This is a genomic window from Micromonospora sp. DT46, assembly GCF_049841735.1.
Taxonomy (GTDB): Bacteria; Actinomycetota; Actinomycetes; order Mycobacteriales; family Micromonosporaceae; genus Micromonospora; species Micromonospora reichwaldensis.
Genome location: NZ_JBNCKW010000002.1, coordinates 514,265 through 568,346, shown reverse-complemented (window position 1 = coordinate 568,346; position 54,082 = coordinate 514,265). Strand labels below are relative to the sequence as shown.

The window sequence follows — 54,082 nt, the reverse complement described above, 5'->3', positions numbered from 1 at the left end:
GGGTGGGCGGCTGGGCGGGCGGGCGGGTCCGGTGCGGTGCGACGGTGGTGGTCATGCCGCCACTCCGCTCCGCTGCGCGGCGCCATGTGACGCACTGTGACGATGATTCGCTCGCTGACGCTCGCTCATGCCGCCACTCCGCTCCGCTGCGCGGCGCCATGTGACTTGTGTCGATGATTCGCTTGCTGACGCTCGCTCATGCCGCCACTCCGCTTCGCTCCCGTGGCGGCATGAGGCTCCGCCGCACTGTGACGATGATTCGCTCGCTGACGCTCGCTCATGCGGCCGACTCCGTGAACTCCCGGCGGCGGTGGATGATCGCCCGCGCCGTGATGTTGACGATCAGCGTGATGGCGAAGAGCACCAGGCCCGAGGCGATCAGCGCGCCCCGCCCCGTGTCGTTCGCCTCGCCGAACGTGTTGGCGATGTTGGCGGCGATGGTGTTGCCGCCACTCTCGATGAGGTTGAACGAGATGCCGAAGGTGATGCCGAGGGTCATCGCCAGGGCGATGGTCTCGCCGAGCGCCCGGCCCAGGCCGAGCATCACCGCGGCGACGATGCCGGGGCGGCCGTACGGCAGCACGGCGGTGCGGATCATCTCCCAGCGGGTGGCGCCGAGGGCGAGAGCCGCCTCCTCGTTGGCGGTCGGGGTCTGCAGGAACACCTCGCGGGAGAGCGAGGTGATGATCGGCAGCACCATGATCGCCAGGACCAGCGCGCCCAGCATGATGGACTTCCCGAACGGGCCGTCGCCGCCGAAGATCGGGATCCAGCCGAAGTACGTGTTCAGCCAGGCGGAGAAGTCGCGCACCGGATTGATGAAGACGTCGCGGCCCCAGAGGCCGAAGACCACGCTCGGCACCGCGGCCAGCAGGTCGATCAGGAAGCCCAGCGTGGTGCCGAGCCGGCGCGGCGCGTAGTGGGACAGGTAGAGCGCGATGCCCAGGGCCACCGGCACCGCGATCAGCAGGGCCAGCGCGGAGCTGAACACGGTGCCGAAGGCGAGCGCCCCGATGCCGAACTTCGGCTCCGCGTCGTTCGGGAACCAGCCCTCGAAGGTCCAGAAGCTCTCGGTGTTGGCTCCCAGCGCCGGTACCGCCTTGGCGACGAGGAAGACCGCGATCGCGGCGATGACGACCAGGACTGTGGCGCCAGCGCCCAGGGTGAGGGCGCGGAACGCCCGTTCGGCGCCGAACGCCCGGGCCCGGGGCAGCGCGCCGCCGCCGCCCAATCCGGCTCCGCCCGGGGTACGGGTGCTGACTGGTGCCTCGGCCGGACGCGCCGAGGCACCGGCGGGCCGGTCGTGACCTTCGGTCACGCGCGTCCCGCCGGTGCCGGCGTGGGCCGAGCGGTGGGGGGTTTCACCCATCTGCTCGCTCGCTTCGGGTTGAGGTGGTGGTGACGGTGTCGGTGCGGGCGGCTCAGGCGAGGTTCTTGACCGCGGCCTCGACCTTGGCGCGGACCGTCTCGGGCAGCGGGGCGTAGCCCAGCTCGGTCAGGTCGGCCTGGCCCGCGGTGCTCGCGGCGTGGCCGAGGAAGCCCTTGACCAGCGGGAGCTTGTCGGCGGCGAGGCCCTTGGAGCAGACGATCTCGTAGGTCACCAGGACGATCGGGTAGGCCCCGGCCTCCTTGGTGTTGTAGTCAATCTTCATCTTGAGGTCGTCGCCCTGGCCGACCACCTCGGCGCCGGCGATGGTCTTGCCGGCCGACTCGGCGGTCAACTCGGCGAACTCGCCCGCGCCGTTGCCGACCTTGGCGGTCTTCAGGCCGCCGTTCTCGGCGTACGACCACTCGACGTAGCCGATGGTGCCGTCCTGGCCCTTGATGGCGCTGGCCATGCCGTCGGACTTCGCCGCGCCGGTGCCGCCGGGGGCCTTCCACTCCTTGGCCTTGCCGAACGTCCAGTCGGACGCGGCGGTCTTGGTCAGGAAGTCGGTGAAGTTGTCGGTGGTGCCGGAGGAGTCCGAGCGGTGCACCGCGTTGATGGCGGTCGACGGCAGCTTGGCGTCCGGGTTGTCGGCCTTGATCGCCGGGTCGTCCCACTTGGTCACCTTGCCGGCGAAGATCTTCGCCAGGGTGGCCGGCTTGAGCTGGAGGTTGTCCACGCCGTTGACGTTGTAGGCGATGGCGACCGGGCCGATGACCATCGGGAGGTTGATCGCGGCGCCGCCGACGCACTTGGCGTCGGCCTGCGGCTGCTCCTCCTCCTTGAGGGCGGAGTCCGAGCCGGCGAAGTCGGCGGTGCCGGCGATGAAGGCCTGGATGCCGGCGCCCGAGCCGGACGGCTCGTAGTTGATCTTGGCACCGGAGCACTTCTGCTGGTAAGCCTTGATCCACTCGTCCATGGCGTTCTTCTGCGCCGACGAGCCCTGGGTGTTCAGCGTGCCGGTGGCGCAGTCGGCGGCGGCCGACCCGGAGGCGGAGGCGCTGCTCGCGGGCTCGTTGTTGTCCGAGCCGCATGCGCTGAGAGCGAGCGTCGCGGTAAGAGCGAGGCAGGCGAGGGTGCCGTGCCGCTGGAGCTTCACCTGAGGGGTTTCCCTTCACGTCTGACTTCGCCCCCGGATTGGGGGGCCGGTATACCGGCGCTCACCGGCTGATCCAAAAGTTAGGAGCGCCAGGTAGCCGGTTCGCCGGTCGGAAGTGAACGGGGAGTGAACAGGTGCGACAGGGCAGATGACCGCTCGCTGAGGGCGGGTTGTCCGTTGTGTGAACTCGGCTGCCGCTGTCGGAAGTATGGGGATCTTCCGGGGCGGCGGCGCGCGCGGCACGGGCCCGGGCCGTCGCGACCCGGGCCCGTGCCGACGTCAGGCCGACTGGTAGTTGACGTGCGCCGACCAGCGGGCGAAGCCGAGCCGTTCGTAGAGCGCGACGGCGGCGGCGTTCGACTCGTCGACGTAGAGCATCACCCGGTCCAGGTCCCGCCGGTCCCGCAGGTACGCCAGGCCGGCCGCGGTCAGCGCCCGGCCGAGCCCGCCGCGGTGGGCCGACGGGTCCACGCCGAGGACGTAGACCTCGCCGATCCGGGCCGAGCCGGGTCGTTCGTGGACCTTCGTCCAGTGGAAGCCGAGCAGCCGGCCGGTGGACCCGTCGACGGCGAGCAGGAAGCCCTCCGGGTCGAACCACGGCTCGTCGAGGCGTACCCGCAGGTCGGCGGGGGACCAGCGGCCCTGTTCCGGGTGCTCCGCGAAGGCCCGCGCGTTGAGCGCCAGCCACTCCTCGTCGTCGGCGCCGGGCCGGTACGCGCGCAGCGTCACCCCGTCCGGCAGCGGGTGGTCGGGGATCGGGGCGGTCAGCGGCCGGCGCAGCTGCCAGAGCACCCGGGCCCGGCGCAGGCCCAGGTCGACGCCGAGCGCGGCGGCGGAGGGGTGGTCGCCGTGCGCCCAGACCCGCAGCGGGCCGTCGGCCGCCGCCAGGACGCCCCGGGCCAGCGCGCGGCCCGTCCCGTGCCGCCGGTACGCCGGGTGCACCACCAGTTCCACGCCGATCCCCGCGCCCGGGTCGGTGGTGTCCAGGTGCGCGTACCCGGTCAGGGTGCCGTCGTCCGCCCGGGTGGTCAGGTGCACGGCGGGCGCGTCCGGGTCGCGCAGCCGGAGCAGGACGTGCTCGTCGAACGGGTCCGCCCCGTCCGCGTCGCCGGCGACCCGGGCGAGGGTCGTCACGTCGGCGATCTCCGTGGGGCTGAGGCGGTCGGACCGGGTCACCCGGCCGCTGCTCGCTTCGGGGTTGCTCATGTCGTCACCGTAGTCCGGTCGATCCCCGCGCCGCCGCGCTCGGCCGGCCGCCGGGGCGGTGCGGCGGTCGCCCGGCCGGACCGCCCGTGGTCGGGCCGTCCGCCGGCCGGCTCACGTCCCCCCGTCGGGCAGCGCCTCCACCTCGAACCGGCTGGTCAGGTCGGGCAGGATGCGGTGCAGGGCGTCCACGGTGCCCTGCCGGTCGCCGCCGGCGTCGTGCAACAGCACGACCGAGCCGGGTACGACGTCCGCCACGACCGTCGCCGCGATCCGGCCGGCTCCCGGCAGCTCCCAGTCTGCCGGGTCCACGGTCCAGTGCAGCGGCGTCATGCCGAGTTCGTGGGACACCGACACCACCTGGCCCGTCCAGGCGCCGCCGGGCTGCCGGTAGTACGCGATCGGCGCGTCGGGCACCGCCGCCCGGATCGCCTCGCTGGTGCGCAGCAGGTCCGCCCGGATGGCGGCCGGCGACCGGCGGCCGAGGTCGACGTCGTGGTTCCAGCTGTGGTTGCACAGGGTGTGCCCGTCGGCCGCGATGGCCCGGATCAGGTCCGGGTGGCGCTGGGCGTTCTCGCCGACCACGCAGAAGGTGGCCCGCACCTGGTGCTCGCGGAGCAGGGCGAGCACCTGCGGCGTGTACCGCGGGTCCGGTCCGTCGTCGAAGGTCAGCGCGACCAGCGAGGTGCCGCTGGTGGTCTGCGCGCCGAACGGCCCGTCGGCCGGTACCGGCGACGGCGTGCCCTGGGGGCTGGCGCCGCCGTCCTGCCCGGCCTCCGCCGGGCTGGTGCTCGGCGCACCCTCCGGGGTCCGGCGCGGGGTGTCCTTCGTCGGCGGCTGGTCGGCGTAGTGCGGGCCGGTGGCGCTGGTGGTCACGCTGGACCGGGACGTCGGCGGGTCGGGGACCAGGCTGCGCCCGAGGGCGTACGCGGAACCGAGCAGCGCGGCGACCACCAGCGTGACGAGCCCGATGGTGCGCGCGGCCGAGGGGTCCCGGATCAGTGGGCCCCATCGTGTCGATCCGCCGCCGCCCCCGTGGTCGATGCGCACTCCGCCGCCCCCTTTTTGTCGCAAACCCGGCAGTCAGAATAGAACCGGCTAGCAGCGCAAAAAGGGCATATGCGAAACCGTCCCTGAAAGGGACGGGGAGGTCAGACCGGCAGGGGCGCGTGCTCGCTCTCCGGCAGGGACCGCGAGGGCGGTACGACGAACTTGTAGCCCACCTGCCGCACCGTGCCGATCATCGACTCGTACTCGGAGCCGAGCTTGGCGCGCAGCCGCCGGACGTGCACGTCGACGGTGCGCGTGCCGCCGAAGTAGTCGTAGCCCCACACCTCGCGCAGGAGCTGGTCCCGGGTGAACACCCGGCCCGGGTGCTGGGCCAGGAACTTCAGCAGCTCGAACTCCTTGTAGGTGAGGTCGAGCGGCCGGCCCTTGAGCTTCGCGGCGTAGGTGTCCGGGTCGATCGTCAGCTCGCCGGCGCGGATCGAGCCGCCGGCCCCGGAGGTGGCGTTGTTCAGCCGCCCGACGGCGAGCCGCAGCCGGGCCTCCACCTCGGCCGGCCCGGCGGCGGCGAGGATGACGTCGTCGACGCCCCAGTCGGCGTTGAGCGCGATCAGGCCGGCCTCGGTGACCACCGCGACCAGGGGCACTCCGAGCCCGGTGGCGTGCAGCATCCGGCAGGTCGCCCGCGCCTCGCTCAGCTCGGAGCGGGCGTCGACCAGCACCGCGTCCGGACTGGGGCCGGCGACCAGGGTGCGGACGTCGCGTGGCGCGGTGCGGACCGAGTGCGGCAGCAGGTCGAGCGCCGGCAGCACAGCGGATGGTTCGCCTGCGCGCGCGGTCACCAGCAGCAGGATCTCCACGATCACCTCCGTCCCGGCGGCCGTCGGCCGCGCGCGACCAGCGCACTCCGTGGCGGGGCGTGACGCTGATGAACTTGCGTGGGTCCCGGCGTCGCTGACGGGCGGGTAACGGCTTGAGCGTAACCGAAGGCCCCGGTCGCGCCTCCACGTCCTTTCCCGTTTGCCCGGCTTGCCCCTGATCGTGACCCCAGGTTTTAACGTTGCCGAAACCGTGGCCCCCGCATCGGCCGGCGGGTCTGGCACGATCGGGGCGTGTTTCCCTCCAGCTCGCCCGAGACCGGCCGCGACCAGTGGCCCGACGGGCCCCGCCCCGGGCCGTCCGGCCCGTCCCGTGGCCAGCCGCCGGCGCCGCGCACCGGGCCGGCCCCCGACGACGACGGCGAGCGCCGGGAGCGCAGCGGCCCGCGCCGCGCCCGGCGGGCCGGTGAGCCGGCCCGGCGACCCGACGACGAGCCGGACGACGAGCCGGACGAGGAGCTGGTGGAGCCGGTCGAGGTGCGCCGCCCGCTCGCGCTGACCGTCGCCGGGTTCGCCGCGCTGCTCGGGGTGGGTCTGGTGCTCGGGGCGCAGACCGCCGGCCCGGGGCACCGCCTGCCCTTCGCGTTCGTCGTCTTCGGCGTGCAGTTGCTCTTCGTGCTGGCCTGGACGATGGCCATGCGACCGCCCGCGCTGCTGCTGGTGGCTGCCGTCAGCGCCGCCGCCGCGGTGGCGGCCGACACCGCGGCCGTGCAGACGGACATCGCCGGCCTGGCGCCGCTGGGCTACGTCGCGGCGGGCGGCTTCGCCCTCGGGGTGCTCGGCCAGCTCGTCCGGCGGGTCGACCGGGTGCGGGTGACCGACTCGCTCGGCAGCACCCTGCTGATCGTGGTCGGCGTCGTCGCCTTCGCCACCCTGATCGTGCTCAGCCGGATCCCGGCGGGCACCCAGGCCATCACGGTGTGCCTCACCGCCAGCGCGGTCGCGCTCACCGTCGCCCGGCTGACCGACGCGGTCGCGCCGTGGCCGCGGCTGGCCCCCCAGGTGCCCCGGGGCGCGGCCGGCGTGGTCGCCGGCGCGATGGTCGGCACGCTGGTCAGCGCCGTCCTCGGCAGCTACCTGGTGACGCCCTTCACCCCGACCCGGGCCGCGATCATCGGGCTGGTCGCGGCGGTCACCGCCGTGCTGGCCGACCTTGCCGTGGGCTACGCCGAGGCGGGCCGGCTGATGGCGGGGGAGCCGCCGACCATGTGGGTGGCCCGGCACATGCAGGGGCCCCTCGGTGGCTTCGCCCTGGCCGCGCCGGCCGCGTACGCCATGTGCAAGCTCGTTCTCTGACGCGGCGGTTGAGCTTTTCCCCGATCGGGTACCACCGGTGGGCCGCTCCGCGGCACCCTCGGCACTGACGACAGGAGGCGGCGTGGCGCACGACGACACGTACGAGGAGCGGCCCCGGCGACGCGGGCGCAAGGTGCTCATCACCCTCGTCGTGCTGCTGCTGGTCCTGGGCGGACTGATCGTGGTGGCCGACCGGGTCGCCGTGGGGGTGGCCGAGCGGGCCATCGCCGACCAGGTCCGACAGGAGATCGCCAAGCAGGGGGCGCAGTCCTCGCCGCCGGAGGTGGAGGTCGGCGGGGTCCCGTTCCTCACCCAGGTGCTCGACGGCCGGTACGAGCGCATCTCCATCGCGCTGCGCGACGTGCAGGGCTCGGTGCGCGGCGACGCGGTCGCGCTGCCGAAGCTCGACGTGGACGCCCGCAACGTGCGCGCCTCGCTTGACACCATCCGCTCGGGGCAGGGCGACGTGGTCGCCGAGACCGTCGACGGGACGGGCACCATCAGCTACGACAGCCTCGCCAAGCTGCTCGACCGGCCGGGGCTGACCCTCGGCGAGCAGAACGGCCGGCTGGCCGTCACCGCCCCGGTCGACATCCTCGGCCAGCGTCTCACCGTGACCGGCACCGCCGACATCACGGTCGGCAAGGAGGGGCAGGTGGCGCTGAAGTTCAACGACCTGAGCGCCGACGGCCTGCCGAACCTGCCGCTGGCCCGGACGCTGCTCAGCAACTACGCCCGCAGCATCTCCATCGACGTGCCCCTGCCCGAGCTGCCGTTCCAGCTCGCCGTCCGGGAGGTCCGGCCGCTGCCCGAGGGGCTGACCGTCACCGCGGACGCCCGGAACGTGCCGATCAACTCCGCCGCCGGCTGACCGACCCGACCGATCCACCGCCTCCGGCCCCGGCCCCGAGCCGCCCGCGCCCGCGTCCGCCTGCCGGTCGGGAAGGGCCCCTTCCTCCACCGATTGCGACAGGAAGGCGCCCTTCCCTGCACCCCGGGCTACCAGTACGTGCGTCCCGGATGCTGGTCGGCCCCCTGGTGTGGCCGTTCCCGGCTGGTAGGCTCCCTGCTCATGGGGACGCTCCTCACCAAACGGCGCGCGGTCGACCTGTGCCGCGTGGCCACCTGCCTGTGTCGCCCCGTCATCTGACGGCGGGGCTGTCCTCGGCCGCCTAGCGGCCACCGGCACACAGGGATTTTTCTTCTCCCGTGCTCTCTTTCAACGCCCGGCAGCGGCGCCGTCGCACGAACCCGTGATCCGTCCATACGGTGGATCCCGCGCGTGGTGCGATCGTCACGACTTTCGATGCCCTCGTGCTGGTTCACCATCCATCCTCACCAGGGAGTGATCTGATGAGTCGCGACACCGCACTCGTCTCGGCCGAATGGGCCGAGAAGAACCTCGACGCCCCGGGCGTCGTCTTCGTCGAGGTCGACGAGGACACCTCGGCCTACGACACCGGCCACATCGCCGGCGCGATCAAGCTGGACTGGAAGACCGACCTCCAGGACCAGGTGCGCCGGGACTTCGTCAACAAGAGCCAGTTCGAGGCGCTGCTCTCCGAGCGGGGCATCAGCAACGACGACACCGTCATCCTCTACGGCGGCAACAACAACTGGTTCGCCGCGTACGCGTACTGGTACTTCAAGCTCTACGGCCACCGCGACGTGAAGCTGCTCGACGGCGGTCGCAAGAAGTGGGAGCTGGACGCCCGTCCGCTGGTGGGGGACGCGGTGACCCGCCCGGCGACGCAGTACGTGGCGCAGGAGCCGGACACCTCGATCCGGGCCTTCCGTGACGAGGTCGTGGCCGCCATCGGCACCAAGAACCTGGTCGACGTGCGCAGCCCCGACGAGTTCGCCGGCCGGCTGCTCGCCCCCGCCCACCTGCCGCAGGAGCAGGCGCAGCGGGCCGGGCACATCCCCACGGCGATCAGCGTGCCGTGGTCCAAGGCGGCCAACGAGGACGGCACCTTCAAGTCCGACGACGAGCTGCGCAAGATCTACGCCGACGCCGGGCTGGACGACAGCCGCGAGACCATCGCGTACTGCCGGATCGGCGAGCGCTCCTCGCATTCCTGGTTCGTGCTCCAGGAGCTGCTCGGCCACCGCAACGTGAAGAACTACGACGGATCCTGGACCGAGTACGGCTCGCTGGTCGGCGTGCCGGTCGCGCTCGGCGACGAGCCCGGGGAGGCCTGAGCCATGACCGCACCCACCGCTGCCGGCTGCGCCGCGCCCGACCAGGCCGCCCCGCTGCCCGCGAGCCTGGACCTGGAGAAGGAAACCGTGATCACCGGCGTCGTCCGCTCCGACGCGGGCGAGGCCGTCCCGGGCGCGTACGTCCGGCTGCTCGACTCGACCGGTGAGTTCACCGCCGAGGTGGTGACCTCGCCGGCCGGCCAGTTCCGGTTCTTCGCCGCGCCGGGTGCCTGGACCCTGCGGGCGCTCTCCCGGCACGGCAACGGCGACACCGCCGTGACCGCCGCCCGGGGCATCAACGAGGTCGCCGTCACGGTCGCCTCCTGACCCTTCCACGCTCTGATCGGTCCGTGGCCCGTCGCCTTCGCAGGTGGCGGGCCGCGACCGTCTCCGGGCACGGTCGACCGGCGTGACACGATTGCCCCCGTGAACGGCGTGGAAGCGGCGGGGCAGGCCCCGCCTACCGGTCCCGATCGGCCGGCGGCCCCCCGACGGTGGCTGCCCTGGCTGCTCGCCGGCACGGTGGCGTGGGCGGTGCTGCTGGCGGCGCTGACCTGGCTCTCGGTGCGCAACGATCCGCCGACCGTCCGGGAGCAGCGCACCCTGACCGAGGCCGGCCCGCTCGTCGACCGCGCGGTCGGCGCACTGGTCGCGGCGGCCGGCGACACCGCCGTGCTGACCCCGCCCGTGGTCGACCGGGGCTGCCGCGTCACCCCGTTCGCCGAGGGCGCCACCCTGACCCGCGGGGTGGACGTGTTCGTTCCCAGCGGCCTGGAGCGGTCGCTGCTGGAGCGGGTCGCCGACCGACTCCCCGAGGGCTGGCGGGCCGGGGTCCGGGTGACGGCGGAGGACGGCCCCCGGCTGCGCGCCGACGCGGGCGAGTTCGTCACCGTCTCCGGCGGGGTCGAGGCGGACGGCCTCGTCCGGCTGACCGCCGACACGGGCTGCCGGCCGGTCGGCGAGGGCTACACCGCGCCGGCGGTCGGCGCCGACGGCGCCGAGGCCGAGGCCCTGGCCGCGGCGCTGCGGGCGCTCGGCGGCCCGCCCGGGTCGGCCGCCGAGGTGGTCGTCGCGCCGTGCCCCACCGGCGGCACGGCCCGCACCGCCCGCGCCGCCGCCATCCCGGCCCCGCCGTCGCCGGCCGACGCGCTCGCCTCCGTGGCCCGCGTCCCGATGCTGGACACCGCGCAGGCGTACGCCTACCGGCGCGGCGCCGCCATGGTCGTCGCCGACCTCTCGGGCGACCAGGTCGTCGTCTCCGTCAACACCGGCTGCCCCGCCTGAGGAGGTGGTCAGCGGCCGCCCGGGTGGTCGTGCGGGGCGCGGCTGCGGCCCAGGGCGTCGACGTGGCCCCAGCGGCCGGGGATGTCGAGCAGCTCGATCCGCCCCATCCCCTCGGGCACGGCGGGGTTGATGATCAGGTGGTCGCCCTGCGGCTCCAGGCCCAGCATCACCCGGAGCAGCAGCAGCGGCGTGCCCGCCGACCAGGCCTGCGGGCTGCACGCGGTGGGGTACTCCACCGGGTAGTCGGTGAGGTCCCGCTCGTAGCCGGCGAAGGCCTCCGGCAGTCGTCCGTCGAAGAACGGGGACGCGGCCAGCATGGCCTCGCAGATCTGCCCGGCCTCCCGGCGGAAGCCGTACCGCCACAGCCCCCAGGCGATGATCGAGTTGTCGAACGGCCACACCGTCCCGACGTGGTAGCCGACGGGGTTGTAGCGCCCCTGGTCGTCGGCGAGGGTCCGGACGCCCCAACCGGAGTAGAGCCGCGGCCCCATCAGGTGTTCGGCGATCCGGCCGGCCCGCGACTCGTCGACGATGCCGCTCCACAGCAGGTGCCCGATGTTGGAGGTGAGGGCGTCCACCTGCCGGCCGTCGGCGTCCAGGGCGAGCGCGTAGTACTCCCGCTCCGGAATCCAGAAGTCCCGGTTGAACCGCATCTTCAGCTCCGCCGCCTCCCGCTCCAGCCGGTCGGCGTACGCGGGGTCGCCCCAGAACTTGCGGGCCAGCCGGGCGCCGCGGATCTTCGCGTCGTACGCGTAGCCCTGGAGCTCGCAGGTGGCGCGGGGGAAGCCGGGGAACCGGCCGTCGCGGTACGAGATCGCGTCCCAGGAGTCCTTCCAGCACTGGTTCGCCAATCCGGTGTCCGGGTTGCGGGTCTGGTACCAGAGGTAGCCGGTGCCGAGCAGGTCCCCGTACGTGTCGATCCAGGCGAGAGCGGCCCGGGCCTGGGCCTCCAGGCCCCGTACCAGCTTGTCGTTGCCGGTCCACCGCTCGTACTCGTCGAGCAGGATGATGAACAGCGGCGTCGAGTCGGCCGAGCCGTAGTACGGCGAGTGCGGCTGTTCCTCGAAGCCCGCCGTCTCGCCGTAGCGCAGCTCGTGCAGGATCTTGCCCGGCTCCTCGTCCCGGAAGTCGTCGATCCGGTGCCCCTGGAGGCCGGCCAGCATCATGAGGGTCGGCGGGATCAGCTCCGGCAGGAAGGGCAGAACCTGGAGCGAGGTGATGATGCTGTCCCGGCCGAACAGCGTCATGAACCACGGCAGGCCGGCGGCCACCAGGCGTACGCCGAGGGTGATCGACTCGTAGCGCAGCGCCGCCAGGTCGTGGAGGCTCTGCCGGTACGCCCCGGCCAGCGGCTGGCAGTCGCAGCCGAGCTTGGGCGCCCGGGCGACGAGCTCGTCCTGCTCGGCCCGGATCGCGTCCGGGCTGCGGCTGCCCCCGTACTGCGGGAGGTTGGCCCGGATGTCCTCGCCGCGCGCGCCGTAGACGACTGTGGACACGTGCAGCCGCGTCGTCCACTCGCCGCGCGGGCCGACCCGGACCCGGTAGGTCATGCCGGAGACCTCGATGTGCGCGGGCATGCTGGTGCGGATGACCGTCTCGCGGTGGAACCTCTCCCGGCGGTAGGTCAGGCGCAGCTCGTTCTCGCCGACGGTGGCGGTGGAGTGGCCCTCCTTGCGCCGGACATGCTTGATCTCGAACAGGTCCGCGAAGTCGGCGCCCATGGCGAGGTGGACGACGAACTCCATGTCCTCGCCGGAGTGGTTGAGCAGCGTCAGCTCCTCCTCGAAGCTGCCGCCGATGGCCCGGCTCCGGATCATCGAGACCTTCGCGTCCAGGTAGTGCGTCGGTTCGCCGGGCACGAGGAAGAAGCGGGTGCGGAAGGACTCCGCGGTGTCGACGGAGAGGGCGTGCAGCCGTTCGCCGTCGAGGGTCAGCAACCAGGTGGAGAGGTGCCGGGTGTCGAACGAGAAGAGCCCGGTCGGGAAGTCGAGGGACGGCTCGATGTCGCCGCGGCTGTCGCTGACCAGGAAGGTGTTGCCGTCCAGGATGCTGACCAGTTCCTTCACGGCAGCCGCCCGGCCTGTTTGCGGGCGACCGTGCGGGGGTCCCGGGTGCCGGGCGGGTCGGGGAAGAACCGGTGGAACAGCAGGAAGAGCACGATGTCGCCGCTGAAGCTGCTCTCGTTGCGCAGCACCGACGAGATCGCCTGGGCCCGGCCGGTGACGAGCCGGTCGAACAGGTCCGCGCTGGTGTACCAGATCGCGTCGGCGGGCCCCCGGTCGCGGCTCACCTCGATCTCGCCCGGACGAAGGCGGACCAGCCAGTGCACCGTCTGACCGCCCTCCGCGAGGTCGATCTGCATCGTTCCGCTGACCGGGCTGACCAGCACCTTGGGGGCGCGCGCCGGCAGTGATTCGAAGAATCGCTCCGTCGCCTCGGTCACACCCGAATCGTAGGCATCTGTCCGACCTGTCGGGCCGGTATCGGCGGGCGGCGGTCAGTAGACCAGGGCCTGGGCCCCCTCGGCCATCGTCTCCTCGACGAACACCGCCGCGCCGGCGATGCGGACACCCGGCAGCACGTCGTCCGGCCCGATGTCCCGCCGGGCGGCGCACTGCGTGCAGGCGGTCACCGTTCCGGTGGTGAGGATCACGTGCAGCAGCTCGGCCAGCGGGGCCGAGTGCGGCAGCTCGAACTCCTGTGCCTTGCCCGGCAGCGCGAACCAGGTCGACTCCCCGGTCAGCCAGAGCGACACGTGCACCCCGGCGGCGGCTGCGGTGGCGGCGACGGTGAATGCCTGGGCGCACCGCTCCGGGGCGTCCGCGCCGGCGGTGGCCTTGACGACGAGAGTGCGGGCCATGGGGCCCAGCATAGGATGGTCACGATGGTTACCGAGATCGGGTTCGTCAGCCTGCTGGTCGCCGGCCTGGGCGCGCTCGCCGGTGGCCTGGTCTACCTGGCCGTACGCATGTCAAGAGGGCGCTGGTGAGCTGTCGTGGCCGCCGGCGGAGAGGCGGAGTGAACCGGTGAGCGACGAGAACCCCCTGCAGCCGCCGCCGTGGCTGAACGCGCCGCCGGTCGACCCGTACCCCTACGAGGAGAGCCACGACCTGCGCGTCGGCCCGAAGCTGCATCCCGCGCTGGACGGCCTGCTGCCGTACGTCGGGGTGTGGCGCGGCCGGGGGCGGGGTGGCTTCCCCACCATCGAGGACTTCGACTTCGCGCAGGAGATCCGGATCAGCCACGACGGCCGGCCGTTCCTGTCCTACGAGTCGCGCGCCTGGCTGCTCGACGAGCAGAGCCGCCCGGTCCGCCCGGCGGGTCGCGAGGTCGGCTGGTGGCGGCCGGTGATGGACGGCGACCGCGCCACCGACGAGCTGGAGGCGCTGATGAGCGTCCCCACCGGCGTGATGGAGCTGCACATCGGCAAGCGCAAGGGCACCCAGATCGAGTTCGTCACCGACGCGGTGGTCCGTACGGCGACCGCCAAGGAGGTCACCGCCGGTCACCGCCTCTTCGGCATCGTCGAGGGCGCGCTGCTCTACGCCCAGGAGATGGCGGCCCTGGGCCACTCCCTCTCCCCCCACCTCTCCGCCCGCCTCACCCGGGTGGCCGGCTGACCCTCCTCCCGGGGGTCACGGGTGGGGAAAGCCCAGGAGCGCCTGGAGGGCGGGGGTGTGCGCGCAGCGGCGCAGCGGGACGGCGTCCAGGGTGCGGATCTCCGCGAGGCCACGGACGGACGAGCTGAGCCAGACGCCGTCGGCGGTACGCAGCTCGGCCGGGGTGACCAGGCGCTCCTCGGCGCGCAGGCCGAGTGCGTGGGCGTGCGCGAGCAGCCAGGCGGCGGTCACGCCCGGCAGGATGCCGGTCTCGGCGGCGGGCACCGTGCAGAGGGTGTCACCGGCCAGCCAGACCAGGTTGGCCGTCGGCCCCTCCAGCGCGTACCCGTCGGAGGAGACCCAGAGCGCGTCGTCCACGCCGGCGCGGGCGGTCCACCGGCGGGCGGCGGTGCTCACCGCGTACGAGATGGACTTGACCCCGGCCGGCAGCCAGTCGAGTTCGGCGCGGGCCCGCGCCGCGACGCCGAGCGGCAGGGTCGCCACGGTGATCCCGTGCCGGCGCGCCGCCCGGGTCGCCGCCGGCACCTCGCCCAGCGTGGCGTAGCCGGTGGGCGAGGTGCCGGCCTCCGGGCCCCGGGTGCAGACCAGGCGCAGCGCCCCCTCCACCTCGGCGGGCCAGCCGGCGCGGACGGCGTCCAGCAGTTCGTCCAGCACGTCGGCGGCGGGCAGCGTCAGGTCGACGGCCGCCGCCGCCCGGGCGAGCCGGGCCAGGTGCGCGTCGCGCAGCCACGGCCGCCCGTCCCGCAGGTGCATCGTCTCGAAGAGCCCGTCGCCGTGCAGCACGCCCCGGTCGTCGCCGCGCAGCACCGGCTCGCCGGGCGGCACCAGCCCGCGGCCCGGCACGGCGATCCTCGACGCCACCATGACCGCCGAGCCTAGCCGCGGACCGGTCGACACCGGCGGCGCGCGTGGCGGGGCGAACTATGATCGGACGGTGTCCGAATCCTCCCTCGCGGAAATGCTCCGCGCCCGTGGGCTACGGCTGACGGCGCAACGGCAGTTGATCCTCCAGGCCGTGCTGGACCTTGGGCACGCCACCCCGGAGCAGGTGCACACCGCCGTCCGGGAGGTGGCCGCAGGGGTCAACATCACCACCATCTACCGCACGCTGGAGCTGCTGGAACGGCTCGGCCTGGTCACCCACACCCACCTCTCGCACGGCTCGCCGACCTATCACGCGGCCGGCGAGGACCAGCACGTCCACCTCGTCTGCCGGGGCTGTGGCGCGATCGACGAGATCGATCCGGAGCTGCTACGCCCGCTGGCCGACCAGTTGGCGAGCCAGCGCGGGTTCCGGGTGGACATTGGCCACGTCTCGTTCTTCGGCCTCTGCGTCCGCTGCGAGAACGGGGACCGGAAATGATCGACATCGCGGGCGCGGTGAGCGTCGAGAGCATCGACGAGGCCAGCCGCGACCAGCCCGAGCCGGCGCACGCGGCGGCCGGCGTGCGGGGCGTGGCGGCGCACTACGGCGACCCGATGCGCGAGCAGCGCACCCTCGACACGGCGGTCGGCCTGGTCGACCGGTCGCACCGGGGCGTCGTCGCGGTGCCGGGCGAGGAACGGATCGGCTGGCTGCACACCCTCACCAGCCAGCACCTCGCGCAGCTCGGTGCCGGCCAGGGCACCGAGCTGCTGGTGCTCTCCCCGCACGGGCACGTCGAGCAGCACGCCATGGTCGCCGAGGACGGCATCACCACCTGGCTCGACACCGAGCCGGGCGCCACCGCCGGCCTGCTGTCGTACCTGGAGCGGATGCGGTTCTTCAGCAAGGTCGAGCCGCGCGACGTGACGCCCGAGCACGCGCTGCTCTCCCTGGTCGGGCCGGAGGCGCCCGCCGCGGTGGAGACGCTCGGCGCGACCGGGCTGGCCGCGCCCGACGTGGTCGCGGTGCCGGGCCCGAAGTTCCGCTCCGGCGAGCTGCCGCCACGGCCGACCGCGCTGTACGACGTACGCCCGCTGCCCGTGGGCGGCTGGGCCCGCCGGGGCCCGTTCGGCGTGGACCTGCTGGTGCCCCGGGCCGCGATGGAGCAGGTGGTCACCCAGCTGCGGGGCAACGGGGTGCCGGTCGCCGGGCTGTGGGCGTACGAGGCGGTGCGGGTGGCCGCCCGGCGGGCCCGGGTCGGGGTGGACACCGACCACCGGACCATCCCGGCCGAGGTGGACCTGGTCGCCCCGGCCGTGCACCTGGACAAGGGCTGCTACCGGGGCCAGGAGACCGTGGCCCGGGTGCACAACATGGGCCGGCCGCCGCGTCGGCTCGTACTCCTGCACCTGGACGGGGTGACCACCGACCAGCCGCCGGTCGCCGGCACGCCGGTGACTCTCGACGGCCGGGCGGTCGGCTTCGTCGGCACGGCCGTGCACCACCACGAGCTGGGTCAGGTTGCCCTGGCCGTGGTCAAGCGCAACGTCGCCGACGACGCCCGCCTCCTGATCGGGGAGACCGCCGCCGCGATCGATCCGGCCTGACCGCCCCCCGGCGAAAGAATCTCTGCTTCGTGGCGCTGAGGCCGGAAAAGTTCCGGTCGACTGGCTCGCTGACCTCGGTCTAGGATCCGGGCATGACGACAGGGACGTTGATCACGGTTGCCCCCACCGGCGCGGAGTTGGCCAAGGCCGAGGTGCCGGCGCTGCCGGTGACGCTCGACGAGCTGCTGCTGACCGCCAAGGAGTGCGAGGCGCTCGGCGCCGCCGTGATCCACGTCCACATCCGCGACGACGAGGCCAGGCCCACCCTGGACCAGGGGCGGCTGCGGGAGACCGTGACGGCGCTGCGCGAGAGCACCGACCTCGTCGTGCAGCTCTCCTCGGGCGGCGCGGTGACCGACCCGGAGGCCGACCGGCTCGCCGTGCTCGACGCCGGGCCGGACATGGCCTCCTGCACGATGGGCACGCTCAACTTCGGTGACGACGTCTTCCTCAACCGGTGGGAGTTCATCGTCGACCTGCACACCCGCATGCAGGAGCGCGGGATCGTGCCCGAGTACGAGATCTTCGACCTCGGCCACCTGACGGCCCTGCAACGGCTGCTCGGCAAGTACGGCCTGCCGGCCGGCGGGCACGTGCACGTCGACTTCGTGATGGGCGTGCCGGGCGGCATGCCGGGCACCACCCCGGCCCTGGTCGCCGCCCACCAGGCACTGCGCGACCTGCCCGAGGGCACCACCTTCTCCGCCACCGGCATCGGCCGCAGCACCATCCCGGTCATGCTGGCCTCGCTCTCGGCCGGCGGGCACCTGCGGGTCGGCATGGAGGACACGGTGACCTACGCCAAGGGCCGCCCGGTCGAGTCCAACATGCAGCTCGTCGCCCGGGCGGTCGGCTTCGCCCAGCTCGCCCAGCGGCCGCCGCTGACCACCGCCGAGGCGCGCGGGCTGCTCGGCGTGCCGGCCGCCGGGCGGTAAGCGGCGACCCGGGCCGGCACTGCTGTACACCGGGTCGCCGACGACCTGCTCACCCGCCCGCCGACCGCTGCCGGAGCTGCCGGTACCGTCCACCCTGTGGGAAAGACGTACGAGGGCGGCGCGCCGCTCGCCGAGGTGGTCCGGTCGGGGTTCGTCGAGGGCGCGCACCGGGGCTCGGTGGTGGTGCTCGACGCCTCGGGGCAGACGGTGGCCGGCGCCGGGGACGTGACCTCCCCGGTCTTCCCGCGCTCGTCCAACAAGCCGATGCAGACGGTCGGGATGCTCCGCGCCGGGCTGACGCTGGCCGACCCCGCCGACGTGGCGCTGGTCTCGGCCAGCCACGCCGGCGAGGAGTTCCACCTGGCCCGGGTCGGGGCGCTACTCGCCCGCGCCGGGCTGGACGAGTCGGCCCTGCACTGCCCGCCGGACCTGCCCGTGGGCGACGAGGCGCGGACGGCCGTGCTGCGGGCCGGCGGCGGCCCCACCCGTACGCAGATGAACTGCTCCGGCAAGCACAGCGGGATGCTGCTGACCTGCCTGGCCGCCGGCTGGCTGCTCGACGGGTACTGGCGTCCGGAGCACCCGTTGCAGCAGCGGCTCCGGGACGCGGTGGAGGAGTTCACGGGCGAGCCGGCTGCGGCGGTCGGGGTGGACGGCTGCGGCGCCCCGGTGCTCGCCGTCTCGCTGACGGGCCTGGCCGGGGCGTACCTCCGGCTCGTCTCGGCGGAGCCCGGCTCCGTGCCACGGACGGTGGCCGACGCGATGCGCGCCCACCCGGATCTGGTCGGCGGCACCCGGGCCGAGGACAGCCGGTTGATGCGGGGCGTGCCCGGGCTGCTCGCCAAGATCGGCGCCGAGGGGGTCGTCGCGGCGGCGGTGCCCGGGGTCGGCGCGGTCGCCCTCAAGATCGACGACGGCGCGGGCCGCGCCCGGATGCCGGTGCTGGTCTCCGCCCTGCGCCGCCTCGGGCTGGACGCGCCGGTGCTGACCGAGTACGCCGAACTGCCGCTCTTCGGCGGCGGCCTGCCGGTCGGTGCCGTCCGGCCGCTCTGGTAGCCGTTCAACCCGTCGTCGCGGCGTTCACCGGGCGTTCGAGGGGCGCGACGCGGCGTCGTCAGGGCGGGGAGCCAGGGTCGTCACTCGTATCCCATGGCCGGGATGACCTTGCCGAGTGCTTCCTCGATGAACTCGCGGGTGTCGTCGTCGAACTGGTTGTTGCGCTGCGCCAGCTTGTGCGACTGGAACGCCGAACGGGTTTCGAAGTCGTCGACGTCGAGCCGCTCGAACAGGGCGCGGCGCTGCCCGGGCCAGTCGGCTGCGAGATCGTCCGCCTTCACCTCGACGTATCGCCTGCCCGTCAGGTCGACCGTGTCCTTCCAGGTGAGCCACCGATCGTAGATCGGCTTGAGGTAGGCGAGCGCGCCGTCGACCGTGGCCGGCGCCCATGGCTGGGCCAGGTGGGATGCGAGCACTGAGACCGGGTGACGCTTGATGTGCACGATGGTCGCCTCGGGGACCAGTTCCCAGAGGAACTCCATGCACAGCAGGTTGAACGGCGTCTTCTCGCACCAGGTCGGCTTGCCCGCGTCGGCGGCTGCTCCGCCGAAGATGGTGTCGACCAGGCCCCGCAGGATTCCGAGTAGTTCGCTCCGGTCGCTGAAGTACCGGGGAACCACCCGCCGGCGGCTCAGCGGCTCGAACGGTCCGGCAGGACGGTCGGCGTTGCCGAAGCCTTCGGCGGGCGCGGGTTCGTCGAAGGTGTACGCGATCAACTGGGGCCAGAGCTGTTCCACCGCGTCCCGGTAGCGTCGCTCGCCGACCAGTTCGGGAACGGTCTTGCCGCGATCGTCGCGCCGGCCGGGCACTCGTACGGTGAGGAAGTCGCTCAGCCGGTGCAGGGCGTCCTCACCGACGGTGGGGTCGTATCGACCGGTGAGCGCGTCGGCCAGGTCCCGCAGGCCGCCCGGGTCGATGAGAAACCTGGTCTCCATGGGAATCCGGTGGATCAGCGGATGTTCGCCGATGATGTCGGCGAGCCGTGACGTTCCCGAACGACCCGTACCCGCAACGAAGACGGGTGAGGGAGAAGGAGACATGGCGAGCAGTCAAACTCCCAGCCCGGCACCCGTGCAATCCATTTATCCCCTTCAACCGTTGAGTGCGGGCCGAGAGGCTGGCGGGCTGATCGGCAAGGACCGCCACGACCGCCCACCTCCGCACCTCGCGGAAGCGGACGACGGGCCGTACCGCACCGTCGTCGACGACGGAGCGGGTGTCAGGGCAGGAAGTCGAGCAGGGCGGCGTTGACCGGGGCGGGTCGCTCCAGCGGCAGCAGGTGCCCGGCGTCGGGCACGTCGGGCAGGCGGACAGCGTCGGGCGCCTCGGCGGCGATCCGGTCGGCGAGGCGGCTGATGTCGGGCACGTCGGCCGCGCCGGCGCCGACCAGGACGGGCATCCGCAGCTCGTGGAGGCGGCCGATCGCGGGCGGGTCGACTTCGGCGACGTCGACCGCGCTGAGCGCCAACTCGGCGGCGAGCGCCCGCTGGTCCATCTCGCGGGCGAAGGCGAGCAGCTCCGGGTCGACGTCGGCGGGCTCGCGGCCCGGGCCGACCACCCAGAAGCGCACCTCGCCGTCGGCGCTGGCGGCGAAGTCCTCCGGGTCGACCTCGCCCACCAGGCTCTCCCAGAGGTCGTTCGCCTCGTCCGACCATTCGTGGCCCGAGGCGGCGGTGCCGAGGAGGGCGAGCGCGCTCACCCGCTCCGGGTGGGCCAGCGCGGTGTCGATGGCGACGGCGCCGCCGAACGAGCAGCCGACCAGGGCGGCCCGGGGGAGGTCGAGCGCGTCGAGCAGTCCGGCCACGTCGTCGTGGTGGGCGAACGGGGTCGGCGGCAGCTCGGAGTCCCCGTACCCGCGCAGGTCGAGGGCGATCACCCGGTGCCGCGCGGCCAGCGGGCCGACCTGCTCCCGCCACATCCGCCGGTCCGCGATGCCGGCGTGCAGCAGGACGACGGGCGTGCCGCTGCCGGTGTCGTCGTACGCGAGCAGGGCGCCGTTCACCTCGATCTTGGTCACTGCGGCAAGGTACGCACCGGGAGACCGGGGCGCAACCGCCTTGTGCCGGCGCGGGCGTCGGGCGAGCGGCCCCAGGCGCGACTGCCGGGTGGTGCGGGGATCCCGGTCAGAGGCCGAACATCGGCAGGCAGGCCGCCACGGCGTGGACCGTCGCCGCCGGTCGCTCCTGTCGGCGCCACTTCGCGCGGGTGAGCCGTAGGCGATCGGACACCAGGGCCTCGTCACCGCGGGCGTCGACGGAGATGCCGTCGTGCTCGTAGCCGAGCTTGCGGGACACCCCCTGGGACGAGTGGTTGTCCTGGAAGACCTCGGTGAGCGCGGCATCGGCGCCGAGGTGGTCGAAGGCCAGCGTGAGCAGGCCGGCGCGGGCCTCGGTTCCGTAGCCCCTGCCCTGGTGTTCGATCCCGAGCCACGCCGACGTCGTGACCTGCCGGACGACCCGGAAGTCGCGCGCGCCGAGCGTGACCACGCCGAGCGGATTCCCGAGCCGGAAGACGCCGAGCCCGAGCCGCCACGCCGAGTCGCTCCACTCGGCGAGCCGGCCCCAGTGCCCCTGCAACACGGCGCGCGCCCGCTCCTTCGGGCCGCCGTCGGTCCACGGCGTCAGGAACGGGCGCTCGTCCGGACGGTGCACGCCCCGGCCCGCGAGATTCGCGAGTGCCGCCAGCTCCTCCTCGCGGGGCAGGCGAAGCTCAAGTCGTGGCGTGGAGATGGTGAGGCCGTAGAGGGGCCACAGGTCGGCGAGCACGGCTTGATCGTGACGATCGGGACCGCCGTGACGCCACCGGTTTACCGACGGCGACCGGTCCGCCGAAGCCTGCGCAGGCGTGGCCGGGGCGGCGGGATGAGACGTCGCTAACTCTGGTTAGCATTCTGCTTGCAGGAGCTAGCAGGGCGCGTTAGCGTCGGGCCATGGCCACTGGTAAGGACCTTCCCGACGTCGGCGGGTTCATTCGCGACCTGCGCCGCAACGCGAAGATCTCGCTGCGGCAGCTCGCCGAGCAGGCGGGGGTCAGCAACCCGTACCTCAGTCAGATCGAGCGCGGTCTGCGCAAGCCGAGCGCGGAGGTGCTCCAGCAGCTCGCCAGCGCGCTGCGTGTCTCCACCCCCGCGATGTACCTGCGGGCGGGGCTGCTCGACGACAAGGAGGGCCAGGGCGTGCTCGCGGCCATCTCCGTCGACCCCGACCTGACCATGGCGCAGAAGCAGTCGCTCACCCAGATCTACGAGACGTTCCGCCGGGAGAACGCGCGGCTCGCCGAGGCGACCGCGGCGGCCACCGGCGCGACGCCCACCGCCGGGGCCGAGGCCGCCGGCACGGGCACGCCGGATCCCGTCGGGGCCGCGCCCGACCTGGCCAACCTCGCCGCCACGGGCCCCACCACACCGGAGGGCACCCCGACCGAGGCCGTGCTGGAGTCGGTCGCCGTCACCGAGGCCGGCCCCGCCCCCGCACCGATCGACACCCCCGAGAAGAAGGCCGCCCGCGACGCGGCCCGGAAGGCCGCTGACGCGGCCGAAGAGGAGAAGTAATGACCCAGCCGAAGACCAGCCGCATCCCGGCCCCGATCTACGCCGCCGCGGGCGCGGGCGAGCTCGCCCTCCAGCAGCTGCGCAAGCTCCCCGCCGTGGTGACCGACCTCGGCACCAAGGTCGTCGCCGACCTGGGTGGCAAGGCCGTCGTCACCGGCGTCGAGCTGCGCCAGAAGGCCAACGACACGCTGCGTACGGCGAACCTGACCGCCGAGGGACTGCGCGAGAAGGCCGTCCCGGCCGAGCTGGACCTGAAGCGCCTGCGTGAGGCCGCCGACCTGAACAAGCTGCGCGAGGTCGCCGACCTGAACAAGCTGCGTGAGGCCGCCGACCTGAACAAGCTGCGCGAGGTCGCCGACCTCGACCGGCTCCGTGCGCTGGCCACCCGCAACGCCGCCGTGGTGGTCGCCGGCGCCCAGGCCGCGCAGGAGCGGGCGCAGGCCGCGTACGTCGCGCTGGTCGCCCGGGGTGAGCGGGTCGTCGGGGCCGGCGTGCTGGAGGCCGCCGAGACCGTGAACGCCGACATCGAGGCGACCGGGGCCGAGACCGAGCCGGCCGAGGCCGTCGCGAAGCCGACCCCCGTGCGGTCCGTCACCGCCGAGGTGCCGACCCAGGCCGTGACCACCGACGTGCCGACCACGGCCGTTACCGACGAGGTGCCGACCCCGGCCGACGTGGCCGAGGTGCTGGAGGCCAAGCCGGCCGCCGCGAAGAAGGCGACGACCCGGGCCACCAAGGCCGCCAAGGCCGCCGCCGAGCCGGCCGCCACCCCGTCGGCGAAGCTGCCCCGGGCCACCAAGCGGACCCGCCCGGCCGCCGAGTAGATCGTTCCGCCGGTGACCCCGGATGCGTCCTGTCGGACGTATCCGGGGTCACCGGCATAAGCTTGCCGACATGGCCTACGCCGCGCCGCTCTTCGCCTTCGATGTTCGCTACGTGATCGAGCTGATCCTGCTCGTCTTCGCGTTGATCGTGCAGGGCATCGCCCTGGTGCACGCCATCACCCAGCGTTCCGACGCCTTCTCCGCCATCGGCACCCTGCCCAAGGGCGGCTGGATCGCCATCCTCGCCGTCTGCCTGGTGCTGACCCTGCTCGGCTTCGGCCCGATCAGTCTCTTCGGGCTCGTCGGCATCGCCGCCGGCCTGATCTACCTGCTCGACGTCCGGGTGGGGCTGCGCGACCTGAGCGACGGCAAAGGCTTCTGGTGAGGGGTTTCCGCTGGCCGCCCCCGCCGGACGGCGGGCCCCGCACCTGGGGGCCGGGCCCGGGCGCCCCGCGTACCGGCCGACCGGCCCTGCCGGAGCCGGACACCGAGCTGGTCGCCACGCCGCACGGCGTACACCTGGAGCAGCTCCTCACCGGCGCGGGTGACCCGGTCACGGTGTTCGCCCACGGGCTGGGCAACGGCATCGCCACCACCCGGCCGTTCGGCAGCGGGGTGACGGGCCGCAAGCTGTTCTTCCAGTTCCGCGGGCACGGCCGCTCCGACGCGCCGCCCGGCCCGTGGAGCTACCTGGACCTCGCCCGCGACCTGCGCGCGGTCGCCGACCTCGGCGGCGCCACCCGGGCCTTCGGCGCCAGCCTCGGCGCGGGCGCGCTCTGCCGGCTGCTCGCCGAGAGCCCCGAACGCTTCGAGCGACTCGTCGTCTTCCTGCCCGCGGCGCTCGACCGGCCGCGCGGCGAGGTCGCCCGGGCCCGGCTGACCGCGCTGTTCGAGGCCGTGGAGAGCGGCGACGCCGCCGCCGTGGCCGACGTGGTCCAGGCCGAGCTGCCGCCCGCCGTACGCAACACCCCGGCCGGCTGGGCCTACCTGCGCCAGCGCCTCGACCAGCTCCTGCGCGACGGGCTCGCCCCGGGGCTGGCGAGCCTGCCCGAGCAGGCACCCCTGCGCGACGCCGGTTCGCTGGCCGCCGTCACCGCGCCGGCCCTGGTGATCGGCTGTGCCGGCGACGACCTGCACCCGGTCGAGGTCGCCGAGCAGCTCGCCGCCGCGCTGCCCCGGGCCACCCTGCACGTGTACGACCGGCCCGGCGTCCTCTGGACGGAACGCGCCGACCTGCGAAGCCGGATATCCGCCTTCCTCAACGAGTAACGTGCCCTGACATGGGCGTCACACACCACGGTCGTACGCACCGGCTGGACCTCGCCGATCCGACACTGCGGGAGTGGGAGTGCACGGTGCTGCACGCCGATCCCGAGCAGGGCATCGTGCTGGACCGGTCGGCGTTCTATCCGGGCGGCGGCGGGCAGCCGCCGGACCACGGCGTACTGCTCTGGCAGGGGGTGCAGACCCGCATCGCCGGCACCCGCAAGGGCGACGACCTCTGGCTGATCCCGGTCGAGGGCGACCCGTTGCCGCCGGCCGGCACGGCGGTCACCGGCGCGGTCGAGGACGACCGGCGCACCCGGCTGATGCGGACCCACTCCGGGCTGCACGTGCTCTGCGGGGTGGTGTTCCGCGACTTCGGCGCGCTCGTCACGGGCGGCAACATGGAGCCGGGCGAGGCCCGGATGGACTTCAACCTGCCCGAGGTGCCGTCCGACTTCAAGAGCCGCATCGAGGAGCTGGTCAACGCCGAGGTCGCCGCCGACCGGGCGGTGGCCGTGCGGGTGCTGCCCCGCGACGAGGCGCTCGCCCTGCCCGACATCATCCGTACCCAGTCGAACCTGATCCCGCCGGAGGAGCAGGAGGTGCGGATCGTCGACATCGTCGGGCTGGACGTCCAGGCCGACGGCGGCACGCACGTCGCCTCCACCGCGCAGATCGGCAAGGTGCAGGTGGTCAAGGTGGAGAGCAAGGGACGCGCCAACCGCCGGGTCCGCGTACGGCTGGCCGACTGAACCGGGTGGCTCCCGGCGCCGGTCGTCGGCGCCGGGAGCCGGGCCGTCACACGAGATCGATGCGTTCCCGCTCGATCGGGTAGCCCGCCCGGGCGAAGGCGGCGGCCATCGGGTGGTTCGTCTGGTCGGTGGCCGCCACGATCTCGGTCACTCCCGCCTCGACGAGCAGGTGGGTGGCCTCGACCAGCAGGTCGTACGCGTAGCCGTGCCCGCGCTGCTCGGGCACCACGCCGACGAAGCCGACGACCGGATCGCTGTGGTTGCGGGCCGGCACGGTGACGCCGACCAGTTCACCGGCCGGCGTCCAGGCCAGCCGCCACCAGTCGCGCGGGCTCGGCAGCCAGCGCAACAGGTCGAGCTCCTCCCGCGCCGCCGCCTCCGGCCCGTGCTCGGCGGCGGCGCGGCGGGTGTGGGCGTCGAGACTCCCCTCGCCGATGCGGCGCAGCACGTCGAGGATCACGGCGTCGTCGGGTTCCGGGCGGAACTCCAACCGGCCGGGCCGGGCGGGCAGCCCGTGCTCTCGCGTCCACCGGTACCGGTACCGCGCGACCAGCGGGGACATGCCGGCGGCGGTCGCCGCGTCGATCCGGGCCTGCGCCTCCGCCCGGACGGCCGGGTCGTCCCGCCAGCCGGATGGCAACGAGAGGGAGTACTCGGCCCGCAGCGGCGCGGCGCGCAGCAGCCGGACCGCGGCCTCGTGGTCGGTGAAGTCGAGCCAGTCGAGGGCCAGCGGAGACTCGTCGTCCGGCCCACCCCACCAGGCGGCGCGGGCCACCACGGTGCCGGCGCGCAGGGCGACCCAGCTCCACTCGGGACGGTACTGGCCGTCGGCGGCCATGTCGGAGTAGTTGTCGCCGAAGGCGGCGCGCCCCACCAGCCTGGTGTGGGGCAGGGAGTCGAACAGTGCTTCCTCGCCCGCGGTGAGCGGGCGGATGACCAGGTCGGTCATGAGGTCCTTCCGGGTTTCGTGCCCCCGGCTCAGAACCGTGGTGCCCTCGTGGCCGGGCGGGAGCACAGCGATGTCGTGGACACGGCGCTCACCTCCCTTTCCTCGACGAGGGCGTGCCGGAACCCTAACAGCGGACCGCGGCCGCCGGGCAACGGGTTTACTCGGCGCGGCGGGCGCGCAGCGAGCGGACCTTGTGCCGGTTGCCGCAGCGCTCCATCGCGCACCAGCGTCGCCGGCCGGGGCGCGAGGTGTCCACGAAGACGAGGTAGCAGTCGTGCGTGGCGCACTCGCGGATGCGGTCGCGGTACGGGCCGGTGAACAGGTCCACCGCGTCCCGGGCGATGCTGGCCAGCGGCTGTCCGCCGCGCCGCCCCGCCAGGATCGGCCCGGGGGGTCAGGGCGTGGCGGGACCCGGCGGCAGGTGGGCGGCGCGCACGTCGAGCAGCCAGCGTTCCACGGCCGCCTCGTCCGGGCGGTCCGGCAGCGGGGTGCGGATCCGGTCGAAGTCGCGTTCCGCCTCGGCGATCAGGGCCCGTGCCTCGGCCAACGCGCCGCCGGCCACCCGCTCGCCGAAGCTGCGGAACCACTGTGGGTCGGCGAGCCGGATCTCCAGCACGCCGGTGGCGTAGAGCAGCCGGCCCTGGTGCACCAGCCGCGCCAGGTGCCGGGCGTGTTTGGCGGTGCGCCGCCGGGTGTCGGCCGAGAACGTGCCGTCGCCCCGGGACTCCAGCTTGCGGAACTGCTGGCCGGCGTAGCCCAGGTAGGCGTCGCGGACGCGGGGCGCGCTGAGGAACGCCGAGCGGATGGCGACCAGCCGGTCGCCGAACTCCGTACGGGTCTCGTAGCAGTCTTCCGGCAACCAGGCCAGCTCGGTGGCGGTCGGGTTGCCGCTCAGCGCCAGGCGGCACCACTTCGCCGCCTCGTGCAGGGTGATGTCGGGATCGGTGGTCACCACCGACTCGCGGGGCGGGCGCAGCCCGTGGAAGGCGACGGTGGGCGCGGCGAAGACGCCGATCCGGTCGACGTCGGAGCCCGGCCCGGCCAGCCCGTACGCGACCGAGCCGACGATCCCGGAGAGCAGCAGGTGCATGCCGGCGAGCATGCCGGACGACACGGCTTCGCGAAACCGGACTTCGGCTGTCAGGTATCGCTGACAGGCTCGCCGCATGACGAAACCGCTGACAGGAAAGATCGCGCTCGTCGCCGGGGCGACACGGGGCGCCGGCCGGCAGATCGCGGTGCAGCTCGGCGCCGCCGGTGCCACGGTCTACGCCACCGGCCGCAGCAGCCGGGCCGGCCGCTCCGAGATGGACCGCCCGGAGACCATCGAGGAGACCGCCGAGATGGTCACCGCCGCCGGCGGCACCGGCATCGCGGTCCGGGTCGACCACCTCGTCCCCGAGCAGGTCCGCGACCTCGTCGCCAGGATCGACGCCGAGCAGGGCCGCCTCGACGTGCTGGTCAACGACATCTGGGGCGGCGACCCCCTGACCACCTGGGAGAAGCCGGTCTGGGAGCAGCCGCTGGAGGCCGGCTTCCGCAGCCTGCGCCTGGCGATCGACACGCACGTCGTGACCGCCCACTTCGCCCTGCCGCTGCTGATCCGCCGCCCCGGCGGCCTGGTGGTGGAGGTCGGCGACGGCACGAAGGCGTACAACGACGACCACTACCGGCTGTCGGTCTTCTACGACCTGGCGAAGACGTCGGTCAACCGGCTCGCGTACGTCTGGGGGCACGAGCTGAAGCCGCACGGCGGCACCGCCGTGGCGCTGACACCGGGCTGGATCCGGTCCGAGGCGATGCTGGAGCACTTCGGGGTCACCGAGGAGAACTGGCGGGACGGCGCCGCCAAGGATCCGCACTTCCTCATCTCGGAGACCCCGGCCTTCGTCGGGCGCGCGGTCGCCGCGCTCGCCGCCGACGAGGACCGGGCCCGCTGGAACCAGGCGTCCGTCTCAGCCGGCGAGCTGTCCCAGGTGTACGGGTTCACCGACGTCGACGGCAGCCGGCCGGACGGGTTCCGCTACATCACCGAGGTGGTGGAGACGGACAGACCGGCCGACGTGACCGGCTACCGCTGACCGGGCGCCACCCGGTAGACCGCGGCGGACCGCCTGGCGGCGTCGACCATCAGCTCCCGCAGGTCCGGCGGGCCGAGCACCTCCACCTCCGGCCCCAGGGACAGCAACTGGGGGTACGCGACGTCGACGGACTCGACGGGCAGCCGGGTCACCACCCACCCCTGCCCGTCGGGCTCGCCGGCCGCGGCGAGCGCCTCGTCGTACGCGAAGGGGGCGTCGGCGACGAAGCGGAGCCGGCGCAGGCCGACGGGGCTCAGCCGCATCGTGACCTCGGCCCGGAGCATGCCGCGCAGGAACTCCTCGGCCTGCTCCCGCCAGTATCCGGCCAGGTCGAAGCCGGCGTCCCGGTCGAAGGTCGCGGTCTGGACCCCGACGTGGGTGACCCGGTCCACCCGGTACGTGCGGTACGCGCCGCCGACCCGGCCGACGAGATACCAGACCCCGCTCTTGAGGACCAGCCCGTACGGGTGCGCCTCCCGTTCGACCTCGCGGTCGCCGCGCCGGTAGCGCAGCTCGACGATCCGGTCCCGCCACACCGCACCGGCCAGCTCGGTCAGCCACGGTGGCGGCCCTGCCTCCCGGAACCAGCCCGGCACGTCCAGGTGGAAGCGCTGCCCGGTGCGCACCGGCGCGTCGCGCAGGCTCGGTGGAAGCGCGGCGAGCACCTTCAGCTCGGCCGAGGCCACCGCGTCGGCGAGCCCCATGTCGCCCGCCGGTCCGGGCAGCCCGGCCAGGAAGAGCGCCTCCGCCTCGTCGCGGGTCAGCCCGGTCAGCCGGGTCCGGTAGCCGCCGAGCAGCCGGTAGCCGCCGGCCCGGCCCCGGTCGGCGTAGACCGGCACCCCGGCGGCGGAGAGCGCCAGCACGTCCCGGTAGACGGTCCGCTCGGAGACCTCCAGCTCCCGCGCCAGCTCCGCCGCGGTCATCGTCTCCCGCGCCTGGAGCAGCAGGACCAACGAGATCAACCGGGCCGCCCGCACGTATCCATCCTGCCGTGCCCGCTCGACGTCCCCAGCCGGCGGTCCGCCTACCGGGTGTACGGCGGCCACGACGTTGGCCGCAGCCAGCGGTAGGACCGGCACCGATGCGGCTTGACCCTCACGCTGCGTAAGGCCCCAGGGTGGGGTACATGAGTGACTACTACGACGCTTTCGAGATGAGTCCCGTGCCCGATCCGGGCCCGGACGCGGTTGCGCCGGAGCCGTTCCGGGGCATCTACGGGATGCCCGCGTTCGTGACGATCCCCACGAGCGACCTGGCGGCGTCGGTGGATTTCTGGACTCGTGGGCTCGGGTTCTTCGAGCTGTTCAGCATCCCCGGCACGCTCGTGCACCTGCGCCGGTGGGCGTTCCAGGACGTGCTCCTCCGCTCGGCGGAGAGCGTCCCGGCGCAGCCACCGGCGATGAGCTTCAGCTTCTCGGGCGTGCTCAGCCAGATCGATCCCCTTGTCGAGGCATGTCGTGCGTTGAACCCGGACTCGGTCGACGGCCCACGGGACACCCCCTGGAACACCCGCGACGTGGAGGTGATCACCCCCGAGAACGCACGGATCGTCTTCACGGCGGCGAAGCCCTTCGATCCGGCCAGCCAGGAGGCGCGGAACCTTGAAGCCATGGGGATCACCCCACCGGGCGGCGGTCGCGGCGACAATGCGGAGCATGCCTGATGCCACCGACGCCGATGGCCTGACCGTCGGCCAGGTCTCGACGCGTCTGGGCGTGACGGTCCGCGCGCTGCACCACTGGGATGACATCGGTCTGGCGCGACCGTCGCTGCGCACGACTGCCGGCTACCGGCTCTACACCGCCGGCGACCTGGAACGCCTGCACCGCATCGTCGTCTACCGGGAGATCGGCCTCGGTCTGGACAGCATCCGGGCCATCCTGGACGACTCGACCGCGGACGTGCCCGGCGCACTGCGCGCGCAGCGCATCCAGGTCGCCCAGCGGATCGACCGTCTCCAGCAGCTCAGCGCCGGACTGGATCGCATGATCGACGCCCACGAGCGCGGCCTGCTGCTGACCGTCGAGCAGCAGGCCACGATCTTCGGCCCCCAGTGGGACCCGGACCGGCACGCCCAGGCCCGTCACCGCTACGGAGACACGACGCAGTGGCAGCAGTACGCCGAACGCGCAGCCTCTCGCAGCCCGGAGGAATGGCAGGCCGTCGCCGACACCGTTGCCGACCTCGACCGTGCCCTCGGCGACGCGATGGACGCCGGGGTCACCCCTGGCAGCCCGGAGGCGAATCGACTCGTCGAGCGGCACCGCGAGGTCTTTTCCTCGTACTTTCCCCTCACCAGGCAGATGCAGGTCTGTCTCGGCCGCAGGTACGAGGCCGATCCGGCATTCGCCGCCCACTACGACGGCATCCGTGCCGGCCTCACCACGTGGTTCCGGCAGAGCATCGACGCCAGCGCACGCGCCCACGACATCGACCCCGACACCGCCACCTGGCAGTAGAGCGCGGGTCCGGAGGCCCGCCGTCAGTCGGCTGGCTGCGATGACCCTCATGACCGGGTACAACTAGGCTCTGCGGTCGTGAACGCACCCCGCATCGCCGCGCCCGTGACCGGCGCCGCCGGCCGGTTCTTCACCGGCGTGGGCCTGCTCCTGCGCGGCCTCGGCCTCTACGTCCGCAGCCCCGGGCTGATGCTGCTCGGCGTCATCCCGGCGTTGATCTCGGGCGCGATCTTCGTGGCCGCGTTCGCCACCCTGGCGTACTTCGTCGAGGACCTGGCCGCGCTGGTCACGCCGTTCGCCGACGACTGGTCGACCACCGGGCGCAGCCTCGTCCGGGTGATCGCCGGGCTGGCCTTCCTCGGCCTCGGCGGCCTGCTCGCGGTTGTCACCTTCACCGCCGTCACCCTGGTCATCGGCGACCCGTTCTACGAGAAGATCTCCGAACGCGTCGAGGAGCGCCTCGGCGGCACGCCCGGCGCGGTCGACGTGCCGTTCTGGCCGTCGCTGCGGCGCAGCATCGCCGACTCGGTGCGGCTGGTGGGCCTGTCGATCCTCTTCGGCATCCCGCTCTTCGCCGCCGGCTTCATCCCGGTGGTCGGCCAGACCGTGGTGCCGGTGATCGGGGCGGCGGTCGGCGGCTGGCTGCTCGCCGTGGAGCTGGTCGGGGCCCCCTTCTACCGGCGCGGGATGCGGCTGCCGGAGCGGCGGGCGCACCTCAAGGCGGACCGGCCGACCACTCTCGGCTTCGGCGTGGCGGTCTTCGTCTGCTTCCTGATCCCGCTCGGCGCGGTGCTCGTCATGCCGGCCGCCGTCGCCGGGGCGACCCTGCTGGCCCGCCGCTCGCTCGGCCAGTCCGTCACGGAGGGCTGACGTGGAGATCACCCTGGTCGGGGGCGACATCACGACGCAGCGGGTGGACGTGATCGTCAACGCCGCCAACTCGTCGCTGCTCGGCGGCGGGGGAGTGGACGGCGCCATCCACCGGCGGGGCGGGCCGGCCATCCTCGACGAGTGCCGGGCGCTGCGCGCCTCCCGGTACGGCCGGGGCCTGCCGACCGGCCAGGCGGTGGCCACCACCGCGGGCGACCTGCCGGCCCGCTGGGTGGTGCACACGGTCGGGCCGGTCTGGTCGGCCGACGAGGACCGCTCGGCGCTGCTGCGCGACTGCTACGCGAACAGCCTGCGGATCGCCGACGAGCTGGGCGCGGGCACCGTGGCGTTCCCGCTGATCTCGGCCGGCGTCTACGGCTGGCCGGTCGAGGACGCCGTACGGCAGGCCCTGTCGGTGCTCGGCTCGGCCACCCCGGCGCACGTCACCGAGGCCCGGCTGGTGCTCTTCGGCGCCGAGACCCTGGCGGTCGCCCAGCGGGTGCGGGCCGCCGGCTGACCCCAGCCCTCGGGGCGGGCCGCCGGCTGGCCCTGGACCTCGGTGCGGGCCGTCGGCTGAATCGGACCGTCAGGAAAGCTCGCGCAGGCAGGACCAGCTCGACCCGACCGGGCGGTAGCCGAGCCCGACGTTGACCGCCAGCATCGGCGCGTTCGCCTCGTCGTTCGAGGTGTAGGCGACGCGTACGCCGCCGGCGGCGGCGCGGTGCAGCGCCGCCGCCTTGACCAGGCGGGCCAGCCCACGCCCCCGGTGCGTCGGCAGCGTGCCGGTGTAGTCCGACCACATCCGGTCGCCGTCGCGCTGGACGAGGCTGAAGGACGCCACCTCGCCGCCGATTTCCGCCACCGTGCTGGCCGCGCGGTCCAGGCCCGGGCTGTCCCAGATCTCGGAGCGCCAGCTCTCGTAGCTGATCGCGTCGGCGGGCACGTCCTCCGGCTCGTCGGCCGCCGCCGCCACCTCGGTCAGGTAGACCCGACGCGGCTCGACGTCGGTCAGCGCAAGCAGCCGTACGCCCGGCGGCGACTCCGGCATCGGCGGGGCCGGCCGCAGGTCGAGGGCCGAGTAGCGCAGCTCCCGGCTCGGCGTGAAGCCGTGCCGGCGGGCGAACGGCAGCGACTCCGGCAGTGCCCAGGTGCGGATCCGGCGCGCCCCGATGTCGCGCAGGTGCCCCAGCGCGGCGGTCAGCAGCGCGGTGCCGGCGCCCCGGCCCCGGTGCTCCGGGTGGACGTGCAGGGTGGAGATCTCGCCGACGTCGGGCTCCGAGGTCCGGTCGTTGCGGTACGCCGACACCCAGCCGACCACGGCGTCGTCGACCTCGGCGACGTACGCGGTCCACTGCTCGCCGGGCGGGGGCTGGGCGATCATCTGCCGGGTCGACTCGACGCCGCGCACCAGGTAGGGGTGCACGATCGCACGCATCGCCACCACGGCGGGCGCGTCGTCGGGGCGGGCGGTGCGGATCCGCATGTCAGCCCTCCTCGCGTACGGCGGCGACGGCCTCGACCTCGACGAGCTGGTCGGAGTAGCCGAGCACGGCCACCCCGAGCAGGGTGCTGGGCGGCTCGTGGTCGCCGAACGCGTCCCGGACCACCTCCCACACGGCCACCAGGTCCTCCTGGCGGGACGACGCCACGTACACGGTGGTCTTGACGACGTCGGTGAGTCGGGCCCCGGCCGCCGCGAGGGCGGTCTCCAGGTTGGCCATCACCTGCCGGGCCTGGCCGACGGGGTCGCCGGGCGCGACGGTCCGGCCCTCGGCGTCGAGCGGGCAGGCGCCAGCGGTGTGCACGAGCCGGGCGGGCGGCTCGACCGTGGCCGCGTACGCGTACTCGGCGACGTCGGAGAGGGCGGGTACGCGGATCAGCTTCACGGTCACGCGCGCGACGCTACCGGCGCCCGCACAGCGCCTCCACGGATTAACTCCGGCGCTCGTCGGGCGGGGGCGTCAGGAAGGGACCCTTCCCTGCACCTCAGGCCGACTCGCGGACGATCAGCTCGGTGGGGAGCACCACGGATTCGATGGCCTCGCCGGCGGCCAGCCGCAGCAGCAGCCGGGTCATCTGCCGGCCCAGCTGCACGATGGGCTGCCGGACGGTGGTCAGCGGCGGCTCGGTGTACGCCGCCGTCTCGATGTCGTCGAAGCCGATCACCGCCACGTCGTCCGGCACCCGCCGCCCCGCCTCGCGCAGCGCCCGCAGGGCGGCGTGCGCCATCAGGTCGGAGGCGGCGAAGACGGCGTCCAGGTCGGGGTGCTCGGCGAGGAGCTGCCGCATGGCCGTCGCCCCGGACTCGCGGGTGAAGTCGCCGGTCGCCACCAGTTCCGGCAGGCCGGCCTCGGCGACCGTGTTCCGGTAGCCGGCGAGGCGCTCGATGCCGGCCACCATGTCCTGCGGGCCGGCGATGGTGGCGATGCGGCGGCGTCCGCTGTCGAGCAGGTGCCGCACCGCCGTGGCCACCCCGCCGACGTGGTCGACGTCGACGTAGGGCACGTCCGCCCCGTCGAGCGGCCGGCCGCTGCACACGACCGGGATGCCCAGCCGGGCGAGCCGGCCGGGCAGCGGGTCCTCGCCGTGCAGCGAGGCGAAGAGCACCCCGTCGACGTGTCGCCCGGTCGTGTAGCGCTCGACCCGGTCGTGGCCGGCGGGCGAGCCGGCCAGCATCAGCACGAGCTGCTTGTCGGCCGCCTCCAGCTCCTGCGCCGCGCCCCGGATGATCCCGGGGAAGACCTGGTCGTCGGAGAAGACCCGGGTGGCGGCTTCCGGCAGCACCAGGGCGATCGAGTCGGTCCGCTGGGTGACCAGGCTGCGGGCGGCCAGGTTCGGCACGTAACCCAGCTCGGCCACCGCCCGGCGGACCGCGTCCCGGATGGGCTCGGCGACCGTCGTGGAGCCGTTCACCACCCGGGACACGGTTGCCCGCGAGACGCCCGCCCGCCGGGCCACTGCTTCCAGCGTCGGCCGCTGCGCCGTCGTCATCCCCGTTACCACCCTCGTCACAGCCCGTTCCGGGAGATCACCTCCTGGTACCACCGGGCGCTGGACTTCGGTGTGCGTCGCTGCGTCAGGTAGTCGACGTGGATGATGCCGAACCGTCGACGGTAGCCCTCGGCCCACTCGAAGTTGTCGAGTAACGACCATACGAGATAGCCCCGGAGGTCCACGCCCCGGGAGATCGCCTCGTGCACGGCGCGCAGGTGCCCGTCGAGGTAGGCGATGCGGTCCGCGTCCATCACCTGCCCGGCACCGTCGGCGTCGGCCTTGTCGGGGAACGCCGCGCCGTTCTCGGTGACCATCAGCGGCACGCCGGGGTAGTCCGTGGCGATGCGTTCCAGCAGCCGGGTCAGCCCGGCCGGTTCGATCATCCACCCCATGTCGGTCAGCGGCCCGGTCGGCGGGAGGAACTCCACCGCGCCGTCGGTGCCCGGGTAGGCGCTGCCGCCCGCGCCGTCCGGCCGGCCGGCGACGTAGGTGGGGGCGTAGTAGTTGACGCCGAGCAGGTCGATCGGGGCGGCGATCAGCTTCTCGTCGCCGTCGCGGATGAACGTCGGCTCGACGATGCGGGCCACGTGCTCCAGCACGTCGTCGGGGTAGGCCGCGCGCAGCAGGGGGTCGAGGAAGATCCGGTTGTGCAGGCCGTCGACCAGGCGGACCGCCGCCGCGTCCGCGGCGCTGTCCGGGTCGGCCGCGCGTACGTCGGCCGGGTTGACCGTGATCCCGACGGTCTGCGCGCCGGCCGCGCGCAGCGCGCGGGCCGCCAGGCCGTGCCCGAGCAGCAGATGGTGTACGGCGGTGAAGGCCGCGCCCGCGTCCTGCTCGCCGGGGGCGTGCACCCCGTTGCCGTAGCCGAGGTAGGCCGAGCACCACGGCTCGTTGAGGGTCGTCCAGGTGCGGATCCGGTCGCCGAGCCGGGTGTGCACCGCTGTGGCGTACGTGGCGAAGTGCTCGGCGGTCTCGCGGTTGGTCCAGCCGCCCCGGTCCTGGAGGGCCTGCGGCAGGTCCCAGTGGTAGAGGGTGACGATCGGGTCGATGCCCCGGGCCAGCAGCGTGTCGGTCAGCCGGTCGTAGAAGTCCAGGCCGCGCGGGTTGACCGGGCCGGTGCCGTCCGGCTGGATCCGGGGCCAGGCCACCGAGAAGCGGTACGCCTTCAGCCCCAGCTCCGCCATCAGCGCCACGTCGTCGACGTAGCGGTGGTAGTGGTCGCAGGCGACGTCGCCGGTGTGGCCGTGGTGGACCTTTCCCGGCGTACGGCTGAAGGTGTCCCAGATCGACGGGCCGCGACCGTCGTCGGTGGCCGCCCCCTCGATCTGGTACGCGGCGGTGGCCGCCCCCCAGACGAAGTTGTCGGGGAATCGCAGAGTGCTCACGCCTTGACCGCACCTTCCATGATGCCGCCGATGATCTGGCGGCCGAACAGGACGAAGACCAGCAACAGCGGGAGGGTGGCGATGGCCGTTCCCGTGAACACCTGGGACATGTCCGTGTAGTACCCGTCGGACAGCGTGCGCAGGGCGAGCTGCACGGTGGGGTTCTCCGGGTCGTTGAGGACAGCGTACGGCCACAGGAAGTCGTTCCAGGTGGTCATGAACGTGAGCAGCCCCAGCACGGCGGCGGCCGGGCGCAGTGCCGGCAGCACGACGTTCCAGTAGATCCGTGCGGTGTTGCAGCCGTCCACCCGGGCCGCCTCGATCAGCTCGTTGCTGACCGCCTGGCCGGCGTACTGCCGCATCATGAACACCCCGAAGCCGGTGACCAGGGCCGGTACGATCACCGCCGGCAGCCGGTCGTTCCAGTTCAGCTTCGTCATCAGCAGGTAGAGCGGGATGACGCCGAGCTGGGTGGGCACCATCATCGTCGCGATGATCACCATGAGCAGCGCGTTGCGTCCCCGGAACCGCAGCTTGGCGAAGGCGAACCCGGCCAGCGTGGAGAAGAAGACCACCGAGACGGTGACCGTGACCGCCACGATCGCCGAGTTGACCAGGCCGGCGACGAAGTACGCGTCGGTGTTGTTCAGCAGCCGGGACACGTTCGCGCCGAAGTTGCCGCCGGGGGTGACCGGTGGTGGCAGCTGGCCCATCGCGTCGTTGGAGCGGCTCGCCACCACGAACATCCAGTAGATCGGGAAGATCGACAGGACCCCGGCGGCGATCAGCGCGGCGTAGGTGAGCCGGCTGGCGGCCCAGAGGCGGGTCATCGCGCTCCCTCCTTCGACTTCGCGTGATCCTTCGGGGGCTTCGCGCCGCCGAGCCGGCGCAGGAGCAGCACGTTGATCGCCGCGACGACCGCGATCAGGGCGAAGAGCAGCCACGCCACCGCCGAGCCGTAGCCGAAGTTGTAGTGGGGCGCGAAGGCGTTCTCGAACATGTACATGGTCACGGTCTGCGACTCCCGTAGCGTTCCGCCCCGGATCGGGTTGGTTCCGGAGTGGAACAGCCGGGGCTCGGTGAAGAGCTGGAGCCCGCCGATGGTGGAGATGATGACGGTGAAGATGATCGTCGGCTTGAGCAGCGGCACGGTGATCGACCAGAACTGGCGGGCCCGGCCGGCCCCGTCGATGGCGGCCGACTCGTAGAGGTCGCGCGGGATGGCCTGCATCGCGGCCAGGAAGATCAGCGCGTTGTAGCCGGTCCACCGCCAGTCGACCATGGTGGAGATGGCCACCCAGGACGCGAACCGGTTCGACTTCCACTCGATCGCGTCGATCCCGACCAGGTCGAGCAGCCAGTTGACCATGCCGAACTCGCGGCCGAAGAGCACCCCGAAGACGATCGCGACCGCCGCCGTCGACGTGATGTTCGGGATCAGCACCGCCATCCGGAACGTCGTCCGGGCCCGCAGCTGCCGGTTGAGCAGGTTGGCCAGCCAGAGCGCGGCCAGCAGCTGCGGGACGGTGGAGATGACGAAGATGCCGAGGGTGTTGACGACGGCGTGCCAGAAGTCGGGGTCCTCCAGCAGCCGGCTGTAGTTCTCCAGCCCGACGAACGGGTGGTTGCTGCCGAGCAGGTCCCAGTCGTGCAGGGAGACCCAGAACGTGTAGATCAGCGGGTACGCCCCGAACACCCCGAAGAGCACGAAGAACGGGGCGATGAACAGGTAGGGCGAGTACTTCGTGTCGAGGCGGCTGAACCGCATCGCCGGTGTGCGTCGACCGGTGCGGGGCGCCGGTGCGACCGGCGGGCGCGGGTCGAGCTGGACGGTCATGCCCGGACCACTCCTTTCCCGGGTGCGGGCGGGACCGGCGCCCCCGGCGCCCTCCCGCCCGCACTCCGGCTCGGGCTACTTGGCGGCGGCCTTCTTCGCGTTGTTGACCGCGTCCGTCCAGCCCTGGTCGGGCTTGCGCTGACCCAGTTCCACCGTCCGGACGGCGTTCTCGACCTCGGTGCGGACGGCCTGGTTCTTCGGCCCCATGTAGACGGGCTTCAGCGTCTTGGCGCCCTCGCCGAAGATCTGCCCGACGGGGGCGTCGGAGAAGTACGCGTTCTTGGCGTCGACGATCGCGGGGTCGGCCAGCGCCTGCGGCGAGGAGGGCAGCGGGCCCTTGGCCTTGAACGCCCCGATCTGGCCCTTGGCGCTGGTCAGGAACTTCGCCAGCTCGATCGCCTCGGCGCGGTGCTTGCTCTGGGTCGGCACGGCGAGCCACGAGCCGCCCCAGTTGCCGCCGTTGCCGGGCACCCGGGCGATGTCCCACTTGCCCTTGGCCTCGGCGCCGGCGTTGCCCTCGATGACGCCCGTCATCCAGGCCGGGCAGGCGATGGTGGCGAACTTGGCCTGCTTGAAGGCCGACACCCACTCCTCGGACCAGGAGCCGTACTTGCCGGAGAGGCCGGAGTCGATGATGTCCATGGTGGTGTCCCAGGCCTGCCGGACCGCCGGGTTGCTGTCCACCACCAGGTTTCCGCTGGTGTCGTAGTAGTGGTAGCCCTGCGCGTTGCCGGCCGTCTGGAGCACGATCGTGTTGAAGATGTTGGTCGCGGCGTCCAGGAACGAGGCGCCGGTGTTCTTCGCCTTGAACTGCTCACCGACCTTGACGTAGTCCTGCCAGGTCGGCCAGAGCTTCGACACGGCCTCGCGGTCGGTGGGCAGGCCGGCCTTGGCGAACAGGTCCGTGCGGTAGCACATGGCCATGCCGCCGACGTCGGTGCCCAGGCCGATCAGCTTGCCGTCCTGGGTCATCCCGCCCTTCCACTTCCACTCCAGGAAGTTGCCCTGGAGCTCGGCCCCGCCGTGGTCGAGCAGGTTGACGAAGTTGTCGGGGTTGGCCTTGTACTCGACCATCAACCCCTCTTCGATGGCGACGACGTCGCCCGCGCCCTTGCCGGCGGCGAGCCACTGGGTCAGCTTCGGCGAGTAGTCGTCGAGGTTGGTGCCGGTGCCACGCTCGACGATCTTCACGTTCGGGTGGCTGGCCATGTACTCCTTGTAGAGCTCTTCATAGCCGAACTGGCTGAACACGTCCACGGTCAACGTGATCTTGCCGTCCTTGGCGGGTTCGTCGCCGGCGCAGCCGGCGGTGGCGAACAGCGCGGTGGCGGCGACGAGGGCCACCGCCGCCAGGCGGCGGCGCGGAAAGACACCCATATCGGTCGGACCCCTCTCAGGTCGTCTGAGGTGGTGAGGCAGGTGGTGGAGCAGAGCTGAGAGAGCGCTCTCACGACAGGGTGGTGGTTGGTCCGGTCCGGTGTCAAGAGAGCGCTCTCCGCTGGTTGCGGATCGAGACCGGACGCAAAGAGAGTGGCCGCCTGTGCCGGGCGGCCACTCTCGTCGTACGTGCGGTGGGAACTGCGCGGAGCCCTCGGGGCCCGGCTCCGCGCGGCGGTGGATCAGCCGACGCGGAGGCCCTCCAGCAGGGCCCGGTCGCCGGCCACGTCCAGCGTGTCGAGGCCGACCCGGCCCCAGAGCGCCAGCAGCAGGTCGCTCGCGGTGCCGCTGACCTGCGCCCGCGCGTGGTGGTCGTCGTGGTCGAAGATGGTGGCCGTGTCGAGCAGCGCCACGCCCTCGCCGCGCAGCCGCAGGAACCACTCCTGACCGGCGTCGACGGCGGAGATCTGCACCACCCCGCGCCACTGGCCGGCCGTGCGGCGCCGACCGGCCGGCAGCCAGGTGTCCAGGATCTCGCTCACCCCGTCGGCGGCGAGCTTCGCCTCGACCGGCTCGCCCGCCGCGATGGCGAGCTGGGCGTCCCACCGGTGCACCGCGGTCTCGTGCGCCATCCGGCGCGGCCAGAAGCCCGCCTTCTTCGGCTGCGGCGCCCAGTTCCACGCCGGGGCCTCCGGGTCGAGGCCGTCGAAGAGGGTCATCAGCCGGTCGTACGCCTGCTGCCAGAGCTGGAGCGGGGCGACGCCCGGCTCCAGCTCGACCGGCTCGGACCCGCCGGGCGAGGGGGTGGCCGCGCCGGTGCCCGCGAACGAGTGCACCCAGCGGTAGAGGGAGGTGAGGTGCAGGGTCAGATCAGCGACTGTCCAGCCGGGACAGGACAGCACCGGTGTCTCCGGCGGGGCTTCCGCCACGGCGGCGGCGAACGCCGGGCCCTCCGCCCGGAGCGCTCCCAACCAGAAGTCCTTCGTTGCGTGCAGTCTGCTCATCGCCATCCTCCCGGGGGTGACCGGGCCACCAGTGGGCGCCGCGGCTACCCCTCAGCCTAGGGTGAAAGGCGTGTCAGACGTCTACGCCCAGCCGACAACCGGAACCGAACCCGCCACGACGTGCGACCTGGCGCGATACACCACCCTACGCCTGGGCGGTCCCGCCGCCCGTGTCGTCGCCGGCACCGACGCCGACGCGATCGTGCGGGCCGTGCGGGAGGCGGCCGGACGCGACGAGCAGGTCCTGCTCCTCGCCGGGGGCAGCAACGTCGTGATCGGGGACGCCGGCTTCCCCGGCACCGTCGTCCTGGTGCGCTCCCGGGGCGTGCGGGTGGTCGCCGAGGACGCCGACGCCGTCACCGTACGCGTCGAGGCCGGCGAGCCCTGGGACGAGCTGGTCGCCACCACCGTCGCCAACGGCTGGTCCGGCCTGGAGTGCCTCTCCGGCATCCCCGGCTCGACCGGCGCCACCCCCATCCAGAACGTCGGCGCGTACGGCCAGGAGGTCGCCGAGACCATCGTCGGCGTCGGAGTCCACGACCGGGTCGAGGGGACCGTCGGGCGGATCGACGCCGCCGACTGCGGGTTCGCGTACCGGTCCAGCATTTTCAAGTACAGCGACCGCTGGGTGGTGCTCTCCGTCGACTTCCGGCTCGCCCGCTCGCCGCTGTCCGGCCCCGTGCGCTACGCGGAACTGGCCCGGGCGCTCGGCGTGCAGGTGGGGGACCGGGTGCCGCTGGCCGACGCCCGGGCCACGGTCCTGCGGCTGCGCGCCGGCAAGGGCATGGTGCTCGACGCCACCGACCCGGACACCCGCTCGGTCGGCTCGTTCTTCACCAACCCGGTGCTCGACGCCGCCGCGTACGAGCTGCTGCGCGAGCGCGCCGCCGACATCGGCGAGCCGCCGTCCTGGCCCTGCCCCGGGGACATGGTCAAGGTCAGCGCCGCCTGGCTCATCGACCGGGCCGGCTTCGGCAAGGGCCACCCGGGGCCGGAGGGCGTCGCCATCTCCAGCAAGCACACCCTCGCCCTGACCAACCGCAGCGGCACCGCCAGCACCGCGTCCCTGGTCGAGCTGGCCCGGGAGATCCGCGACGGCGTCCACGACCACTTCGGCGTGACCCTGCACCCCGAACCGATCCTCATCAACTGCACCATCTGACCCGCCGCCGGGCAGCCGTCAGGCGGGGGCGATCTCGGGCCAGGGGAGGGTGAGTTCGCCGTGGCGCCAGCGGCGGGGGCCGTCCAGGACCGGCCAGCCCGCCGCCCGTACCGCGGCGACCGCGCGCAGCCAGCGTTGGCGCGGGCCGTACGGGGCGTAGCCGGCGGCGGCGTGCCAGGCGTCGTCGAGCGCGCGGATCAGGTCGTGGATCCGCTCGCCGGGGACGTTGCGGTGGATCAGCGCCTTGGGCAGCCGCTCGGCCAGCTCCGCGGGGGTGTCGAGGGTGGTGAGCTTCGCGGCGAGGGTGAGCGTACGGGGGCCGTCGGCGTCGATCAGCAGCCAGCCGCCGAGCCGCCCCAACTCGTCGCAGGTGCCCTCGACCAGCAGCCCGCCCGGGGCCAGCCCGGCGGTCATGGTGCGCCACGCGTCGGCGACCTCGCGCTCGTCGTACTGGCGCAGGACGTTGAACGCGCGGACCAGGGCGGGCCGCAGCCCGGCCAGCTCGAAGCCGCCCCGGGCGAAGGTGAGCCGGGGCGGGTCGGCGGACGGCTGGGCGGCGGCGACGCGTACCGGATCGATCTCCAGCCCGACGACCCGCACGTCGGGGCGGACCGCGGTGGCGAGCCGGGCGCGCAGTTCGACGGCGGTCACCGGGCTGGCGCCGTAGCCGAGGTCCACCACCAGCGGGTCGGCCGCCTCGCGCAGCGCCTCCCGGCAGGTCTCGACGATCCAGTTGTCCACCCGGCGGAGCCGGTTCGGGTTCGTCGTCCCCCGGGTCACCACGCCGAGCGGCCGGTGCCGCGCCGTGCCCGTCATCGTCCGCGACCGCCCGGGCCGGCTCAGCCGACCCGGTGCACCTTGTGCTGGGCGGCCTGGGCCAGCGGCCGTACGACGAGGCGGTCCACGTTGACGTGCTGCGGGCGCGTCGCGCACCAGGCGACGCAGTCGGCGACGTCCTCGGCGACCAGCGGCTCGGCGACCCCGGCGTAGACGGCCGCTGCCCGCTCGGCGTCCCCCGCGAAGCGGACCAGCCCGAACTCGTCGGTCCGGACCATGCCCGGGTCGATCTCGATCACGCGCACCGGTCGGCCGCAGAGTTCCAGCCGCAGCGTGCCGGCGATCGCCGTCTGCGCGTGCTTCGCGGCGGCGTAGCCGCCCCCGCCCTCGTACACGGTGAAGCCGGCGGTCGAGGAGACGACCACGATGGTGCCGGCCCCGGACGCCTCCAGCGCGGGCAGCAGCGCCTGGGTGACACGCAGCGTGCCGAGCACGTTGACGTCGTACATCCACTGCCAGTCGCCGACCGACCCGGACTCGACCGGATCCAGGCCGCGCGCGCCGCCCGCGTTGTTGACCAGGAGGGTGACCGGGCCCAGGGCCGTCGCCGCCCCGGCCAGGCCGGCCACCGACTCGTCGGAGGTGACGTCGCAGGCCACGGCGGTGGCCGCGCCCCCCGCGGCCTCGATTTCGGCCACCAGGGCGGCCAACCGGTCGGTACGCCGCGCGGCGGCGAGGACGTGGAACCCCTCGGCGGCGAGCCGGCGGGCGGTGGCCGCCCCGATTCCGCTGGAGGCTCCGGTGACGACGGCGACAGAGGTCATCCGGCCATTCTCCCCCGGGCCACCGGGGCGGGTGCCGGCGGCGTGGTGATGAGGTCCGTCACGCCCGGGCGCCGCCCCGGCGCATTACAGGTGCCCGATGGGGAAGATGACATCGGCCGGGGACGTTGTCCGAAGGGCGCCGGGCGTGCGGACGGCATAAACCGTGACAAAAGGAGCGGACGTGGCGGAATTGCACACCGGTGTGGGTCGTCAGCGCGGTGCGCGCCCGTGGCCCCGCCCCCGGCGGATCGCGACGCTCTCGGTGCACACCTCACCCCTGCACCAGCCGGGCACCGGCGACGCCGGCGGCATGAACGTCTACATCCTGGAGGTCGCCCGGCGGCTGGCCGAGGCGGACGTCGAGGTGGAGATCTTCACCCGGGCCACCTCCGGCGACCTGCCCCCGGTGGTCGAGACGGCGCCCGGCGTGCACGTCCGGCACGTCACCTCCGGCCCCCTCGAAGGGCTCACCAAGGAGGAGCTGCCGGGGCAGCTCTGCGCCTTCACCGCCGGCGTGCTCCGCACCGAGGCGTCCCGGCCCCCGGGCCACTACGACCTGATCCACTCCCACTACTGGCTCTCCGGCCAGGTCGGCTGGCTGGCCAAGGAGCGCTGGGGGGTGCCGCTGGTGCACACCGCGCACACGCTGGCGAAGGTCAAGAACGCCCAGCTCGCCGCCGGGGACCGGCCCGAACCGAAGGCCCGCGTCATCGGCGAGGAACAGGTGGTCACCGAGGCCGACCGGCTGGTCGCGAACACGACGGTCGAGGCCCGTGACCTCATCGACCGGTACGACGCCGATCCGGCCCGCGTCGCCGTGGTCGAGCCCGGCGTGGACCTGGACCGGTTCCGCCCGGCCCCGGGGAACCGCGACCGCGCCGTCGTCGAGGCCCGCCGCCGGCTCGGGCTGCCCGCCACCGGGTACGTGGTGGCCTTCGTCGGCCGCATCCAGCCCCTGAAGGCCCCGGACGTGCTCATCCGCGCGGTGGCCGCGCTGCGCGAGCGCGACCCGGTCCTCGCCGACGAGGTGACCGTGGTGATCTGCGGGGGCCCCAGCGGCAGCGGGCTGGACCGGCCGACCGCCCTGATGGAGCTGGCCGGCACGCTCGGCGTCGCCGACCGGGTGTGTTTCCTGCCCCCGCAGACCGGTGACGACCTGCCCGCCCTGTACCGGGCCGCCGACCTGGTCGCGGTGCCGTCGTACAACGAGTCCTTCGGCCTGGTCGCGCTGGAGGCACAGGCCTGCGGTACGCCGGTGGTGGCCGCCGCCGTCGGCGGCCTCGTGACCGCCGTGCGGGACCAGGTCAGCGGCGTGCTGATCGACGGCCACGACCCGGCCGACTGGGCCCGTACGCTCGGCCGCCTGCTGCCGGACCGGCCCCACCGCGCCGAGCTGGCCCGGGGCGCCGCGCGGCACGCCCGCAACTTCTCCTGGCACCGCACCGCCTCCGGGCTGCTCACCGTCTACGGCGAGGCGATCGCCGCGCACCGGGCCCGGCTCGCCTCCGAGCTGGCCTGCGGCCCGGCGATGTCCTGCTCCTGGTGACCGCTCGCGCGCCTGCCTGCCGGCCTACGGGCGCGCGCCGACCCCCGTCGCCTGATGCCGACCCCCGTCGCCTGATGCCGACCGTCGTTGCCTGGGCCGGCCGCTCTCGTGCCGGCCGTCGTCGCCTGGCGCCCGCCGCTGTCGCGTTGGCCGTCGTCGCCGGCCGTCGTCGCCTGGTGCCGGCTGCTGTCGTGCCGGCCGTCGTCGCCCGGTGCCGGGGCGGTGCCGGCCGTAGAGTGGATCCGATGAGCGGGAAGAGTGATCTTGCGGCCCTGATCGAGTCGGTCTGCGACGAGCGGGAGCTGGCCTGGGAGTCGACCGGCCCGGGCTCGTACGCGGTCACGCTGCCGGGCACCCACAAGCTGAAGACGGTCTGCAACCTCATCCTCGGCGAGCACGCGCTGCGCATCGAGGCGTTCGTGATGCGCCAGCCGGACGAGCGGCGCGAGGAGCTGTGGGCCTGGCTGTTGCAGCGCAACGCCCGCATGTACGGCGTGTCCTTCTCCGTCGACGCGGTCGGCGACGTCTACCTGACCGGTCGCGTCAACCCGGCCGGGATCGACGCCGACGAGCTGGACCGGCTCCTGGGCGCGGTGCTGACGTACGCCGACGAGTCCTTCGACACGATGCTGGAGATCGGCTTCGGCAGCTCGATCCGGCGGGAGTGGGAGTGGCGGGTCAAGCGGGGCGAGTCCACCGCCAACCTCGCGGCGTTCGCCCACCTCTTCGAGCCCTCCCCGGGCGCGGCCGGGCAGCCGGGCACGGCAGGGTAGGTCGGGCGTCGTCGGGCAGCCCTGTGCCGTTGGGCAGCCTGGTGCCCGCCGGGCAGTCGGATGCCGTCGGGCCGCACCGGTGCCCGCCGGGCAGTCGGATGCCGTCGGGCCGTACCGGTGTCGCCGGGCCGACCGGGGGTGCCGCCGACGACCGCCTCGGGTCGTGCTCGCCGGGAGGGTCCTGGCCGCGCTCGTCGACCGGCCTGGACCACGGGTGCCCCGGTCGGAGGTTCGGACCGGTCCTGACGGGTATGCCGCACCGCGCGGTGCGGCACTGGGACCCGCCGCGCGCCGAGGACCAACTGTCGAGGAGCGTGAGCGTCCCATGGCTCAGCGGAACAGCTCAGGTCGCGGCGGGACTGCGACCAGGACGAAACGGCAGCCGGGCAACCAGACCCCGAACACCCCGTCGATCTCCGAATCTGAGATCTCCGGGATGAAGGTGGACGAGATCCGGGGGCAGCTGCGCAAGCGCGGGGTCTCCGGCATCTCCGCCCTGCGCAAGCCGGAACTGGTGAAGACGCTGGCGAAGACCCTGCGGGCGGAGCGTACCTCGGGCGGTGCCGCGCGTCGCAGCACCGGGCCCGCCGGTCGGGCGACGGGGACGCGGGCGTCCGCCGGACGGGCCGCCGCCACGAAGAAGGCGGCGTCGGGCCGGGCGGCGAACAAGGCAGCCCCGGGCCGGGCACAGGCGGCCAACAAGGCCGCTCCGGCGAAGAAGGCTGCGGCAAAGAAGGCAGCGGCGAAGAAGACGGCCCCGGCGGCGAAGAAGGCACCCGCGGCGAAGAAGACGGCGGCTGCGAAGAAGGCACCGGCTGCGAAGAAGACGGCTGCGGCGAAGAGAGCTCCGGCGGCGAAGAAGGCGGCGGCGAGGAAGACCGCTCCGCCGGCGAAGGCGGCGGCGAAGCGGGCTCCGGCCAGGAAGGCCGCCCCGGCGAAGAAGACCACGTCGGCGGCCCGGAAGTCCACGGCGGCCCGTACGTCGGCGTCGGCGCGGGCGGGCACGACGCGCGGCGGTACGGCGACCGGTGTCCGGACCGGGCGGAGCACCTCGCGGTCGGTGCGCTCCTCGCAGCTCATCTCGTCCACCGCCGACCGGCCGGAGCGCCCCGGCCGAAGCCTGGTGACCACCAACCACGACGTGATCCGCAACTGGGCGCGGGAGCGCGGCGCCGCACCGGCGACGATCGCGGGAACCGAGCGGGAGGGGCGGGCCGGCGTACTCACCTTCAACATGCCCGGTTACCGCGAGAGCAGCCGGGTACGTGAGATCACCTGGGACGAGTGGTTCCGGACCTTCGACGAGCGGAAGCTGAACCTGATCTACCAGGAGCAGCTCCGTGACGGCCGGCCGAGCAACTTCTTCCGTACGGAATCGCCCGATCGTGAGGACGCCTGACGTGTTTGGGGGAATGGTCGACGGGTAACCGCTGTTGGCCACCACCGAGGCCCGAAGTGACGGTACTCCCGGTGGGAACCGGAGCTGTGACCGGCGAGACAGCCCATCCAGGTTGTCTTCGTAATCCCGGGCGAACTAACTTTATTGCACCGCGCCACGCTTGGAACCGTTCGGGGGAGCGGTGGATCGATCAGATCCGTGCACCGAGTGAGGCGCGGGGGACGGGTGGAACAACACCGTTGGGGGACGGTGGCCACCTGTTTGGACCGGCGGCGCGAGCGGGCGACGCCTACGGGGGTGGGCTTCGCCCGCCGCCGCCGGTCATACGGTGCGAACGCCCATCGCGATCACGAGTCGCGGTGGGCGTTCTGCTGTCCCCCCAACCCGGGCTTTCCTTCCCGCCCGCCGCCTGCGTTGATCATGATGTCGGCGGCGATGTCGATCTCCCAGGGCCGCCAACCTGATGATCACCGCACCGAGGACGGGGCGGGGGTCGGGGATGGGGGAAGGGGGGTGGAGAGCTGGCGGAGGGCCGCTACGCGGCGTTCGCGGGGTGGGCCGGCGAGCAGATGGCAGCCGGCGGCCAGCAGCCCGAGCCCGCCGACGATGAGCCAGTGCCGGTCCCCGAGGTACTGGAGGCTGACCCCGCCCAGGGTGGGCGCCACGAACGACGCCGCCGGGAAGGCCAGGTAGAACACCGACTGGTAGCGGGCCCGCAGCTCGAGCGGGGCGAGGTCGGCGTTGATCTGCGCGTTGGGCGGCGCGGCGAGCATCTGGCCGACCGTCCAGACCACCGCCGCGGCCAGGTAGACCGCCACGTCGTCGGCGAACGCGAGAGTGGCGAAGCCGAGCGCCAGCAGCGCGGTGGAGACGGCCAGGACGCGGTCCTTGCGGTGCCGTTCGATCAGCCGCGGCACGAAGAGCTGCCCGAGCACGATCAGGACTCCGCCGAGCGCCACCACCGCGCCGTACGCCGACGGGCGCAGGCCGTCCGACCGCATCGCCAGGGGCATGATCGTCGACGTCTGCATGGTCAGCACGGCCAACACGAAGGTCAGGCCCACGAAGGTGAGGAAGGTGCGGTCGGTCAGCGCCGTGTGCAGCCCCGGCTCCCGCTCCCGCCCCGCCTGCCGCTCCCGCCCCACCCGCCGCGGCCACCCCACCCGCCGCTGCCGCTCCCGCCCCACCCGCCGCGGCACCGCTCCGCTGCCGCGGACCGGTGCCACCCGAAGATCTTGGACACTTTCTGTCCGGTCGGAGCGGAAAGTGTCCAAGATCGGGGCAGCCTTGGCGGCGAGGCGGGGGAGCGTCTCCGGGACCTTCCAGGCGATGACCACCGCCGCGAGCGCGGTGGCGGCGGCGTCGACCAGGAAGAGCGCGACGAAGCTCGCCTCGGCGAGGAGGCCGGCCAGCAGCGAGGCGACGGCCATGCCCAGGTTGAACGCCCAGAACTGGAGGTTGAAGGCCCGGGAGCGCCGGCGTTCGGGCACCACGTCGACGATCGCCGCCACGAAGGCGGGGCTGGGCATCGAGTGCGCCACCCCGACCAGGGCGGCGAGCGCCGCGATCATCACCAGGTGCCGGCTGAAGGCCAGCCCGACCATCAGTCCGGCGGTGGCCAGGTGGGCGGCGAGCAGGGTGGACCGCCGCCCCCACCGGTCGGCCAGCACCCCACCGAGCAGCACGCCGCCCGCCCCGCCCAGCCCGTACGCCCCGACGACCGTGCCGGTGAGCGCCTCGCTCGCTCCCCGCGCCTCGGTCAGGTAGAGCGACAGGAAGAGCATCGCGAAGGCGCCGGCCCGGTTGATCAGCAGTCCGGCCCAGAGGTACCAGAAGGTGGCGGGGAGCCCGCCCGCGGTGTCGTCCAGCCAGCGGCGCAGGGCCCGCACCCGTCCTCCCGACAGTTCTGTTTCCTAACCGAGGCGTCCTCGGCCGAAGCGTCCTCGACCGTAGGAAGCCGAGGGCTGCCGCGCCAGCGTGTCGCTGGTCACCGCGCTCCCGTCGGCTCCGGCGCCCGCCCCGGGCCTCTGTCCGGCAGGCCGTCGCTCCCGGCCGGACCGACCGGCCCTGCCGGGCCCTTGTCCGGCAGGCCGTCGTCCCCTGCTGGGCCGATCGGCCGCCCCGGGTCCCTGTCCGGCAGGCCGTCGCTCCCTGCTGGGCCGATCGGCCGCCCCGGGTCCCTGTCCGGCAGGCCGTCGCTCCCTGTCGGGCCGACCGGCCGCCCCGGGTCCCTGTCCGGCAGGCCGTCGTCCCCTGCCGGGCCGACCGGCTCGGCGGGGGCCGTCGCCGCCGCCTCGGCGGCCTGCGGGGCGGGCGGGCGGATCGCCACCACCGGTACGACGGGACCGGTGGCCGCCCGCAGCAGCGTGGCCCGCCGCTCCCGGGCCGGGCCGGAGATCAGGTGGGCGAGCGCCATCAGCCCGCCGATGGCGGCGCAGCCGAACCAGAGCTGGGCGTTGCCGGCCTGCTCCCGGACCAGGCCGCCGAGGACGGGCGCGACCGCGGCGGCTCCCTGCCAGGAGAGCGAGAAGACGCCCTGGTAGCGGCCGCGCAGCTCGGCGGGGGAGAGTTCGGCGATCAGGGTGGCGTTGGACGGCGAGTTGAGCATCTCGCCGACCGTCCAGACCAGCACGGTCAGGCCGTAGAACCAGGCGGTGTCGGCGAAGGCGGTGAGCCCGAACCCGACGCCCATCACCACCGACGCCAGGGCGAGCACGTGCGATCGGCTCCGGCCCCTGATCAGCCGGGGTACGAAGAGTTGGCCGACCACGATCAGCACCCCGTTGAGCGCGATGACCGAGCCGTAGGTGGTGGGACTGAGCCCGGAGTCGCCCATGGCGATCGGCAGCATCGAGATGTGCTGGAGGAAGACCAGCGCGGCGAACAGGTTGAGCGTCACGAAGCCGAGGAAGACCCGGTCGCGCAGGATGGTGCGCAGCGCCCCGACGGGGGCGCCGGCGCCCCGCTGGCCGCCCCCGCCGGCGGGGACCCGCCGGGTCTCGCCGACCTTGAGGAAGATGACCAGTGCGGTGATCACGGTGGTGGTCGCGTCGACCACGAAGAGCAGCAGGAAGCCGGCCTCGGCGGCGAGGCCGGCGAGGATCGCCGCGCTGGCGAAGCCGAGGTTGATCGCCCAGTAGTTCAGCGAGAAGGCGCGCAGCCGGTCCTTCTCCGGCACCACGTCGATCACCATCGCGCCGAACGCGGGCCGGGCCGCCTCGGCGAACATGCCGAGCAGCAGGGCGCCGAGCGCCACGGCCCACAGTTCCCGGGCGAAGCCGAGGGCGAGCATCATGGTGGCCGCGCCGAGATGCGCGGTGAGCAGGGTGGGCCGGCGGCCCCAGCGGTCGCTCAGCGTGCCGCCGGCGGTGGTGCCGAGCGCCCCGCCGACGCCCCAGAGGCCGAGCACCAGCCCTGCCTGCGACGCGGAGAAGCCGCGCTCCTGCGTCAGGTAGATGGCCAGGAAGACCAGGACGAACGAGCCGAGCCGGTTGATCAGGGTGCCGGCCCACAGGTACCAGAAGCTGACCGGTAGGCCGCCGGTGGTGTCCCGGAACCAACCCAGCATCGTCCGCACGCCAGCGCCCCCGTAATGACCGTCTTGATTGTTGCGCCTTACAACCTAGTGCCAGGCCGGATCTCCGGGCAGCGCATTTTCCACGTGGTGGTCGTCACGACCACCGCCCGCGCGTCGCCCGGCGACGTGCGGCAGGATGATCGGCATGACTGCTAGCGAGGGGCCCACCGTCGGGACGCTGGTCCTGCTGCGGCACGGCGAGAGCGACTGGAACGCCAAGAACCTCTTCACCGGCTGGGTCGACGTCGACCTGACCGAGAAGGGCGAGACCGAGGCGCGCCGCGGCGGCGAGCTGCTGCGCGAGCACGACCTGCTGCCGGATGTGGTGCACACCAGCGTGATGCGCCGCGCGATCCGCACCGCCGAGCTGGCGCTCAATGCCGCCGACCGGCACTGGATCGCCGTGCGCCGGTCGTGGCGGCTCAACGAGCGGCACTACGGCGCCCTCCAGGGCAAGAACAAGAAGCAGACCCTGGAGGAGTACGGCGAGGAGCAGTTCATGCTCTGGCGCCGTTCGTACGACACCCCGCCGCCGCCGATCGCGGACGACGACGAGTTCTCGCAGGTCGGCGACCCGCGTTACGCGCTGCTGCCGGGCGAGCTGATGCCCCGCACCGAGTGTCTCAAGGACGTCGTCGAGCGGATGCTGCCCTACTGGTACGACTCGATCGTGCCGGACATCCTGGCTGGCCGTACGGTGCTGGTGGCCGCGCACGGCAACTCGTTGCGCGCCCTGGTGAAGCACCTGGACCAGATCTCCGACGAGGCGATCGCCAAGCTCAACATCCCCACCGGCATCCCGCTGCGCTACGACCTGGACCCGCAGCTGCGCCCGCTCACCCTGGGCGGCACGTACCTGGACCCGACCGCCGCCAAGGCGGCCGCCGCCGCGGTGGCCAACCAGGGCCGCTGACGTAGCCACGGAAAGGGCCCCTTCCCGGCGCGACGCGCGTGGGAAGGGGCCCTTTGCGCGCGCTCAGCCCGCCGTGGGGGTGGTCTGTCCGGTGATCAGGTAGACCACGTGTTCGCCGGCGTTGACGGCGTGGTCGGCGAAGCGCTCGTAGAAGCGGCCGAGCAGGGTGGCGTCGATGGCGGTCTCCACCCCGTACGGCCAGTCCTCGCCGAGCAGCAGCCCGAACAGGCTGCGGTGCAGGTCGTCCATGGCGTCGTCGTCGCCGTCGAGTTCGGCGGCGAGGTCGGCGTCGGGCTTGGCGAGCACCGAGCCGATCTTGATGGCCATCCGGTCGGCGATGGCGGCCATGTCGGTGAAGGTCGGCCGCAGCTCCGCCGGAACGGCCGGCGAGGGGTGCCGGCGCAGGGCGGTCTTGGCGACGTGGTCGGCCAGGTCGCCCATCCGCTCCAGGTCGGCCGCGACGTGCAGCGCGGTGATCATCGCGCGCAGGTCGGAGGCGACGGGGGCCTGCCGGGCGAGCAGGTCGCAGACCCGCTCCTCGACGTGCCGGTAGAGCTCGTCGATCTCGGCGTCCCGCTCGATCACCGTCTCGGCCGCCCGGCGGTCCGCGGTGAGCAGGGCTTGGGTGGCCTGCCGCATCGCGGCCCGGACCCCTTCCGCCATGTCCACCAGCAGCTGGCTGACGATCTGGAGGTCAGCCCGGAACTCGTCGCGCATTGTCACGTCCTGTGGTCGCTGGTTGTCGGTCGCCCGGCCGGGGGCCGGCGCAACGGTCGCCGGCTCCGTGGCGCGGGCGAGGGTCGCTGGTCGCCGGCCCCGGGCCGGCGGGGGCAGGTACGCCGCCCACGGTAGGTCGGGCGGGGAGACCCGAGGTGAACCTCGGTGAACGACGCCGGACGCGGGAGTGAACTTTGCCGGAAGCGAAGGTGATTCATCCTGTTTGTGGTGGTTGCCAGGTTAACAATGACCCTACGATCGCCGGGTGGAATGGGCGGTGACGGTCGCGGTGGCCGTGGGGCTGGCGGTCGGACTGGTCGCCGGGGTGCTGCTGCCCCGGCTCGTTCCGGCGCTGGGCGAACGCGCCACGCGGGCGGGGAGCCGGTCCGGCTACCCCCACACCTCCGGGAGGCTCCCGATAGCCGAGGATCCGCAGTCCGGCATCGGCCGCCGGACCATCGACTCCCTACGGGCCGGCGTGGTCGTGCTCGACCCCGACGACCTGCCCGTCCTGGTCAACCCGGCCGCCCGGGCGATGGGGCTGCTCCGCACCGGCCCCACCCAGGGCTCGATCGCCGCCCACCCACTGATCCGTACGCTCGCCGGGCAGGTGCGCCGCACCGGCGTGCGGCGCGAGATCGAGCTGGACCTGCCGCGGGGCCGCGACAACGCCGGGGTGAACCCGCTCGGGGTGCACCTGCGGGCGATGGGGATCGGGGCAGGCTTCATCGCCGTCGAGGCCTCGGACGTGACCGAGTCGCACCGGCTGGCCCGGGTCCGCCGCGACTTCGTCGCCAACGTCAGCCACGAGCTCAAGACCCCCATCGGGGCGCTGCAACTCCTCGCCGAGGCGCTGCTGGACGCCACCGAGCCCGCCGGGGCGGGCGCACCCGACCTCTCCGAGGACCTGGTCGCCGCGCGTCGGTTCGCCGAGCGCATCCAGCACGAGTCCACCCGGCTGGGCCGCCTGGTGCAGGAGCTGCTGGAGCTGACCCGCCTCCAGGGCGCCGAGCCGCAGCCGCCCCCGGAGCCGGTCGCGATCGACTGGGTGATCGCCGAGGTGATCGACCGGACCCGCACCTCCGCCGCCGCCCGCCGGATCGAGGTGGCCGTCGACGCCGAACGGGGCCTGACCGTCCACGGCAGCGACGCGCAGCTCGCCACGGCCGTGTCGAACCTGGTGGAGAACGCCGTCAACTACTCGGGCGAGGACACCACCGTCCGGATCACCGCCCGCGCCGCCGACGAACACGTGGAGATCTCCGTCGCCGACCAGGGCATCGGGATCGCCCCGACCGACGTCGACCGGATCTTCGAGCGGTTCTACCGGGCCGACCAGGCCCGGTCCCGGTCGACCGGCGGCACCGGCCTCGGGCTGGCCATCGTGAAACACATCGCCGGCAACCATGGCGGAAGGGTGGAGGTGTCGAGCACTCTTGGTGGTGGATCGACGTTCACCCTCCGGCTGCCCACCCGTCCCCCCGACGAGGGCCTGGCGACACCGCCGCCCGCTGGGATCGAGGCCGGTCCGGCCGAACTCCGGCAGGCCTGACAGCACATGGAAAGGAAGTCCCGTTGAGCCGCGTACTGGTGGTCGAGGACGAGGAGTCGTTCTCCGACGCCCTGTCGTACATGCTCCGCAAGGAGGGTTTCGAGGTGTCCGTCGCCGCGACGGGGACCGCCGCCCTCACCGAGTTCGACCGGACCGGCGCCGACATCGTGCTGCTCGACCTGATGCTGCCCGAGATGTCCGGCACCGAGGTGTGCCGGCAGCTCCGGCAGCGTTCGCACGTGCCGATCATCATGGTCACCGCCCGGGACAGTGAGATCGACAAGGTGGTCGGCCTGGAGATCGGCGCCGACGACTACGTGACCAAGCCGTACTCGCCCCGGGAGCTGGTCGCCCGGATCCGGGCGGTGCTGCGGCGGCAGAGCGCCGAGGCCGCCGAGTCGGGCGGGCCGACGCTGGCCGCCGGCCCGGTCCGGATGGACATCGAACGGCACGTGGTGACCGTCGACGGCGCCGCGGTCCAGCTACCGCTCAAGGAGTTCGAGCTGCTGGAGCTGCTGCTGCGCAACGCGGGCCGGGTGCTCACCCGGGGCCAGCTCATCGACCGGGTCTGGGGGGCCGACTACGTCGGCGACACCAAGACCCTCGACGTGCACGTCAAGCGGCTGCGCTCCAAGGTCGAGCCGGAGCCGTCCGCGCCGCGCTTCATCGTCACCGTGCGGGGTCTGGGCTACAAGTTCGAGCCCTGACCGGCGTACGCACGACGGGGCCCGCGCCGCGCGCGGGCCCCGTCGTCGTCGGTCGGTCAGGCACCGTCGGCGGGGTGCGGGGCGACCATGCCCTGCCGCCTGCGCGCCCCGCACACCTCGGCCAGCTTCGCGTACGCGGGGGCGCCCACGAGTGCGGTCAGCTCCGGGCCGTACGAGACGTACATCGGCTCGCTGCCGACGTGCGCGTCGGTGGAGGACGTGCACCACCAGTCCAGGTCGTGCCCGCCGGCACCCCAGCCCCGCCGGTCGAACTCGGAGAGCGTGGAGACCAGCACCTTCGTGTTGTCCGG

59 protein-coding genes and 1 pseudogene (2 of these 60 cut by a window edge) are annotated in these 54,082 nt (G+C 73.4%); 29 read left to right on the top strand and 31 right to left on the bottom strand.

Annotation, left to right across the window (positions count from 1 at the left end):
• The 6 genes from pstA to ACLQ20_RS06960 form a co-directional block, all read right to left on the bottom strand.
• A protein-coding gene (pstA, locus tag ACLQ20_RS06985) for a phosphate ABC transporter permease PstA (RefSeq protein ID WP_311411776.1) crosses the window boundary here: on the bottom strand, positions 1-55 show its beginning. 1,034 nt of this gene lie to the left of the window's left edge; 55 of the gene's 1,089 nt are visible here — the first part of the coding sequence; its start codon is at positions 53-55; its stop codon lies beyond the left edge, outside the window.
• A gap of 222 nt (positions 56-277) precedes the next feature.
• A complete protein-coding gene (gene pstC / locus ACLQ20_RS06980) occupies positions 278-1,369 on the bottom strand; it encodes a phosphate ABC transporter permease subunit PstC (RefSeq protein WP_151452961.1) in 1,092 nt (363 codons plus the stop codon).
• A gap of 52 nt (positions 1,370-1,421) precedes the next feature.
• Entirely contained in the window at positions 1,422-2,525 is a 1,104-nt protein-coding gene (gene pstS / locus ACLQ20_RS06975) for a phosphate ABC transporter substrate-binding protein PstS (RefSeq protein WP_327029760.1), read from the bottom strand.
• Positions 2,526-2,804: 279 nt separating this feature from the next.
• Complete coding sequence (mshD, locus tag ACLQ20_RS06970) at positions 2,805-3,731, bottom strand: mycothiol synthase (RefSeq protein ID WP_425854605.1); 927 nt, start codon at positions 3,729-3,731, stop codon at positions 2,805-2,807.
• 111 nt (positions 3,732-3,842) lie between these two features.
• On the bottom strand, positions 3,843-4,772 hold the full coding sequence (locus tag ACLQ20_RS06965; RefSeq protein ID WP_425854837.1) for a polysaccharide deacetylase family protein: 930 nt from the start codon (positions 4,770-4,772) through the stop codon (positions 3,843-3,845).
• Between the two features lie 107 nt (positions 4,773-4,879).
• Entirely contained in the window at positions 4,880-5,599 is a 720-nt protein-coding gene (locus tag ACLQ20_RS06960; RefSeq protein WP_192581269.1) for a winged helix-turn-helix transcriptional regulator, read from the bottom strand.
• A 246-nt stretch (positions 5,600-5,845) separates the two neighbouring features.
• Between ACLQ20_RS06960 and ACLQ20_RS06955 the strand changes: the two genes are divergently transcribed.
• The 6 genes from ACLQ20_RS06955 to ACLQ20_RS06930 all read left to right on the top strand — a co-directional run bounded on the left by ACLQ20_RS06955 (position 5,846) and on the right by ACLQ20_RS06930 (position 10,393).
• Positions 5,846-6,907 (top strand): hypothetical protein, encoded by a 1,062-nt coding sequence (locus tag ACLQ20_RS06955; RefSeq protein ID WP_425854602.1) that lies wholly within the window; start codon positions 5,846-5,848, stop codon positions 6,905-6,907.
• 82 nt (positions 6,908-6,989) lie between these two features.
• Positions 6,990-7,778 carry an LmeA family phospholipid-binding protein gene (locus ACLQ20_RS06950; protein WP_327029758.1) on the top strand — a complete coding sequence of 263 codons (789 nt, stop codon included), beginning with the start codon at positions 6,990-6,992 and terminating at the stop codon, positions 7,776-7,778.
• 201 nt (positions 7,779-7,979) lie between these two features.
• Positions 7,980-8,057, top strand: a complete 78-nt coding sequence (locus ACLQ20_RS06945; RefSeq protein ID WP_311202345.1) for an Ms5788A family Cys-rich leader peptide — start codon at positions 7,980-7,982, stop codon at positions 8,055-8,057.
• 203 nt (positions 8,058-8,260) lie between these two features.
• The gene (locus tag ACLQ20_RS06940; RefSeq protein ID WP_151452967.1) at positions 8,261-9,109 is read left to right on the top strand and encodes a sulfurtransferase; all 849 of its coding nucleotides are present in this window, start codon (positions 8,261-8,263) and stop codon (positions 9,107-9,109) included.
• Positions 9,110-9,112: 3 nt separating this feature from the next.
• Positions 9,113-9,436: a DUF1416 domain-containing protein gene (locus ACLQ20_RS06935; RefSeq protein WP_132230747.1), complete on the top strand. Its 324-nt coding sequence runs from the start codon at positions 9,113-9,115 to the stop codon at positions 9,434-9,436.
• A 99-nt stretch (positions 9,437-9,535) separates the two neighbouring features.
• A complete protein-coding gene (locus ACLQ20_RS06930; RefSeq protein ID WP_151452969.1) occupies positions 9,536-10,393 on the top strand; it encodes a hypothetical protein in 858 nt (285 codons plus the stop codon).
• Positions 10,394-10,401: 8 nt separating this feature from the next.
• Here the strand turns inward: ACLQ20_RS06930 and ACLQ20_RS06925 are convergent, their stop codons facing one another.
• The 3 genes from ACLQ20_RS06925 to ACLQ20_RS06915 are packed head-to-tail and all read right to left on the bottom strand — an operon-like array spanning position 10,402 to position 13,265.
• Complete coding sequence (locus ACLQ20_RS06925; RefSeq protein ID WP_425854600.1) at positions 10,402-12,459, bottom strand: glycogen debranching N-terminal domain-containing protein; 2,058 nt, start codon at positions 12,457-12,459, stop codon at positions 10,402-10,404.
• Entirely contained in the window at positions 12,456-12,836 is a 381-nt protein-coding gene (locus tag ACLQ20_RS06920) for an SCP2 sterol-binding domain-containing protein (RefSeq protein ID WP_151452971.1), read from the bottom strand. Before ACLQ20_RS06920 ends, ACLQ20_RS06925 begins: the two co-directional genes overlap by 4 nt.
• A 54-nt stretch (positions 12,837-12,890) precedes the next feature.
• Positions 12,891-13,265, bottom strand: a complete 375-nt coding sequence (locus tag ACLQ20_RS06915; protein WP_132230751.1) for a DsrE family protein — start codon at positions 13,263-13,265, stop codon at positions 12,891-12,893.
• 12 nt (positions 13,266-13,277) lie between these two features.
• Between ACLQ20_RS06915 and mtfM the strand changes: the two genes are divergently transcribed.
• Entirely contained in the window at positions 13,278-13,382 is a 105-nt protein-coding gene (gene mtfM / locus ACLQ20_RS06910) for a small membrane protein MtfM (protein ID WP_036376929.1), read from the top strand.
• A 37-nt stretch (positions 13,383-13,419) separates the two neighbouring features.
• Positions 13,420-14,013 (top strand): FABP family protein, encoded by a 594-nt coding sequence (locus ACLQ20_RS06905; RefSeq protein WP_151452972.1) that lies wholly within the window; start codon positions 13,420-13,422, stop codon positions 14,011-14,013.
• A 15-nt stretch (positions 14,014-14,028) separates the two neighbouring features.
• On the opposite strand, the gene ACLQ20_RS06900 is transcribed toward ACLQ20_RS06905, so the two are convergent.
• Positions 14,029-14,877, bottom strand: a complete 849-nt coding sequence (locus ACLQ20_RS06900) for an aminotransferase class IV (protein ID WP_425854597.1) — start codon at positions 14,875-14,877, stop codon at positions 14,029-14,031.
• Positions 14,878-14,947: 70 nt separating this feature from the next.
• Here ACLQ20_RS06900 and ACLQ20_RS06895 point away from each other — a divergent pair, with 70 nt between their 5' ends.
• The 4 genes from ACLQ20_RS06895 to ACLQ20_RS06880 all read left to right on the top strand — a co-directional run bounded on the left by ACLQ20_RS06895 (position 14,948) and on the right by ACLQ20_RS06880 (position 18,476).
• The gene (locus tag ACLQ20_RS06895; RefSeq protein ID WP_132230754.1) at positions 14,948-15,376 is read left to right on the top strand and encodes a Fur family transcriptional regulator; all 429 of its coding nucleotides are present in this window, start codon (positions 14,948-14,950) and stop codon (positions 15,374-15,376) included.
• Positions 15,373-16,485, top strand: coding sequence for a YgfZ/GcvT domain-containing protein (locus ACLQ20_RS06890; protein ID WP_425854595.1), 1,113 nt, complete (start codon positions 15,373-15,375; stop codon positions 16,483-16,485). Before ACLQ20_RS06895 ends, ACLQ20_RS06890 begins: the two co-directional genes overlap by 4 nt.
• A gap of 92 nt (positions 16,486-16,577) precedes the next feature.
• Complete coding sequence (locus tag ACLQ20_RS06885; RefSeq protein ID WP_425854593.1) at positions 16,578-17,420, top strand: 3-keto-5-aminohexanoate cleavage protein; 843 nt, start codon at positions 16,578-16,580, stop codon at positions 17,418-17,420.
• A gap of 96 nt (positions 17,421-17,516) precedes the next feature.
• Positions 17,517-18,476, top strand: a complete 960-nt coding sequence (locus tag ACLQ20_RS06880) for an asparaginase (RefSeq protein WP_425854591.1) — start codon at positions 17,517-17,519, stop codon at positions 18,474-18,476.
• A gap of 80 nt (positions 18,477-18,556) precedes the next feature.
• Here the strand turns inward: ACLQ20_RS06880 and ACLQ20_RS06875 are convergent, their stop codons facing one another.
• From ACLQ20_RS06875 to ACLQ20_RS06865, 3 genes are all read right to left on the bottom strand, one after another.
• Complete coding sequence (locus ACLQ20_RS06875) at positions 18,557-19,516, bottom strand: sulfotransferase family protein (protein ID WP_425854590.1); 960 nt, start codon at positions 19,514-19,516, stop codon at positions 18,557-18,559.
• Between the two features lie 179 nt (positions 19,517-19,695).
• Entirely contained in the window at positions 19,696-20,493 is a 798-nt protein-coding gene (locus ACLQ20_RS06870) for an alpha/beta fold hydrolase (protein WP_425854589.1), read from the bottom strand.
• 106 nt (positions 20,494-20,599) lie between these two features.
• Positions 20,600-21,241 carry a GNAT family N-acetyltransferase gene (locus ACLQ20_RS06865; protein WP_425854587.1) on the bottom strand — a complete coding sequence of 214 codons (642 nt, stop codon included), beginning with the start codon at positions 21,239-21,241 and terminating at the stop codon, positions 20,600-20,602.
• A 164-nt stretch (positions 21,242-21,405) separates the two neighbouring features.
• Here ACLQ20_RS06865 and ACLQ20_RS06860 point away from each other — a divergent pair, with 164 nt between their 5' ends.
• The 5 genes from ACLQ20_RS06860 (at position 21,406) to ACLQ20_RS06840 (ending at position 24,868) form a co-directional block, all read left to right on the top strand.
• Complete coding sequence (locus ACLQ20_RS06860) at positions 21,406-22,026, top strand: helix-turn-helix domain-containing protein (RefSeq protein ID WP_151452980.1); 621 nt, start codon at positions 21,406-21,408, stop codon at positions 22,024-22,026.
• The gene (locus tag ACLQ20_RS06855) at positions 22,026-22,850 is read left to right on the top strand and encodes a hypothetical protein (RefSeq protein WP_425854585.1); all 825 of its coding nucleotides are present in this window, start codon (positions 22,026-22,028) and stop codon (positions 22,848-22,850) included. Before ACLQ20_RS06860 ends, ACLQ20_RS06855 begins: the two co-directional genes overlap by 1 nt.
• Positions 22,851-22,920: 70 nt before the next feature.
• Complete coding sequence (locus tag ACLQ20_RS06850) at positions 22,921-23,235, top strand: DUF2516 family protein (protein ID WP_357579292.1); 315 nt, start codon at positions 22,921-22,923, stop codon at positions 23,233-23,235.
• Positions 23,232-24,119 (top strand): alpha/beta fold hydrolase, encoded by an 888-nt coding sequence (locus ACLQ20_RS06845; RefSeq protein WP_425854584.1) that lies wholly within the window; start codon positions 23,232-23,234, stop codon positions 24,117-24,119. Before ACLQ20_RS06850 ends, ACLQ20_RS06845 begins: the two co-directional genes overlap by 4 nt.
• 11 nt (positions 24,120-24,130) lie before the next feature.
• Entirely contained in the window at positions 24,131-24,868 is a 738-nt protein-coding gene (locus tag ACLQ20_RS06840; RefSeq protein ID WP_132230765.1) for an alanyl-tRNA editing protein, read from the top strand.
• Positions 24,869-24,914: 46 nt separating this feature from the next.
• Here ACLQ20_RS06840 and ACLQ20_RS06835 read toward each other — a convergent pair whose 3' ends face one another.
• The 3 genes from ACLQ20_RS06835 to ACLQ20_RS06825 form a co-directional block, all read right to left on the bottom strand.
• Complete coding sequence (locus tag ACLQ20_RS06835) at positions 24,915-25,817, bottom strand: GNAT family N-acetyltransferase (protein ID WP_327029680.1); 903 nt, start codon at positions 25,815-25,817, stop codon at positions 24,915-24,917.
• A 157-nt stretch (positions 25,818-25,974) separates the two neighbouring features.
• Entirely contained in the window at positions 25,975-26,145 is a 171-nt protein-coding gene (locus ACLQ20_RS06830; protein WP_370518902.1) for a CGNR zinc finger domain-containing protein, read from the bottom strand.
• Between the two features lie 66 nt (positions 26,146-26,211).
• Complete coding sequence (locus tag ACLQ20_RS06825; protein WP_327031104.1) at positions 26,212-26,907, bottom strand: nucleotidyltransferase domain-containing protein; 696 nt, start codon at positions 26,905-26,907, stop codon at positions 26,212-26,214.
• Positions 26,908-26,983: 76 nt separating this feature from the next.
• Here ACLQ20_RS06825 and ACLQ20_RS06820 point away from each other — a divergent pair, with 76 nt between their 5' ends.
• Entirely contained in the window at positions 26,984-27,898 is a 915-nt protein-coding gene (locus ACLQ20_RS06820; protein WP_425854582.1) for an SDR family oxidoreductase, read from the top strand.
• On the opposite strand, the gene ACLQ20_RS06815 is transcribed toward ACLQ20_RS06820, so the two are convergent.
• A complete protein-coding gene (locus ACLQ20_RS06815; protein WP_425854580.1) occupies positions 27,889-28,875 on the bottom strand; it encodes a helix-turn-helix transcriptional regulator in 987 nt (328 codons plus the stop codon). The genes ACLQ20_RS06820 and ACLQ20_RS06815 overlap by 10 nt on opposite strands.
• Positions 28,876-29,024: 149 nt before the next feature.
• On the opposite strand from ACLQ20_RS06815, the gene ACLQ20_RS06810 reads away from it, so the two are divergent.
• From ACLQ20_RS06810 to ACLQ20_RS06795, 4 genes are all read left to right on the top strand, one after another.
• Positions 29,025-29,561 (top strand): hypothetical protein, encoded by a 537-nt coding sequence (locus ACLQ20_RS06810; RefSeq protein WP_327029679.1) that lies wholly within the window; start codon positions 29,025-29,027, stop codon positions 29,559-29,561.
• Positions 29,554-30,357 carry a MerR family transcriptional regulator gene (locus ACLQ20_RS06805; RefSeq protein WP_425854578.1) on the top strand — a complete coding sequence of 268 codons (804 nt, stop codon included), beginning with the start codon at positions 29,554-29,556 and terminating at the stop codon, positions 30,355-30,357. The genes ACLQ20_RS06810 and ACLQ20_RS06805 overlap by 8 nt, the downstream gene beginning before the upstream one ends.
• Positions 30,358-30,435: 78 nt before the next feature.
• Positions 30,436-31,227: an EI24 domain-containing protein gene (locus ACLQ20_RS06800; protein WP_151452990.1), complete on the top strand. Its 792-nt coding sequence runs from the start codon at positions 30,436-30,438 to the stop codon at positions 31,225-31,227.
• A gap of 1 nt (position 31,228) precedes the next feature.
• Complete coding sequence (locus tag ACLQ20_RS06795; RefSeq protein ID WP_425854576.1) at positions 31,229-31,744, top strand: O-acetyl-ADP-ribose deacetylase; 516 nt, start codon at positions 31,229-31,231, stop codon at positions 31,742-31,744.
• 69 nt (positions 31,745-31,813) lie between these two features.
• On the opposite strand, the gene ACLQ20_RS06790 is transcribed toward ACLQ20_RS06795, so the two are convergent.
• The 8 genes from ACLQ20_RS06790 to ACLQ20_RS06755 all read right to left on the bottom strand — a co-directional run bounded on the left by ACLQ20_RS06790 (position 31,814) and on the right by ACLQ20_RS06755 (position 39,824).
• Positions 31,814-32,710, bottom strand: a complete 897-nt coding sequence (locus ACLQ20_RS06790; RefSeq protein WP_425854575.1) for a GNAT family N-acetyltransferase — start codon at positions 32,708-32,710, stop codon at positions 31,814-31,816.
• Position 32,711: 1 nt separating this feature from the next.
• A complete protein-coding gene (locus ACLQ20_RS06785; protein ID WP_425854834.1) occupies positions 32,712-33,113 on the bottom strand; it encodes a RidA family protein in 402 nt (133 codons plus the stop codon).
• Between the two features lie 100 nt (positions 33,114-33,213).
• Positions 33,214-34,218, bottom strand: a complete 1,005-nt coding sequence (locus ACLQ20_RS06780; protein ID WP_311411803.1) for a LacI family DNA-binding transcriptional regulator — start codon at positions 34,216-34,218, stop codon at positions 33,214-33,216.
• A 17-nt stretch (positions 34,219-34,235) separates the two neighbouring features.
• Positions 34,236-35,606, bottom strand: coding sequence for a GH1 family beta-glucosidase (locus tag ACLQ20_RS06775; protein ID WP_327029675.1), 1,371 nt, complete (start codon positions 35,604-35,606; stop codon positions 34,236-34,238).
• A complete protein-coding gene (locus ACLQ20_RS06770) occupies positions 35,603-36,436 on the bottom strand; it encodes a carbohydrate ABC transporter permease (protein ID WP_132230775.1) in 834 nt (277 codons plus the stop codon). Before ACLQ20_RS06770 ends, ACLQ20_RS06775 begins: the two co-directional genes overlap by 4 nt.
• Positions 36,433-37,443: a carbohydrate ABC transporter permease gene (locus ACLQ20_RS06765; RefSeq protein WP_151452995.1), complete on the bottom strand. Its 1,011-nt coding sequence runs from the start codon at positions 37,441-37,443 to the stop codon at positions 36,433-36,435. Before ACLQ20_RS06765 ends, ACLQ20_RS06770 begins: the two co-directional genes overlap by 4 nt.
• Before the next feature lie 75 nt (positions 37,444-37,518).
• Entirely contained in the window at positions 37,519-38,820 is a 1,302-nt protein-coding gene (locus tag ACLQ20_RS06760; RefSeq protein ID WP_327029674.1) for an ABC transporter substrate-binding protein, read from the bottom strand.
• A 242-nt stretch (positions 38,821-39,062) separates the two neighbouring features.
• A complete protein-coding gene (locus ACLQ20_RS06755) occupies positions 39,063-39,824 on the bottom strand; it encodes a maleylpyruvate isomerase family mycothiol-dependent enzyme (RefSeq protein WP_327029673.1) in 762 nt (253 codons plus the stop codon).
• Between the two features lie 70 nt (positions 39,825-39,894).
• Between ACLQ20_RS06755 and ACLQ20_RS06750 the strand changes: the two genes are divergently transcribed.
• Complete coding sequence (locus ACLQ20_RS06750) at positions 39,895-40,986, top strand: UDP-N-acetylmuramate dehydrogenase (protein ID WP_425854572.1); 1,092 nt, start codon at positions 39,895-39,897, stop codon at positions 40,984-40,986.
• 18 nt (positions 40,987-41,004) lie between these two features.
• Here ACLQ20_RS06750 and ACLQ20_RS06745 read toward each other — a convergent pair whose 3' ends face one another.
• Positions 41,005-41,802 carry a class I SAM-dependent methyltransferase gene (locus ACLQ20_RS06745; protein WP_327029671.1) on the bottom strand — a complete coding sequence of 266 codons (798 nt, stop codon included), beginning with the start codon at positions 41,800-41,802 and terminating at the stop codon, positions 41,005-41,007.
• Between the two features lie 23 nt (positions 41,803-41,825).
• On the bottom strand, positions 41,826-42,587 hold the full coding sequence (locus tag ACLQ20_RS06740; protein WP_151453000.1) for an SDR family NAD(P)-dependent oxidoreductase: 762 nt from the start codon (positions 42,585-42,587) through the stop codon (positions 41,826-41,828).
• A gap of 181 nt (positions 42,588-42,768) precedes the next feature.
• On the opposite strand from ACLQ20_RS06740, the gene mshA reads away from it, so the two are divergent.
• From mshA to ACLQ20_RS06725, 3 genes are all read left to right on the top strand, one after another.
• Positions 42,769-44,133, top strand: a complete 1,365-nt coding sequence (gene mshA, locus ACLQ20_RS06735; protein WP_425854569.1) for a D-inositol-3-phosphate glycosyltransferase — start codon at positions 42,769-42,771, stop codon at positions 44,131-44,133.
• Between the two features lie 245 nt (positions 44,134-44,378).
• Entirely contained in the window at positions 44,379-44,906 is a 528-nt protein-coding gene (locus ACLQ20_RS06730) for a YbjN domain-containing protein (RefSeq protein WP_151453002.1), read from the top strand.
• Between the two features lie 436 nt (positions 44,907-45,342).
• Positions 45,343-46,305 carry a hypothetical protein gene (locus ACLQ20_RS06725; RefSeq protein WP_425854567.1) on the top strand — a complete coding sequence of 321 codons (963 nt, stop codon included), beginning with the start codon at positions 45,343-45,345 and terminating at the stop codon, positions 46,303-46,305.
• Between the two features lie 467 nt (positions 46,306-46,772).
• On the opposite strand, the gene ACLQ20_RS06720 is transcribed toward ACLQ20_RS06725, so the two are convergent.
• Together ACLQ20_RS06720 and ACLQ20_RS06715 are read right to left on the bottom strand one after the other, a co-directional pair.
• The gene (locus tag ACLQ20_RS06720; protein WP_425854565.1) at positions 46,773-48,194 is read right to left on the bottom strand and encodes an MFS transporter; all 1,422 of its coding nucleotides are present in this window, start codon (positions 48,192-48,194) and stop codon (positions 46,773-46,775) included.
• A 365-nt stretch (positions 48,195-48,559) separates the two neighbouring features.
• Positions 48,560-49,882, bottom strand: a pseudogene (locus ACLQ20_RS06715) (MDR family MFS transporter); the annotation flags it as partial.
• A 145-nt stretch (positions 49,883-50,027) separates the two neighbouring features.
• Here ACLQ20_RS06715 and ACLQ20_RS06710 point away from each other — a divergent pair.
• On the top strand, positions 50,028-50,795 hold the full coding sequence (locus tag ACLQ20_RS06710; protein WP_151453377.1) for a phosphoglyceromutase: 768 nt from the start codon (positions 50,028-50,030) through the stop codon (positions 50,793-50,795).
• Positions 50,796-50,858: 63 nt separating this feature from the next.
• On the opposite strand, the gene phoU is transcribed toward ACLQ20_RS06710, so the two are convergent.
• Complete coding sequence (phoU, locus tag ACLQ20_RS06705) at positions 50,859-51,512, bottom strand: phosphate signaling complex protein PhoU (RefSeq protein WP_425854564.1); 654 nt, start codon at positions 51,510-51,512, stop codon at positions 50,859-50,861.
• 265 nt (positions 51,513-51,777) lie between these two features.
• On the opposite strand from phoU, the gene ACLQ20_RS06700 reads away from it, so the two are divergent.
• Both ACLQ20_RS06700 and ACLQ20_RS06695 read left to right on the top strand, forming a co-directional pair.
• On the top strand, positions 51,778-53,064 hold the full coding sequence (locus ACLQ20_RS06700) for a sensor histidine kinase (RefSeq protein WP_151453378.1): 1,287 nt from the start codon (positions 51,778-51,780) through the stop codon (positions 53,062-53,064).
• 23 nt (positions 53,065-53,087) lie between these two features.
• Complete coding sequence (locus ACLQ20_RS06695; RefSeq protein ID WP_151453379.1) at positions 53,088-53,771, top strand: response regulator transcription factor; 684 nt, start codon at positions 53,088-53,090, stop codon at positions 53,769-53,771.
• 56 nt (positions 53,772-53,827) lie between these two features.
• Here ACLQ20_RS06695 and ACLQ20_RS06690 read toward each other — a convergent pair whose 3' ends face one another.
• Positions 53,828-54,082: the final stretch of a hypothetical protein gene (locus ACLQ20_RS06690; RefSeq protein ID WP_151453380.1), read on the bottom strand. 555 nt of this gene lie beyond the right edge of the window; only the last 255 of its 810 coding nucleotides appear in the window; its start codon lies beyond the right edge, outside the window; the stop codon is at positions 53,828-53,830.

What these genes read in the sequence shown, in the direction of transcription:
- ACLQ20_RS06805 (WP_425854578.1), top strand. Translation starts at nt 29,554, where the DNA reads ATGCCTGATGCCACCGACGCCGATGGCCTGACCGTCGGCCAGGTCTCG.
- ACLQ20_RS06765 (WP_151452995.1), bottom strand. Translation starts at nt 37,443, where the DNA reads ATGACCGTCCAGCTCGACCCGCGCCCGCCGGTCGCACCGGCGCCCCGC.
- ACLQ20_RS06770 (WP_132230775.1), bottom strand. Translation starts at nt 36,436, where the DNA reads ATGACCCGCCTCTGGGCCGCCAGCCGGCTCACCTACGCCGCGCTGATC.
- ACLQ20_RS06730 (WP_151453002.1), top strand. Translation starts at nt 44,379, where the DNA reads ATGAGCGGGAAGAGTGATCTTGCGGCCCTGATCGAGTCGGTCTGCGAC.
- mshD (WP_425854605.1), bottom strand. Translation starts at nt 3,731, where the DNA reads ATGAGCAACCCCGAAGCGAGCAGCGGCCGGGTGACCCGGTCCGACCGC.
- pstC (WP_151452961.1), bottom strand. Translation starts at nt 1,369, where the DNA reads ATGGGTGAAACCCCCCACCGCTCGGCCCACGCCGGCACCGGCGGGACG.
- ACLQ20_RS06790 (WP_425854575.1), bottom strand. Translation starts at nt 32,710, where the DNA reads ATGCGGATCCGCACCGCCCGCCCCGACGACGCGCCCGCCGTGGTGGCG.
- phoU (WP_425854564.1), bottom strand. Translation starts at nt 51,512, where the DNA reads ATGCGCGACGAGTTCCGGGCTGACCTCCAGATCGTCAGCCAGCTGCTG.
- ACLQ20_RS06850 (WP_357579292.1), top strand. Translation starts at nt 22,921, where the DNA reads ATGGCCTACGCCGCGCCGCTCTTCGCCTTCGATGTTCGCTACGTGATC.
- ACLQ20_RS06945 (WP_311202345.1), top strand. Translation starts at nt 7,980, where the DNA reads ATGGGGACGCTCCTCACCAAACGGCGCGCGGTCGACCTGTGCCGCGTG.
- ACLQ20_RS06745 (WP_327029671.1), bottom strand. Translation starts at nt 41,802, where the DNA reads ATGACGGGCACGGCGCGGCACCGGCCGCTCGGCGTGGTGACCCGGGGG.
- ACLQ20_RS06740 (WP_151453000.1), bottom strand. Translation starts at nt 42,587, where the DNA reads ATGACCTCTGTCGCCGTCGTCACCGGAGCCTCCAGCGGAATCGGGGCG.
- ACLQ20_RS06935 (WP_132230747.1), top strand. Translation starts at nt 9,113, where the DNA reads ATGACCGCACCCACCGCTGCCGGCTGCGCCGCGCCCGACCAGGCCGCC.
- mtfM (WP_036376929.1), top strand. Translation starts at nt 13,278, where the DNA reads ATGGTTACCGAGATCGGGTTCGTCAGCCTGCTGGTCGCCGGCCTGGGC.
- ACLQ20_RS06725 (WP_425854567.1), top strand. Translation starts at nt 45,343, where the DNA reads ATGAAGGTGGACGAGATCCGGGGGCAGCTGCGCAAGCGCGGGGTCTCC.
- ACLQ20_RS06760 (WP_327029674.1), bottom strand. Translation starts at nt 38,820, where the DNA reads ATGGGTGTCTTTCCGCGCCGCCGCCTGGCGGCGGTGGCCCTCGTCGCC.
- ACLQ20_RS06900 (WP_425854597.1), bottom strand. Translation starts at nt 14,877, where the DNA reads ATGGTGGCGTCGAGGATCGCCGTGCCGGGCCGCGGGCTGGTGCCGCCC.
- ACLQ20_RS06855 (WP_425854585.1), top strand. Translation starts at nt 22,026, where the DNA reads ATGACCCAGCCGAAGACCAGCCGCATCCCGGCCCCGATCTACGCCGCC.
- ACLQ20_RS06860 (WP_151452980.1), top strand. Translation starts at nt 21,406, where the DNA reads ATGGCCACTGGTAAGGACCTTCCCGACGTCGGCGGGTTCATTCGCGAC.
- ACLQ20_RS06875 (WP_425854590.1), bottom strand. Translation starts at nt 19,516, where the DNA reads ATGTCTCCTTCTCCCTCACCCGTCTTCGTTGCGGGTACGGGTCGTTCG.
- ACLQ20_RS06710 (WP_151453377.1), top strand. Translation starts at nt 50,028, where the DNA reads ATGACTGCTAGCGAGGGGCCCACCGTCGGGACGCTGGTCCTGCTGCGG.
- ACLQ20_RS06940 (WP_151452967.1), top strand. Translation starts at nt 8,261, where the DNA reads ATGAGTCGCGACACCGCACTCGTCTCGGCCGAATGGGCCGAGAAGAAC.
- ACLQ20_RS06820 (WP_425854582.1), top strand. Translation starts at nt 26,984, where the DNA reads ATGACGAAACCGCTGACAGGAAAGATCGCGCTCGTCGCCGGGGCGACA.
- ACLQ20_RS06780 (WP_311411803.1), bottom strand. Translation starts at nt 34,218, where the DNA reads ATGACGACGGCGCAGCGGCCGACGCTGGAAGCAGTGGCCCGGCGGGCG.
- ACLQ20_RS06825 (WP_327031104.1), bottom strand. Translation starts at nt 26,907, where the DNA reads ATGCACCTGCTGCTCTCCGGGATCGTCGGCTCGGTCGCGTACGGGCTG.
- ACLQ20_RS06840 (WP_132230765.1), top strand. Translation starts at nt 24,131, where the DNA reads ATGGGCGTCACACACCACGGTCGTACGCACCGGCTGGACCTCGCCGAT.
- ACLQ20_RS06810 (WP_327029679.1), top strand. Translation starts at nt 29,025, where the DNA reads ATGAGTGACTACTACGACGCTTTCGAGATGAGTCCCGTGCCCGATCCG.
- ACLQ20_RS06755 (WP_327029673.1), bottom strand. Translation starts at nt 39,824, where the DNA reads ATGAGCAGACTGCACGCAACGAAGGACTTCTGGTTGGGAGCGCTCCGG.
- ACLQ20_RS06890 (WP_425854595.1), top strand. Translation starts at nt 15,373, where the DNA reads ATGATCGACATCGCGGGCGCGGTGAGCGTCGAGAGCATCGACGAGGCC.
- ACLQ20_RS06915 (WP_132230751.1), bottom strand. Translation starts at nt 13,265, where the DNA reads ATGCTGGGCCCCATGGCCCGCACTCTCGTCGTCAAGGCCACCGCCGGC.
- ACLQ20_RS06835 (WP_327029680.1), bottom strand. Translation starts at nt 25,817, where the DNA reads ATGACCGACCTGGTCATCCGCCCGCTCACCGCGGGCGAGGAAGCACTG.
- ACLQ20_RS06885 (WP_425854593.1), top strand. Translation starts at nt 16,578, where the DNA reads ATGACGACAGGGACGTTGATCACGGTTGCCCCCACCGGCGCGGAGTTG.